The organism is Streptomyces galbus, from assembly GCF_005280195.1.
In the GTDB taxonomy this organism is placed as follows: domain Bacteria; phylum Actinomycetota; class Actinomycetes; order Streptomycetales; family Streptomycetaceae; genus Streptomyces; species Streptomyces galbus.
Window position 1 is genome coordinate 1 of record NZ_SZPR01000036.1, and the last position, 55387, is coordinate 55387.

Genomic DNA, 55387 nt, shown 5'->3' on the forward strand with positions numbered 1-55387 from the left:
TGCCGGTGCGCCGTTCGGCCACGGTGGGTGCCGACCCGCGTTTCGCCGCCGCGGTCCGGGACCTGGTCGTGGAGCGCTCGGCCGTCGAACGCGGCCAGGACGCCACCCCCTGCGCCCTGGGCGCTCTGGGGCCCAGCCACCAGGTCTGTCCCGTCGGCTGCTGCCCCGCCCGTGCCGCCCGGCCCGCCGCCGCGGGCGCCGACAGCCCCTACGCGTGACGCCGGAGACGCAGCCCGACGCGCCTTCACGGCAAGGCGTCCACCCCCTGCCCGCGGTCACCGGGAGGGCGGCGCCTGCCGCAGCCCGGTGAGCCTGCGTACGGCGTCGCGCAGGCTCGTCACGTGGGTCAGCCCGAGCGGTCCCGCGTCGTCCGTGACCGGGTGCCAACCGGGGCCGCACAACAGCACCGGCGTCCGCGTCCGCGCGCCCCGGACACCCCACCGCGCCTCGGCGACACGTCCGGCGAGACCCAGGTCCGCCGTGTCACCGGTCTGGGCCCACAGGACGACAGCGAGGGACGCGACACGTCGTACGGCGGTGATCAGCGCGTCGGCCGGTACCGATCCGCCCAGCATGAGGACCGTCAGCCCTTCGTCGCCGAGGACGGCGGTGAGCACGTCGAGCGGGAGCGTGTGCTGCTCCCCGGGGAGACAGGACAGCAGTACGGGGAGTCCGGTGGCGGTCCGGCGGGTGCGGGCGGCGTCGAGGTAGTAGTGGCGCAGGGCGGCGGAGATGTGCCAGGACAGCAGGTGCTCCACCTCGACGTACTGGTCGCCCGAGGACTGCCACTTGCGTCCGACCGCCTGCAGCGCGGGGGACATCACTTCCTCCCACGCCACCGCGGGCCCGTGGTGGGTGACGGCCTGCCGCAACAGCTCCCGCACCTCTTCCGCGTCGAGGCGTACCGCGGCACGGGCGAGCCCCCGGCACTCGGGCCGGACCCGTCCGAGCGGCAGCCCGCTACCCGCACGCCCCGGGATGCCGTCGGTCCCGGCCGACGGCTCGAGGGAGGGCCCGTCCGGACCGTGTCCGTGCCCAGAGCCACGCGCGCGGAGCCGCGCGGTGCGCGCGGCCTCGGCCGGGGGAGTGCCCGTCGCGGTGAGCCGGCACATCTCCTGCGCCATGGCCACGTCGTCGGGTGACCAGCGCCGGTGGCGTCCGTCGGCCCTGGCCGCCGGTCCGAAGCCGTAGCGGCGGTCCCACGACCGCAGGGTCGTCGGGGAAACACCGAGCAGACGGGCGAGCTGTCCGGTGGTCAGACCCGCGACGGGCACGTCGTCATGCTGGGAGATCGCCATGCCCGCTCTTCCGGCCCGGGGGGACGCGCGGATGCGGGCGGGCGGCAGCGTCCGGCAGACGGGCGCGTCGGCGGGCGGGAGGCGTGCGGCGGACGAGAGGCGTGCGGGGAGGGACGTACGACCACATACGACCTCGACCGGGGTTGCATCGTTGGCGCATCGATGTGCTGTCGGACGCGGGCCCGGCCGCGAGTCGCACCTCAGCGGTGGCTCAGGCAGTCGCCGAGTCGCCGCAGCCCGCGTCGCGCGTGGCTCTTGACGGTGCCCAGGGGCCAGCCGGTGACCTGGGCGATCTGCGTCTGCGTGAGGTCCTCGAAGAACGCCAGCTCGATCACCGTGCGCTGCTGCACGCTCAGCTCGGCCAGGGACTGGCTGATCAGGACGCGGTCGAGTACCGACTGCGGGTCCGCGCCGGTCTGCCCCTCGCCGACCGCGAGCAGGGAGCCGGCGGTGGCCACCAGGGTGGCGCGGCGGCTGCGCGCCTCCAGGGCGTCGGCGATCTTGCGGCGGGTGATGCCCACCAGCCAGGCGGAGAACGCGCCGCGTTCGGGTCGGAACCCGGCGCGGCCGCGCCAGGCCGCGAGGAAGACCGTCTGCGTCACGTCCTCGGCCTCGTGCACGTCGCCCAGCGTGCGGCGGCACATGCCCTGCACCATGACGCCCCAGGTCCGGTACGCCTCGGCGAGCGCGGACTCGTCGCCGGCGGCGAACCGGGCGGCGAGGTCGGACCCGTCGTGGTGCACGGAGGGGGCCGTCGGGGAACTCGTCCGTGTGGCTGTCATGATCGACCACTCCCGTTTCCGAGGCTGTGCGGGTCCCACGGCTGTGGGATCGCTGTCCTCACGCACACCCGAGGACCGTGCGTCCAGCCTCGGCACCGATGCTTTGCGGGACAACTCGCACCGATCGTGCATCGAATACTCGCGCACGCAGCGAAACGCGGGGTCCAGCGCCGCATCCGGGAGCCCCGCCCGGGCGGAAGACAGGACGAGTTCCCCGTCTCACGACCTCCCTCGACGGAGACGGGGAGCTCGCCCCGCCGACCGCTGACGGGAGATCTCCGGGCCGACAGCACCCGCCCGCCGACCGGTGCGTCGGACGGCTGCACCTCGTCAAGCAGCAGGACGTGCTGCTGCGCGCCTGGCTCACCGCCGGCCTGTGGCCCACCCCTCGTCGTCCTCGACGCCATGGAGGCGGGCCTGCCGGCCGCCGGCCCGCGTCGCGGGGGAGTCGTGCACTACCTGCACGACGGCGTCAACGGGGTCCTCCTGGACACCGCGTCCGCGGCCACCCTGGCCGAGGACCTGGCGCGGCTGGTCGCGCTGCCCGAGCCGCGCCGCACACGCCTCGCGCGCGCCGGACGGGACACGGTGAACACCCGTTTTCTGGTCTCGGGGATGGCCGGGGCGCTGGCGGAGCTGTACCGGGACGCCGGGAGATCCGGACGGCGGAACCTAGTCCTGCGTGAGGCGGGGCGCCGTCAGGAAGAAGTCCCGCACGTCCGCCGCGAACAGCTCGGGCACCTCCATCGCGGCGAAGTGGCCCCCGCGGTCGAACTCCGACCAGTGCCTGATGTCGTACAGCCGCTCGGCGAGCGGTCGTACCGACTGGGTGATGTCGTGCGCGAACACGGCCACGCCGACCGGCACCGGGCAGGACGGGGCCTGGCGCTGCGACTCGCGGCCCAGTCGCGCGGAGGAGGCCGCGGTGGCGGTCAGCCAGTACAGGGAGACGTCGGTGAGCATCCGCTCGTCGTCGACCGGCGTGCGAGGATCGGTCCACTGGGCGAACCGCTCGGCTATCCAGGCCAGTTGGCCGACCGGCGAGTCGGTCAGGGCGTAGCCGAGGGTCTGCGGGGTGGTGGCCTGCAGGGCCTGGTACGGCGGCCGGTGGGCCATAAGCTCCCTGACCTTGTCCAGCCGGGCCTCGTCCGTGGCGGACAGGACGACGTCGGCGCCCGGATCCGGCCTGGTCGGCAGGTAGTTGACGTGCACGCCGACCACCTGATGGGGTGCCACCGCGCCGAGCGCCAGGGAGATGCCCGAGCCGAAGTCGCCTCCCTGGGCGCCGTAACGCTCGTACCCGAGACGGCGCATCAACTCCGCCCACGCCCGCGCGACCCGCACGACGTCCCAGCCCCGCTCGTGGGTCGGCCCGGAGAAGCCGAAGCCGGGGATCGACGGGATCACCAGGTGGAAGTCGCGCGACAACGGCTCGATCACGTCCAGGAATTCGACGAAGGAACCGGGCCAGCCGTGCGTGAGGACCAGCGCCGGCGCGTCCGGCCTGGCGGACCGTACGTGGACGAAGTGGACGGTCTGGCCGTCGATCTCGGTGATGAAGTGCGGCAGTTCGTTGAGCCGGGCCTCGTGGGCGCGCCAGTCGTACCCGGTGCGCCAGTGCTCGGCGAGTTGCCTCAGCCGCGCGAGCGGGAAGCCGTAGTCCCACCCGGCGTCGGCGACCTCATCGGGCCACCGGGTGCGCGAGAGGCGGTCGGCCAGGTCGTCGAGGTCGGCCTCCGGGATGTCGATGCGGAACGGCTTGATCATGAGTGCGCTCCCTGTCGTGGGCGACGGGATTGTTCGTCAGATAAACGTTCGTCGCACTAACGAGGGTAGACTGTTAGTGGCACTAACACAAGAGGCGTCAGACGCGGAGGACCGCCCCATGAGCCCGACCCCCGAAGCCACCCCGGCCCGGCTGCGCGCCATCCCCAGCCGCCTGCTCGCCCGGACCGCGACCGTCGCCGAGCGGCTCGTCGGGGAGCGCCTGGCCGCCGAGGGCGCTCACAAGTGGCACTTCGCGGTACTGGTCGCCCTCGACGAGGCGGGCCCCGCCAGTCAGGCGGACCTGAGCCGCCGCACCGGCATCTACCGCAGCGACATGGTGGCGGTGCTCAACCAGCTCTCCGGCACCGGATGCATCCGCCGCGACCCCGACCCCGCCGACCGGCGCCGCAACGTCATCACCCTCACCCCGGCCGGACAGCGCCGCCTGGACCGCCTCGACGCGCTCATCACCGACGCCCAGCGAGAACTCCTCGCCCCGCTCACATCGGAGCAGGGGAGGCAACTCGTGTCCCTGCTCGGCATCCTGACCGAGCATCACCAGCCGAAGCATCCCGGCGCGGCGGACGAGGAGTAGCCCACCCGCGCGAGCCGGGAGTCACCGCGTGTGCGAGGACCGGCTCACAGCCGGGTGGCCGTGCGGACCAGGCTCGCCAGCGCGAGGGAACGGCTGTGCGCCGGCCAGGCGATGTGGGTGACCACGGGCGGCGCGTCCGTCAGCGGGACGGCGGTGTGCTCGGCCCACAGCCAGGCGCGGGCGGACTCGGGGAAGACGGCCACGGTACGGCCGAGGGCGATGAGCTGGGCAAGCTGCGTCTGGTCCCGGATCTCCGGGCCGGGGCCGGGCGGGTAGACGCCGTCCCTGGCCCAGCGGGCGAGCGGCAGGTCGGGAACGTCGGTGACCTCGGCCACGGTCAGTGACCCACGCGCGGCGAGGGGGTGGCCGGACGGCAGGATCGCGATCTGCCCCTCGGTCATCAGCTCCTCGCTGTCGAACCCGACGAGCGAGTTGAACGGCGCGTGCATGAGCGCGACGTCGGCCCGGCCGTCGCGCAGCATCTCGCCCTGCTCGCACGTGCCGCTGGGCACCACCTCGACCTCGGCGGCGTCGGGTGCGGCGGCGTAGGCGTCCAGCAGCTTGTGCAGCAACTCGTGCGAGGAGCCGGCCTTCACCGCGAGCACCAGCCGGTTGCGGGAAGCCCCGGTTCCGTCCGCGCCGCCGGCCCGGCGGGTGCGGCGGACGGCGGCGGTGGCCGCCTCCAGTGCCGCGCGGCCCTCGTGGAGCAGCATCTCCCCGGCGCCGGTCAGGGTGACCCCGCGGCGGTCCCGCTCCAGCAGACGCACCCCGAGACGCCGTTCGAGCTGCTGGATCGCCCGCGACAGGGGCGGCTGGGCCATCCCGAGACGTACGGCGGCACGGCCGAAGTGCAGCTCCTCCGCCACGGCGACGAAGTACCTCAGCTCACGCGTCTCCAGGGTGTCCACAGCACCAGCGTACGTCCGTGATACCGCCCGGGTATCACAGGCCACCGGGCCGGTATTGGATGCGCCCGGCACCCGCGGGCGACCATCGACGGCAGGGACGGGGCCGCATCCGCGCCGGTCAGCGCGCTGCGGCGCGCCAGCGCCGGTCCACGCGTACGGCCGGCTCCCGTGCCCACCGCGCACCGCCCGCCCGACCTCTGAGCATGCCTCGCCCACAGAAGGACGCAGACTCACCATGAACACGCCCTCCACCTCACTGCCCGGCGGCACCTGGGCCCTCGGCGACCTGACCGTCAGCCGCTTCGGCTACGGCGCCATGCAGCTCGCCGGCCCCGGGGTCATGGGACCGCCCGCCGACCACGACGGCGCGCTCGCCGTCCTGCGCGAGGCCGTCCGCCTCGGGATCACCCACATCGACACCGCCGGCGCGTACGGGCCGCGCGTCACCAACCGGCTGATCCGGGAAGCGCTCCACCCGTACCCCGGCGCCCTGCACATCGTGACCAAGGTCGGCGCCGTCCGCGACGAGCAGGGCGGCTGGCCCCCCGCCCGGCGCCCCGAGGACCTGCGCCGCGCCGTCGAGGAGAACCTGGAGGACCTCGGCCTCGACGCGCTCGACGTGGTCAACCTGCGGATGGGCAACGCCCTCGGCCCCCTGCCCGGATCCCTCGCCGAACCCTTCGAGGCCCTCGTCGACCTCCAGCAGCGGGGCCTGATCCGTCACCTCGGAGTGAGCAACGCGACCGCGGACCAGGTCGAGGAGGCGCAGCGCATCGCGCCGATCGTCTGTGTGCAGAACATGTACAACCTGGCCTACCGCCAGGACGACGACCTGATCGACGACCTCGCCGCGAACAACATCGCCTACGTGCCGTTCTTCCCGCTCGGCGGTTTCAGCCCCCTGCAGTCCACGGCGCTGTCCGCCGTGGCCGACCGGCTGGACGCGACGCCGATGTCGGTGGCCCTGGCCTGGCTCCTCCAGCGCTCGCCCAACATCCTGCTGATTCCCGGGACTTCGTCGGTGTCGCACCTGCGGGAGAACATCACGGGGGCGGGACTGGTACTTCCCGACGACGCGTTGACCGAGCTGGACAAGATCGGCCGCTGAGAGCGCAGGGCGACCGCTGGGGCCGGCTGCGGCGCCGCCTCCGACGACGATCGCCGGGGCTACTGCGGCGCAGGCGTCCGCCTCGCCGTGCGGAAGTCGTAGGACGCCCACGCGACGACCGTCGCGGCACCCGCGAGCCCGGCCACGACGATCCGCAGGGGCCCGCTGGTCAGCAGGGCGGTCAAACCGACGACCAGCGCGCCGCCCAGCATGATCAGGCGGCTCATGTGGCGCTGCCGGGCCGGCTGGGAGTCCTCGCGGTCCTTGAGGTCGTGCACGGCGTCACGGGCCGGGTGCGCCGAGCCACGGCGCACCCGGGCGCGGTACGTCAGACCGTAGGTGATCACCGCGTACAGCGCGACGGCGGCCAGGGCCCAGAGCCAGCCGTCGGGGTCGTCACCCGAGCCTCGAGCCAGAAGCATGACGCCTGTCCTCCCCAGGGGGCTTCACGGTGCGTGGAACGCTCAACTGCTGTGTGCCTGGGCCGCGGCGGCGGCAGCGGGGTCGGCGGGACGGAAGCACGCCGTCACCGTCTTGCCGTGCCGCTGGCACTTCGTTCCCCACTCGTCGGCGAGTTCGCGCACGATGGCCACCCCGCGTCCGGAGACCGCGCCCGGCTCCGGCTCGCGCGGGCGCGGCAGCGACGGGTCCTCGTCGTGGACGCTGACCTGGAGGCAGTCGCCGTCCCAGGTGAGGACCAACTGGGCGTCACTGTGCGCATGGATGTGCGCGTTCGTGATCAGCTCGGACACCGCCAGCACGATGGCGTCCACCGTGTCCGGCTCGCCGGCCGTCCACGGCAGGGACTCCAGTCGTCCGCGTGTCCACTCCCGGCCGGCCCGCACTCCCTGGGACATGGGGAACGAATGCGCCCAGCCCTTCGCCTTAACTGCCACTGTCCGACTCCCTCTCCTTCGGCCACCGGCCAACGCTTGCACGCGCACCGTGTACCCGGCCGCCGACCCGACAGGCATGACGTCACCCTTCCGTGCAAGAGGCGGGCGGCCTCACGGGCGGCGGACCGGTGGTGTCGCCGGCCGGTGAGGAGCGGCGTGCGCCCGGTCAGCGGGTGGGTGGGAGCCGGTAGACGGAGACGTGGGAACGCGAGTCGGCGGTGAACGGCGAGCCGGCCCAGTCCGCGTGCCTGGCCTCCAGCTCGAACCCGGCGAGCCGGGCCATCAGGTCCAGTTCGGCGGGCCAGACGTAGCGGTGGGGGCTGCGCGCCAGCTCGGCGTTGCGCGTCCCGTCGAACCGGAAGTGGTGCGACACGACGAGCTGGTTCAGCACGTCGTAGGTGTCCAGGCCGATGTACCCGGGCTCGCACGCCCATACGGTGGCGGCCTGCCCCGGCGGCAGCTTGCGCAGCTCCGGCACCCAGAGCTCGATCACGAACCGGCCACCGGGCCCGAGATGCCGGGCCGCGTTGCGGAAGCAGTCCACCTGGGCGGACTGGCTGAGCAGGTTGGAGATGGTGTTGTAGACGAGGTAGACCAGGCTGTACGTGCCGGGAGCGGTGGCGGTCGTCATGTCACCGACGACGACCGGGACCGTCGCCTCGTCCGCCTTGGTGCGCAGTCGCTCCACCATCGGCTGTGACAACTCGATGCCGGTGACGGGCACTCCGCGCTCGGCCAGGGGGACGGCCACCCGGCCGGTCCCGACGGCGAACTCCAGTGCCGCTCCGCCCTCGGCGAGCTGGGCGAGCCGCTCCACCGTCGGACCCAGCACCTCGGGCGCGAACATGCCGGAGCCGGGTGTGTCGTAGCGCTGGGCGGTGTCGGCGTCCCAGATGTTCTCCTCGTCCATGCCCTCCACGTCATTCTTGTCGTTCGTGGCATTCATGGCATCCATGCCGTCAACGCTCGGTGCCGACGTGTCGGGTGTCCACCGAATATCGCTGGGGGCGCGCGGAGTTGGGGAGGGACGCTCAGCGTTGTCGGTAGTCACCGGCCCGGGTACCCAGCACGTTGAGCAGGGCCAGGGACTCGGCGCTGGGGGACCCGGACGGGGCGCTGTAGAGCACGAGGTGCTGGTCGCGTTCGGTGAGGGCGAGCGTGTCGCAGTCCACCGTGATCTCACCGACGGCCGGGTGACGGAAGGTCTTCGTGAGCATCGGCGCGGCCTGCACGTCGTGCCGCTCCCACAGCCGGGCGAACTCCCGGCTCCCGTCGCACAGTTCCTCGATGAGACCGGTCACGTCGGGGTCCGCCGGGTAGCGGGCGAGGGTGGTGCGCAACTGCGTGACGGCGTGGTGGCGGAACTCGGCCGCGTCGGAGATGCCGTAGAGCGGCGCGTCGTCGGTCCGCGGGCCGAGGAAGACCCGGCGCGCGAGATTGCGGTCCGCCGGCGCGAGGGGGGCGAAGTCCTCCATGAGCGCGGCCGCCAGGTCGTTCCAGGCGAGCACCTCGAACACGGCCGACGTCACGAAGGCGGCCGTGTGCGGCAGCCGCTCGAGCAGCGCGAGGATGCTCGGGCGGACGTCGCGCCGGTGGCGCCGGGCCCGGGTGGGCGCGGTCCCCGCGAGGACGTGGAGGTGGTCGGTCTCGGCCTCGGTGAGCCGCAGCGCGCCCGCGATCCCGGCGAGGACCTCGCCCGACGGCCTGGGTGCCCTGCCCTGCTCCAGCCGCACGTAGTACTCGGTGGAGATGTGCGCGAGCACCGCGGCCTCCTCGCGCCGCAGCCCCGGCGTTCGCCGGCGCGGCCCGGAGGGCAGGCCCACGTCCTCCGGCCGCAGCCGCTCACGACGGCTGCGGAGGAACGCGCCGAGCTCCTGCTTGTCCATACCCCCAGTCTGCACGCCGTCCGGCCGCGGATCCTGGTACAGCCTGTGCCTCCATCCGGCCCGGCGGCCGATCCCACACTGGGGTCATGACGCACACCACCCCCATCGCATCCATCGGCCTGCTCACCGGCAAGGTCGTCTTCATCACCGGCGCCAGCCGCGGCATCGGGGAGGCCGCCGCCCGGCTCTTCGCCGCCGAGGGCGCGGCCGTCGTGCTCGCGGCCCGCAGCGCCGAGGCCCTCGACCGGCTCGTCGGCGAGATCCGCGCCGACGGCGGCACCGCCGACGCCGTGACCCTGGACCTGGCCGACCAGGCGGGCATCCGCGCGGCCGTCGACCGGGTCGAGGAGCTGCACGGGCGGCTCGACGGCGCCTTCAACAACGGCGCGGCCATCCAGGAGCCCGGTCCGCTCGACACCACGAGCGACGAGGACATCGACACGCAGTTCGCCGTGAACTTCCGCTCGCACTGGACCGCCATGACCGCCGAGGCCGCCCTCATGCGACGCAACGGCGGCGGAGCGATCGTCAACACCTCCAGCATCGGCAGCCGCCGCGCGAACCCCGCCCTGCCCGCCTACGGCGCGATGAAGCGCGCGCTGAACAGCATCACCGAGACCGCCGCCGTGACCTGGGGCCGCGACGGTATCCGGGTGAACGGCATCACACCCGGCGGGACCGCCACGGCGATGATCGACGAGTGGGAAGCGGCGTCCCCGGGCATCATCGCGCGCAACACGGCGGCCACCCCGCTCGGCCGCATGGCCGAGCCCCGCGAGGTGGCCGAGGCGGCGGCGTGGCTGCTCAGCGACCGCGCCTCGATGGTGACCGGCGCGATCCTGCCGGTGGACGGGGGCGCGGGCGCCTGAGAGCCGGTCGGGCGAGGGGACGGCGGCCGTCTCACCGTCGGCTCCCCGCCAGGTGGCTCACCGGCCGAGCCGACGACGTGAGCCGGAGGAGGGGCCGTCCACTTCGAGCGGACGGCCCCTCGGTCCGCTACGCGGTTCCGTCGGGGATGTCGAGGCTCTGCGCCGGCCGTGCGGTGAGAGTTCCGGTGGCGGGATCGAGGATCCATGCCGTGCTGACGCCGGTGGCGGACACCGTGCGCAGGTCCGGTGTGCCGTCGCTGTTCAGATCGGCGGCCTGCAGAACGGGCAGGGCCGCCGAGTCGTAGCCGCTGTCGGCGAGGTGCAGGGGTGTGACGGGGGTGCCGTAGGCGAGGTCCTGCAGTTGCTGCGGGGTGTAGTAGTAAAGGGCTCCGGTCGCCTCGTTGCGGGCGAACAGGGCAGGCAGCCCGTCGACGAGGCTGCTGGTCAGGCTCCAGCCGGTCCAGTCTCCGGAGCCCGTGGGGTCGGTACCGGTCAGGGGCAGGGCGTTGTCGAGGCCGATGAACGCTCCGGGGGTCATCATGCCCGGCTCGTCCCAGAGTTGGCCGTTCACGACCATGAGCAGGTCGGGGAACCCGGCGCGGGGCATGTCGTTGACCGTGCGGTACAGGTCGCCACCGCCGGCGATGCTGGTGGCCTTGCTGCCAGGAGCGCCGGTGACACCGCTGGAGTCGGTGAAGACCAGCGAATTCACGTTCACCTCGTGACCGCTGTACGGGCTGAGCGCCGAGCCGTCGCCGTTGCCGAACAGGATCGTTCCGGTTCCGGTGGCCGGCCTGTAAGCGAGGACGTCGTTGAAGCCCGCGCCGGTCTGGAAGTGGCCGGTGATCGCCTGGATCCCGTCCCAGTCGGACGGGGAGCCCGGGCTGGCGGCACCTGTTCCTTGCTCTCCCACGTCGGTCACGTCGGGGTCGATCTGACCGTCGGCGGTGCCCCTGGCCAGCCACAGCCCGCTGGGCAGACCCGCCTGCGCGCCGACGACGGCGAGGTCGGGCAGATCGTCGCCGGTGAGGTCCCCGTCGGAGGCCGTGGGCGGCGGGTCGGCGAACAATCGGCAGTCCGTCCTGCCGTCGACGGCCCCGTCGGCCGACACGGGGGAACCCGCCGCCGTGCCGGTCCGGTACGAGGCAGGGCTCGCGTCGTCACCGCAGGCGGACCCGGAGGCGTCGGTGATGACCGGCCCGGGGCGGGTGGGGTCGTCAGGTGCGGTGTCGGCGTGGGCGCTGGTCACCGCACCGCAGAGGGAGAGCGCACCGAACGCTGTCGCTGTGGCCGCGCTCAGCATTCTGATACGCAGAGTGGATCTCACCTTCGTAACTCCCAGGTCTGGTCGACAAGGCCGGTCGTCTGGATCGACGTCCCGGGTGTGCCGCGAGCGCCCAATGCCCGTCCACGGGCCCTCGGGTCGCTCCTGCGGCAGCGGAGTCGATCACCGAGGGACGATCTCACGGCGTACGGCTGTCTGCCAGAGGGTTTGGTCCGCCGCACTGATCCCTCCCGCACGGCCAAGCTTCCGCCGCCTTCTCTCCGTTGACACCCCGCCCCCCGCGTGCTTGCATCCCGCCATGTCGTTCCCGACCCCTCTGACGCGCCGCCGAGCCGTGGACCTCGTCCGCGTGGCCGCCGCGCTGTGTCGGGCGAACGGCTGACCGCGCGCACTGACGGACCTCCCGGCCAACGACTGCGCCACCAGCGCGCGTTGGAGTGATCTCGCCCGGTGCTGACGGCTGCCCGCCCCGCCCGCTGCCAGGCCCTGCCCCACCACCCTTCCGCCCCCATGCCGAGGAACCTCCATGCCCTCTTCCGCACGCCCCGGTGACCGTCACGAGACCGCCTACGACCGCCGCAGGCTGCGCCAGTGGCTCGCGGGGGAGGCCAAGGCCGACGGCGTGTCCCGCCGTCGGCTGCTCACCCTGCTCGCGGCGACCGCCACGGCCACCGCCGCGGGGACGGCGCTCACCACCCCCGCGTCCGCGTCCGCCGCGCGGACCACGGCAGACGCCGTCGCCGACCGGCCGATCCTCAAGCCCCTGCCGCCCGAGTGGTTCATCGAGCGCGGCACCAACGCCGAGACCCGCTGGGAAGCGCTGCGCGGGACCGGCCACCACACCCCCAACGAGCTGTTCTTCGTCCGCAACCACACGGCCACGCCGGTGCTCGACGCCGACGACTGGCGGCTGCGGCTGTGGGGGAGCGGGCTGCGCGGGGCGCCCGGTGAGGACCGCCCGGTGGAGTTCGGGTACGACGACCTGCGAGCCCTGCCGGCCGTCACCCGCACCGCGTTCGTCGAGTGCGCGGGCAACGGGCGCTCCTTCTACTCGACGCAGCAGGGCGAGACCGTCACGGGGACCGCGTGGACGCTGGGGGCGATCGGGGTGGCGCGCTGGCGCGGCGTGCGCCTGTCCGACGTCCTGCGCAGGGCCGGGCTGACGTACCACGCCGTCGACGTGCAGCCGCGCGGGCTGGACGCCGAATACGTCAGCGGGGGCGAGAGCCTGGGGCGGGTCCGTCGGCCGCTGCCGCTGGCGAAGGCGCTCGACGACGTACTGCTGGCCTACGAGATGAACGGTGAGCGGCTGCCGCACGACCACGGGTATCCCGTGCGGGTGGTGGTGCCGTCCTGGGTGGGGATCGCGTCGATCAAGTGGGTGGGCGACATCGAGGTGTCCGCGCAGCCGCTGTTCTCGCCCTGGAACACCACCTTCTACCGGTTGTTCGGCCCCGCCCACCCCGAGGGCGGCAGCGCGCCGCTGAGCCGGCAGACCGTGAAGAGCGCCTTCGAGCTGGCGAGCGGGGCGACGTTCGCGGCGGGGCGCGGGTACGTCCTGCACGGGCGGTCGTGGTCGGGCGCGGGCGCCGTCGCCCACGTCGAGGTGAGCACGGACGGCGGAGCGACGTGGCGGCCCGCCCGGCTGCACGATCAGCCGCGCGCCGGCACCTGGACCCGCTGGTCCCTCGACTGGCGGCCCGCCGCACCGGGCGCCACCCACCTCCTGGCCCGCGCCACGGACACAGCCGGCCGCACGCAGCCGGACGTCGCCGTACCCAACACCCAGGGCTACCTGTTCGACGCGGTGGTCCGACATCCGGTGAGCGTCGTGTGACGCCCTACGGCGCAGAACCCAGCCGTGTGTAGCCTCGTGCGAGCACTGATCGACTTCGCGATCGGCTCACCAGGGGAGGACCATGAAGAGGATCAGCGGTTTCAGACGAAGAACCGGCTGGGCAGTGGGTGGAGGGGCAGTCGCCGTGCTGCTCCTGACGGCGACCGGAGCCCACGCCGAGGGCCGGGGTGACGTACGGGTGGTGTCGACCGTCGTCAACGGCGGGGCCAACGTCACGATCGGCACGACGCACAAGGTCGCGTTCCCGATCGCCATCACCGTCAAGGACGACTCCGGCGTCAAGGGGCTCTCGCGCGTCAGCACCTTCAACCGCTCCAACGGGTACGGCTTCTTCGACTGGACCGGCACGACATGCCGGAAGAAGTCGTCGACGACGTCGGTGTGCACCGCGATCATGTCGGTCGACCCGGCCTGGATCGCGGCCAGTGACGACATCGACAGCAACAGGGTCGCCGGGACCTGGATGGTGAACGCCACCGTGAACGCGAACGACGGCGACTACTGGATCTCCGACTCCCTCGCCGACTACAAGGTCAAGCGGGCCTCCCGGCTGACGACGGACGCGACTCCTGAGCCGGTCGCCAAGGGCGGGAAGCTCACGATCACCGGCAAGCTGTCCCGCGCCAACTGGGAGACGCTCACCTACCAGGGCTTCGCCGGGCAGGACGTGAAGCTCCAGTACCGCAAGGCCGGAGCCGCCCACTACAGCACGGTCAAGACCGTGCGGACGGGCGCTGCCGGGAAGCTCAGCACCAAGGTGACCGTCACCTCCGCGGGCAGTTGGCGGTGGTACTTCCCGGGCACGACGACAACGGCCCGGATCGTGTCGGCCGGTGACGCGGTGGTCCTCAAGTAGCCGACGAGCAGCCGACCGTACGCGGGAGACCGTCCGTCACCCAGGCACTGCCGCAGGGTGGCGGACGGCTCCGACGACCGGACGGATCGACGGGGCGGCGCGGTACGCCGCGTCACCCGGAAAACCCGACGACGTGCGGGGTCGTCCCCCTGTATCGTCCACTCTCCCGACTTCCCCGCCGTCACCTGTGGCGACCACGCCAAGAGAGTGACGCCCATGACCAGCCAGCGAGCGACGACGACCTTGTGGCGCCCCACCGGCCCCCAGGAGCTCGAGCTGGTGCGGGAGTCGAACTGGCGCGCCTGGCCGCCCAGGCTGCCCGAGCAGCCGATCTTCTACCCGGTCCTCAACGAGGACTACGCGGTCAGGATCGCGCGGGACTGGAACGTGAAGCACGACGGCGTCGGGTACGTCACGCGTTTCGACGTCGAGTCGGAGTACCTGAGCCGGTACCCCGTGCAGCAGGTCGGCGGGCGGACGATCCTGGAGCTCTGGGTGCCGGCCGAGGAGCTGGACGAGTTCAACGCCCACATCGTCGGTGACATCCAGGTGGTCCACGAGTTCCGCTGAGACGGGGCTCGTGGACGGTCGGTGGTGGCGGCCGCCAACCTCGACAGGCACGCCGACGACGGTCTGCGCCTGCTCGACGAGGTGCGCCTCACCGGCGTGACGCTGGTCGGCCACAGCTACGGCGGCATGGTGATCTCCGCCGCGGCCGACCGCGCCGACCCGCGCTGGCGGGTGAGCGAGGTGCCCACCGGCCACGACGCGATGCGGGAGGCCCCGGACGCCGTCGCCGCGCTCCTGGCGTGACCTCCGGCGGGTCGTTCAGCGGACCCGGATGAAGACCACGTCGTAACCGCTGTCGGTGGAGCGGGTCTTGACGTAGACGCCGTCGCTGCCGCCGTTGGGGTTGCTGGTGTTGCCCTCGACGGTGGTGAAGGACGAGCCGCCGGACACCGTGCGGACGATGCCTATGTGCTCGTTGCCGCCGGTGAAGTCGCTCCCGCCGTCCCAGTCGAAGGCGACGATGTCCCCGGGCTGGGGATTGGTGGTCACCGACAGGTGGTAGTTGCCGGCCCGGGCCTGCTTGACCCAGCCCGAGACGTAGGAGTTCCGGTAGGAGCTGGCACCCGTCTGCTTGGCCACCCAGCTCACGAACGTCGCGCACCAGGCGTAGTTGCTCGTGGACAGCGACAGGCCCACGGCCGCCCCGTAGCTGTTCGCGCGGGCGCTGCCCTCCACGGTGCCGACCTCGGCCTCGGCCACGTCGAGGATCTTGGCGTAGCCGCCGCCCGGGGCGGGCGACGACGGCGGGGTGACCGCTCCGTACAGGGCGGCCTTCGTGTCGGGCCCCACGTGGCCGTCGACCGCGAGGCCCTTCTCGGCCTGGAAGTCCCGGACGGCGCTGCCGGTCAGCGGGCCAAAGTCACCGTCGACGGCGAGATCGGCGCCGTGGTGGTTGAGCAGGCTCTGCAACTCCGTGACACAGCCGCTGCGCTGGCCCTGCACGATCTCGTTCGGGCAGGAGGCGGAGGTGAGGTTGACCGGGGCCGGGGCACCGTTGCCGCCGCCCCCGCCGATGTTCGCGTACAGGGCGGCCTTGGTGTTCGGACCGACCTGGCCGTCGGCGGACAGGCCGCTCGCCGCCTGGAAGGCCTTCACGGCCGCCAGGGTCTGCGGGCCGAAGCTGCCGTCGACGTCGACGCTCTGGCCCTTGCCGTTCAGCAGGGACTGCAGGGTGGCGACACACCCTCCGCTCTGCCCCTCCACGATGTTCTGCGGGCAGGACGCCGACCTCAGGTCCAGCCCCGTGGACGGCGACTCGTCGGTGTCGTACAGCGCCCGCTTCGTGTTCGTGCCGACCTGGCCGTCGGCCGTGAGCCCGTGGGCGGACTGGAAGCTGCGGACGGCGCTCGCCGTCCCGGCGCCGAAGTCACCGTCCACGTCGACCGCGTAGCCGTGGTGGACGAGCAGCCGCTGGAGCTCGGTGACGCAACCGCCCTTGGCGCCCTGGACGATGTTCGCCGGGCAGGACGAGGAGGTGAGGTCGACGGGGGCGGGCGCCGAGCCGCCGGTCGCGTACAGCTTGCTCTTCGTCGCGGGGCCCACCCGGCCGTCCACGGCGATGGCGGTGGCGGCCTGGTACTCACGGACGGCGTACAGCGTGGCCGCTCCGAACTGCCCGTCGACCGTCAGCCCGGCGCCGTGCGCGTTGAGCAGGTTCTGCAACTCGGTGACGCAGCCGCTGGTCTGGCCCTGCACGATCTCGTTCGGGCAGGACGCTGAGGTCAGCCTGACCGGTGCCGGAGCGGCCGCCGCCGGGTGGGCGCCGAGCACGAGCCCGGCCGCGACCATGGCCGCGGTGGCCGCGAAGGTCCCGACGCGGATCCGCCAGCCGGCCGCGGTCCGGCGCGTGTGCCGTGGGGACGGGGGTCCGTCCTCGGCGCGGGCGAGGGGGGCGAGTCTTCCCATGACGGCGTGGTTCTCCTTCGGTTGCGGGCTGCGTGGGGACAAGCGCGCCGCGGCCCGTCCTTGCAGGTCAAGGACGGGCCGCGGTCGGACGCTCGGTGACGGGGTCAGGCGGCGAAGCGCTTGAACGCCGCCCGGGTGCCCGAGCCGGCGATGCCGTCGATGTCACCGGTGTAGCCGTAGTCGGCCTTCAGCAGCCGCTGCAGGGCCTTGATGGTGTTGGGACCGGGGTCCCCGTCGATGTCGCCGGTGTAGCCCCAGTACTTGGCGAGGCACCGCTGGAAGGCCTTCCAGCTGTTGGTGCCCAGCTGCCCGTCGATGGCGCCCGTGTAGCCCCAGTAGTCCGCGAGGAACTCCTGGACGTTCTTGGCCTCGGCCGTGGTCAGGCCGAAGTTCTGCGTCCCGGCCAGGGCGGCGGCCTGCGCTGCCGTCGCCGTCTGCGCGGTGGGCGCGGTCGCCGCGAAGCTGGTGCCCGCGGTCGCCACACTGCCGGCGGCGAGCCCGGCAACGGCCACGAGGCCGGCGATGGTCGTGCCCAGAGCGTTCGGTCGCATGCGTTCCTCTTTCGGTCGGGGGGTGTGCGCGCCGCTCCCGTCTCTCCCGCCCGGCGGGAGTGGCGGCGAGACCAAAGGTGCAGGGTGGGCGGCCCCGGGGGCCACAGCTCCGCGACACATGACGGCCACGCGGGACGACCCCAAGGCTGACCTGCGGCGATGCGGTGCGGCGGGACGGCATGGCGGGACGGCTCGGCGGGACGGCGTGTGGGCCCGCTGTGACAGATGTGTCGGGGTCATGCAGAATGCGCAGCAGCGGAAGGGGGGCCGCCGACCACGCTCGTGACCGCTCTGGGGGAAACATGCCGCGCTCCAAGGCGCTGCCCGACGAACTGGACCCTCACGCCCGGCAGTTGGTGACCCGCTTACGCCGGCTGAAGGACCGCGACGAGCTGACCCTGCGGCACCTCGCGGCCAAGACCGGCTACAGCGCCAAGTCCTGGGAGCGCTACCTCGGCGGTACGTCCCTGCCGCCCCGTGAGGCCGTGGAGGCCCTGGCCCGGATCACGGGCACCGACCCGGCCCCCCTGCTCGCGCTGCGGGAGATCGCCGCCGACTCCTGGGACAGCCGCCGGACCCGGGCCGCGGAGGAAACGCGGCTCAGGGAGCAGGACGCGGTGGGTGAAGCGGGAGAACCGGAGGAAGCCGACGCGGCGGAGGAGACGCGGGGAGGGGAACCGGAACCACCGGGCCGGCCCACGGCACCTCGTCCCGTCACGCCCGCCCGCTTCCCGCACCTGGTCCTCACGACGGTCCTGGCCGTCCTGGTCGTCGCCCTCGGAACCGCGTTGCTGCTGGTGCTGCGCCACGACGACGCCGCTCCCGCGCACGTCGCCCCCACGCCCGCCAGCGCCACGGCCTCCCCGCCACCCGCCTACACCTGCCACCTCACGCGCGTCGACGGCCGGTGGGCGGCCGGCATCAACCACGGCCGCGACACCGAGATCGGTTACGGCGCCACGGGAGCCGACGTCGCCGAGGCGCAGTGCCTGCTGCGCCGGGCGGGCATCTCACCCGGCGGCATCGACGGCATGTTCGGCCCGTTGACGCTGCGCGCGGTCAAGACGTTCCAGACGCGGGCGGGCCTGGTCGCCGACGGCATGGTCGGGCCGCGCTCGTGGCAGGCGCTGCGCGGATGACGCAGGGCACACCCTCGCCACCAGGTGCCCGACTGGCCGCCGCCCTCCGGGAGTCGAAGGCGCGTACCGGCCTGAGCCTGGCGCAGCTCGCCGAGGCGACCACCTTCAGCAAGTCGTCCTGGCAGCGCTATCTGAACGGCGGAAGCCTGCCGCCGCGCAGCGCCGTCGTCGAGCTGTGCCGTCTCGCGGGCGAACCCGCGGACCACCCACTGGCGCTCCTGGACATCGCCCGTACGGACCGGACCGCTTCCCACGACGCCGAGCCCCCGGTGGGCGAGCCGCCGGTCCCCCCGGCCCCTCCGCGCCAGCAGCACACCGGCACCCGGGAGGAAGCGCCGACCCCGCACCCGGCTCCGGTCCCGGCCGACACGGCCCCCACCCACCCCGCCGCAGCCCCCCATCATCGCGGCGCCCTCGTCACCGTCCTCGCCGCGCTGCTCGCCCTGGCCCTGGGCGCGCTCGTCCTCGTCCACCTCCTCCCACCGCACCGCGAGCAGGGGCAACCGCCCCCCGCGGCCGCCTCCTCCACCACCGGCCCGCTCTGCCGGCACCGCTCCTGCCAGGACAAGGACCCGCTCACGACGCGCTGCGGCGCCGAACCGCAGACGCTCGCCGAGCACGAGACCGCCACGGGCGCCTGGATCCAGATCCGGTACAGCCCCGTCTGCGGGACGGGTTGGGCCCGGATGTGGGGCGCGGCCCTGGGTGACCGGGTCGAGATCCGGGCGGGCGGCGCCGACGGCCCGGTCCACGGGGCCCGGGTCACCACCCGCACCGAAGCGGACACCTACGTCCACACCCTCATGAGCGTGGTGGACCCCCGTACATCGTTGCAAGCCTGCTTCACCCCGGCGGCGGGCGGTGCGAAGGAGTGCTTCGGGGCCGTCGCAGACGACGCGACGGCCGCCACGGCCCCCTGACCGGCGGTCAAGCATCTCCCGGTGCAACGAAGCCCGTTGAAGGTGTGGACAGCGGGAAACGCGCGTGATCTCATGCGCTCGGACCGTCATGACAACGTTGTAAATGGCCCAAGGGAGCATGCTGTGCGACCAACGCCTTCGAGATGGCCCCGGAACTGGCGCCCCCCTCTGATCGGCCCCCTGGCGGCCGGACTCTCGGCGGGACTCCTGCTGACCGTCCCCAGTGTCGCGGCCGCGGACAGTGCCGGCGCGCCGAAGCGCACGGGGACGGTGTCCGTGTCGGACGCCCGGTTCCAGGTCCTGTCACCGACCCTGATCCGCACCGAGTACGCGGGTGACGGCCGCTTCGAGGACCGTTCCACCTTCAACGCGATCGGCCGGGGCTCCTTCACGCCGCCCCCCTACACCTCGTCGGTCCGCGACGGCGTCCTCACCCTCACCACCAGCGCGGTGACCCTGCGGTACCGGGTCGGCTCCGGTCCCTTCACCGCGGACAACCTGACCGTGAGCCTCAAGGCGGGGCAGCAGCCGGTGCAGGCGGCTCCCTGGCAGCACCGCGTCTGCGCGCCCGGCGCCCTGTGCGAGGCGGAGGACCAGCGCTACGACGGGCCCGGACTCGCCACCGACCACGGCGGGTTCACCGGCAAGGGCTTCCTGGCCGGGTTCGAGGCAGACAACAACTCCCTGTCCGCCGACGTGCGGACGACGGCCGCCGGCACGTACGACTTCGCCGTGCGCTACGCCAACTCCGGCGGCAGCGACGGCCGCCACGAGACCCGGACGCTCAGCCTGAGCGTGGACGGCGGCGCCGACCGCACGTTCAGCCTCCCCGAGACGAAGGACTGGAACACCTGGGGAGTGGCCCGGCTGCCGCTGTCCCTCGGAGCCGGTCCCCACACGGTCACCCTGCACCGCACGGCGGCCGACTCCGGCAGCGTCAACGTCGACAGCGTGGCTCTCCTCGCACCCGGGGCCGCCTACCCCTCCCGGGCCGACAGCGCCCTGCCCGGCTGCCGCTTCGGCACGAGCTGCGAGGCCGAGGACGCCCTCCTGTCGGGCTCCGCGGTCGTCGCCACCGACCACAAGGGCCACGCGGGCTACGGCTTCACCGCCGAGCTCAACCAGGGGGCCGGCCTCACCGACCGCGTCGCGGGCGTCCCCGAGGACGGCACCTACCTGCTGCACGTGCGCTACGCCAACGGCACCGGCGGCGACGGCCTGCACCAGGCACGCACCGTGCGGGTCACCACCCCGGGCGGCACCGACGCCAGCCTCTCCCTGCCCCCGACGGACACCTGGGACTCCTGGGCGACGGCTTCGCTGCCCGTGCGGCTGAAGGCGGGCACGGACAGCGTCACCCTCGGCTGCCCCGACACCACGAGCTGCCACGTGAACGTCGACAGCCTGGCGCTCGCCGGCCTGCAGGCGCCCGCCCCCGCGCCCCACCTCGCCCTCGGCGGCTACCGGCGGAGCCTCGACGGCCTCAACGGCGACAGCGAGCCCGTCCCCTGGACCACCCCGGGGCTGCTGCACCGCGACGGCTGGTACCTGCTCGACGACACGGCGTCGGCCGTCCACGACCCGGCCACCCGGAAGACGTCCGCCCGCCCGGCCCACGGCGGACAGCCCTACCAGGACGGCTACCTCTTCGGCTACGGCCACGACTACCAGCGGGGCCTGTCCGACCTGGCCACGCTGACCGGTCCGCCGCAGCTGCTGCCGCGGTGGGCGTACGGCGTCTGGTACTCCGAGTACATCGACCGCACGGCGAGCGACTACGAGAACACCGTCCTGCCCGCGTTCCGCGCGGCGGGCGTGCCCCTCGACGTCCTCGTCACCGACACCGACTTCAAGGCGCCCAACACCTGGTCCGGCTGGAACTTCGACCCGGCCAAGTACCCCGACCCGAAGGGGTTCTTCGACTGGTCCGCCGGACAGGGCCTGCACAACACCCTGAACGTCCACCCCAGCATCCTGGGCGACGACCCGCAGTTCGCGAAGGCGCAGGCCACGGCCAAGGGCAAGCTGCGCAAGGGCGGCTGCGGATCGGCGGGCGGCGCGGACTGCTACACCTTCGACTTCGGCGACCCCGACCAGCTCGCGGCCTACCTCGACCTGCACCGGCCGATGGACCGGGCGGGCAACGACTTCTGGTGGCTGGACTGGTGCTGCGACACCTCAAGGTCCTCGCAGGCCGGTGTCACCCCGGACGCGTGGATCAACCAGCAGTACGCCGACCTCACCGCCGAGACCAGCGAGCGGGGCTTCGTCCTCTCCCGCGCCTACGGCTCCCTCCAGGCCGGCGGCTACAGCGGGGGAGTGGGCCTGCCCACCGGGCCCTGGGCCGACAAGCGGACCACGCTGCACTTCACGGGCGACACCACCTCCAACTGGGGCACCCTGCGCGCCGAGGTCGGCTACACGCCGGGTGAGTCCGCCGCCACCGGCATGGCCGCCGTCAGCCACGACATCGGCGGCCACAACGACGGCTACGGCATCCCGGGGGCGGAGACGTACACCTCCGGCGGCCAGACCCACCGCACCACCAAGCTGCCCGACGACCTGTACGCACGCTGGGTGCAGTTTGGCACGTTCCAGCCCGTCGACCGCCTGCACAGCAACCACAGCGACCGGCTGCCCTGGCAGTACGGCCCCGAGGCGAAGGCGTCCGCCGAGAAGTTCCTGCGGCTCCGGGAGTCGCTGGTGCCGTACACCTACACCCTCGCCCAGCAGGCCGCCGTCACCGGCGTCCCGATCGTGCGGCCGCTGTACCTGCAGTACCCGGAGGAGGAGAACGCCTACAGCAAGGCGGGCACCGAGTACCTGTACGGTCCCGACATGCTGGTCGCGCCGGTCACCACGCCCGGCACCAGCACGACCACGTCGGTCTGGTTCCCGCCGGGGCAGTGGACCGACTACTTCACCGGACGCACGTACACCGCGCCCGCGGGCGGCGCCAGTCACGACGTCACCACGACCCTGGACACCATGCCGGTCTTCGTCCGCGCGGGCTCCGTCGTCACCACCCGCGCCGAGAACGTGACCAGTGACGCGCAGCACCCGCTCGACAAGGCCGCCGTCACCGTCACGGCGGGAGCCTCCGGCTCCTTCTCGCTCTACGAGGACGACGGCGTCAGCCCCGTGTCCGAGCGGGCGGTGACCACGCGGCTGCGGTACACCGAGCACCACGGCACCCACCTGCTGACGATCGACCCCGCCAGGGGGTCCTTCAAGGGCCAGGTGAGCCGGCGGGCGTGGACGGTGTCCTTCCGCGGCGTGGACGCCGAGCCGAGCCGCGTGACCCTGAACGGTGGCGCGACGGCGGCGAGCGCCTGGCAGTACGACGCCGACACGCACACCCTCAGCGTGACGCTGCCCGCGCGCAGCGTCCGCAAGGCGACGACGGTCATGTACCGCTAGTCAGGCCCTCGAGGGGCGGGGTGCCCCGGTCCGGACTGCCGGGCCGGGGCACCCTTTCGCCGTGCGGGACGCCCCCGCTACGCGGGGGACCCGGCGCCCGGGAGCCGCTCCCACACGATGTGCGGCGCCAGTGCGTCGAGGAAGCCGGGAGCGTCGAAGAGAGCGCCGGCGGAGGCGACACCGGTCGTGCGGATACGGCCGGTGAGGACGCGGTCGACGGCTTCCGCGGCGAGCGGCGCGGTGACGGCGTAGATGTCCTGGCCGCGGGCGACGGCGCGGCGTTCCTCGGTGCCCCGCCGCACGACGACGTCGACGACGAACGTCTGGGCGGAGCGGCCGCGTCCGTCGACCGGGGTCGGGGCCGGGGTGTCCGGGCTCGTCACGCCGGCGGCCGCTTCGGTCGACATGTACGTGCGTACCTCGGGAACGGCCAGGTGGCTGGGCAGCGTCACGACGTCCGCCATGGTGAACTCGCTGACGACGGGCCGCGAGCCCAGGGGCTCGGGGAACGGCCATGTCACCGTGGACAGTTCGTCGTCGTGGTACCGCAGCCGTCCGCCCGTGAAGCGCACCCGGCGGCCACCGCGCCGCTCGGCGGAGACCCTGCCCGCCAGGCGCGTGCCCCGCGTCGGCTCCCAGCCGCTGAGGCCGTACGCGATGTGCGCCTCGTCGGCCGTGGTCCAGTCGCCCGCCGCGGCGGTCGCCAGGAGGTCACCGAGCCCGCCGTAGAAGGCCATCGCGGGTACGACGACCACTCCCTCCCGGCGGGCCCGCTCGGAGAACCGGGTGAACGTGTCGTCGTTCGCCTCGATCTCCGCCGCCACGTCGACGTACGGGATCCGTGCCCGCAGGGCGGCCTCGACCACCGGGCCCGCCGTGGTGGCGAACGGGCCCGCACAGTTGACCACGGCCGCCGCACCGGCGAGCGCCGCGTCCAGGGAGGACGGGTCGTCGACCGCTGCGGGACGGACCTCCGGCCCGGGGTGCCCGTCCGCCAGGGATTTCAGCCGGCCCGCGTCACGTCCGGCGAGGACCGGCACGAACCCCCGCTCGCGCAGGTGCCCCACCACGAACCGGCCGGTGTGCCCGTACGCGCCGTACACCGTCACCGTCTGTCCCGCTGCCATGTCCGCTCCCGCACCTCGCGCCGATCAACGGGATCCATCCTGGTGGCGGGCGTGCGTCGGCCGTGAGTGTCAGGAACGACACGCCCCGTACAATTACGGACATGACATCGGTGGCACTGGCCGTCACGGACGGGATGCTGCACTTCGAACTGGGCGTGGCGCAGGAGGTGTTCGGCCCGGCCCCGGCCGCGGTGACCGGACCCTGGTACGACGTCGTGGTCTGCGGCCCGCGCCCGGTGCGCGTGGGGCGTTACCTCGTGGAGCCCGACCGCGGTCTCGACGCGCTCCCGGCGGCGGACACGGTCATCGTCCCCGGGTGGGCGGACGTCGACGTCGACCCGCCCGGCGACCTGGTCGACGCGGTGCGCGCGGCCCACGACGCCGGTTCCCGCGTGGTCTCCCTGTGCACCGGTGCGTTCGTGCTGGCCGCGGCGGGCCTGCTGGACGGCAGGCGCGCCACCACCCACTGGGCCCACACCGACGTCCTGGCGGCCCGCCACCCCCGGGTGGAGGTCGACCCGGACGTCCTGTACGTGGACGGCGGCACCGTCCTCACCTCGGCGGGCAAGGCGGCGTCGCTCGACCTGTGCCTGCACCTGGTCCGCCTCGACCACGGATCCGCCGTGGCGAACACGGTCGCCCGCAACCTGGTCGTCCCGCCGCACCGGTCCGGCGGGCAGGCGCAGTTCGTCACCCGGCCCGTGCCCGACCACGACACCCACCCGCTCACCGCGCTGATCCCGTGGGTCGTCGAGCGCCTCGACCAGCCGCTGACGGTGGAGGACCTGGCCCGCCGGGCCGGCATGAGCTCGCGCCACCTCACCCGCCACTTCCGGGCGGCCACCGGCACCACCCCCCTGCAGTGGCTGCTCGCCCAGCGCATCCGCCACGCGCAGGAGCTGCTGGAGAAGACCGACGACGGCATCGACGGCATCGCCGCCGCCACGGGCATGGGGACCGCGACCACGCTGCGCCGCCACTTCAACCGCGTCGTCGGCGTCCCCCCGGACACCTACCGCCGCACCTTCCGCACCCGGACCGGCCCGGCCCCCCGGCCCGTCCCGGCGCCCGAGTGACCGGGCGGAAGGCCACGGCTACCGGTGGCGGCCCAAGGTCGACTCGCGCACGACCAGGTCGTGGCCCGGCCGCAGGCGTCGTGGCCCGGCCTCGGCCGAGTCCGTCAGGCGGGAGATGACGCAGTTGACGGCCTGGCGGGCGATGGCCTGCTTGTCGGGGGCGACCGTGGTCAGGGTGATGGCCCCGAAACGGCTCTCCTCGATGTCGTCGAACCCCACCACCGCGACGTCCTGCGGGACACGCAGCCCGCGTTCGCCGAGGACCCGCATGGCGCCGATCGCCTGGAGGTCGTTGTAGGCGAAGACCGCGTCGGGCCGTACGCCGCGGTCGAGGAGCGTGGCCATGGCCTGGGCGCCGTCCGCCCGGCCGTAGCCGTCGGTGGGGGCCACCAGCGAGTCGTCGTGCGGCAGTCCGGCCGCGGACAGCTCCTCGCGCCAGCCCCGCAGGCGCAGGTGGGCCGGCTGGCGGGCGCTCTCCGCGCGGGCGCCGAGGAACGCGATCCGCTGGCGCCCGATGGCGATCAGGTGGCGCACCGCGCTGCGCGCCGCGGCCACGTTGTCGATCGCGATGTGGTCGTAGGGTGCGTCGTACTCGCGCTCCCCGAGCAGGACGAGCGGTGAGGTGTCCGTGCGGCCGTGCAGGTCCTGGTTCTCCAGCTCGATCGGGGACAGGATCAGGCCGTCGATCACATGGGTCTGGAAGCCCTGGCAGACGAGCATCTCCTTCTCCCGCATACCGGCGGTGTGGTCGAGCAGCACCGTGTAGTGGTGGCGGGCCGCCGCGTCGATGACCGCGCTGGCCAGCTCGGCGAAGTAGGGGTTGCCGAGCTCGGGCACGGCCAGCGCGATGATCCCGGTCCGGCCCTTGCGCAGGTGGCGCGCGGTCAGGTTGGGGCGATAGCCGAGCTCGTCGATCGCCTGTTGGACGCGGGCCCGCATGGCGGGGGTGACGTGCGGATAGTCGTTGACGACGTTCGAGACGGTCTTGACCGAGACTCCCGCTCGTTGCGCGACGTCTTTGAGGCTGACGCCCACGGCGTTCCCTCCTTGTCGGGCCGGGCGCAGGTCCGCGACGGGTCCCGCGCTGCGGCGTGTGTCATCAGGTGCGGCGTGCCCGGGCAAGGTACCGCTGGGCCACGACCACCACGATGAGGAAGCCGCCGCTGACCACGGACTGGTAGGACGAGTTGAGCGAGCCTATCTGGTTGATCAGGTTCTGGATGACCGCGAGCAGCAGCACACCCCACAGGGTGCCGCTGACCGAGCCGGCCCCGCCGGTCAGCAGCGTGCCGCCGATGACGACCGCGGCGATCGCGTCCAGCTCCATGCCCGAGCCGATGATCGTCACCCCCGAGGAGAGCCGGGCGGCGTTCAGGGCGCCGGCGAAGCCCGCCAGCAGGCCGCTGACCAGGTAGACCAGGACCCGGGTGCGGGCCACCGGCAGGCCCATCAGGGTCGCCGCGTCGGCGCTGCCGCCCACCGCGAACAGCGACTGCCCGAACGAGGTGCGCTGCAACACCACCCCGCCCACGGCGAACAGCGCCAGCGCGACGAGCACCGGGTACCCGAAGCCGCCGACCGTGCCCTGGCCCAGCTCGGCGAAAGCCGAGTCGCGCGGCACCAGGTAGGTGGTGGCGCCCTCGTGGGTGAGGGCGAGCAGCAGGCCCCGGGCGCCCAGCAGGGTGGCCAGGGTGACGATGAACGGGGCCATGCCGGCGCGGGCGATCAGCAGGCCGTTCAGGGTGCCGATGGCGCCGCAGACGACCAGCGGCAGCAGCAGCGCGGCCCAGAAGCCGTACTGCGAGGCCCAGGCGGCCAGGACGCCGCCGAGCGCGAACACCGAACCGACCGACAGGTCGATGCCGCCGGTGATGATGACCAGCGTCATGCCCAGCGCGACGACGGCGATGAAGGACGCCTGGACGGCGACGTTCTGGGCGTTGTCGAGGGTGCCGAAGGACGGGAAGACGAACGTGGAGACCAGGACGAGGGCCACCAGCACGGCGAACGCGCCGTGCCGTTGCAGCAGCGAGGCGAACCGCTCCCGGCCGGTGGCGGAGGGGGCGGTGGCCTGCGTCGGGCGGGGCGGTGCCGGCAGGTTCGGGGCAGTGGTGAGTGACTTCATCGGGACCGACGCTCCCGGGCGACGTAGACGGCGACGAGGATGATGGCCGCCTGGGCCATCTGGGCGGTGGAGTCCGGCAGGTCGTGCTTGACCAGCGTGGCCCGCAGCAACTGCATCAGAAGCGCTCCGGTGACGGTGCCCAGCACCCGTACCGAGCCGCCGGTCAGCGGGGTGCCGCCGACCACCACCGCGGTGATCGCGGACAGCTCCATGAGATTGCCGAGCGCGGAGGGGTCGCTCGCGGTGAGCCGGGCGGTGGCCAGCACGCCGGCGAGGGCCGCGAGGACGCCGCACAGGACGTACACGCCGATCAGGACGCGGGTGACGGGCAGCCCGGCGAGCCGGGCGGCGGCCCGGTTGCCGCCCACCGCGACCAGTTGCCGGCCGAAGGTGGTGCGGTGGACGACCCCGGCCACCACCAGGGCGAGCACACCGGCGATCAGCACGACGTCGGGGATGCCCAGCACCTCTCCGCTGCCCAGCGCCAGCAGGTCCGCGTTCTCGATCTGCTTGAGCTGTCCGTCGGCCATCACCAGGGCGAGCCCCCGGCCGCCGACGAACAGCGCCAGGGTCGCCACGATGGGCTGCAGGCCCACCACCGCGACCAGGGTGCCGTTGACCGCGCCGACCACGACACCGGCCACCAGCGCCACGAGCAGGGCCGGGACGATGCCGTAGCCGAGGTAGAGCGGCAGCAGTGCCGTGGCCAGCGCCATCGTGGAGCCCACCGAGAGGTCCACGCCCTCGGTGCCGATGACCAGGGCCATGCCGAGCGCCACGATGACGACCGGGGCGACCTGCACCAACTGGGTGCGCAGGTTCGCGGCGGTCAGGAAGTGGTCGGTGAACGCGGCGTTGTAGACGAGCAGCGCGGCCACCGCGGTGTAGACGCCGTACTTCTGGAACCAGGCCGGTGCGGCGAGCCGGACCGCACGACGTCCCAGGGCCGGGGACAACTGGGTCATGGCTGCTCCTTGTCTGTGTGCGGCGCCGACGGCGGCGCGTCGACGCGTGGCTCGGAGGCGGACGGCCCGGGGGCGGACGGCCCGGACGTCGGCGGTCCGGACGCGGGCGGTCCGGACGCGGCCGGCTCGGAGGCGGGGGCGGAGGGCTCGGGGGTGTGGGCGGCCAGGGCGTCGAGCAGGTCGGCCTCGTTGACGAGGTCGCCGGCCAGCTCACCGGCCACCGCGCCGCCCCGCAGCACCACCAGCCGGTCGGCGCCCTCCACCAGCTCCTCGACGTCCGAGGAGATCAGCAGCACGGCGAGCCCCTCCTGCGCGAGTTCGTCGATGAGGGCCTGCACCTCCGCCTTGGCGCCGACGTCGATGCCACGGGTGGGCTCGTCCAGCAGGAGCACCTTGGGCTCCAGGCACAGCCACCGGGCCAGCAGCACCTTCTGCTGGTTGCCGCCGGACAGCTCCTCCACCTTCTGCTCGGGACCTGACGCCTTGATCCGCAGCCGCTCCATGAAGATCTCCACGATGCGGTCCTGCTGCTTGCGGGAGACGATCCCGGACCGGGACAGGCGGGGCATCGCGGCCAGCACGATGTTCTCCCGCACCGACAGGCCCGGCACGATGCCCTCGGCCTTGCGGTCCTCGCTCAGCAGGCTGATACCGGCGCGGATCGCCGCGGCGGGCGACAGGCGGCGCAGCTCCCGGCCCCCCACCGACACCGTGCCGGAGTCCAGCGGCAGGGCACCCGCCAGGGCCTTGGCGGTCTCCGTGCGCCCGGACCCCAACAGGCCGCCCAGACCGAGGACTTCACCCGGCCTCAGGTGCAGCGACACCTCGTCCAGGAGGTGACGGCGACTCAGTCCTTCCGCGGTGAGGACCGGTTCGCGGGCGGCGTCGTGCGCGCCACCGAACCGGGTGACGCCGTGCCGCCGCACCTCGGACACCTCGCGCCCGAGCATCATCGAGACGAGCTGCGTGCGGTCGAGCCCGGCGAGGTCGCCGGTGTGCACCAGCCGCCCGTCGCGCAGCACGGTGACCCGCTCGCAGATCCGGTACAGCTCGTCCATGCGGTGGCTGACGTAGAGGATGGCGATGTCCCGGCTGTGCAGGTCCTCGATGACCCGGAACAGGGTCTCCACCTCGCGCGGTTCGAGCGCGGAGGTCGGTTCGTCCATCACCACCACCCGGGCCTGCACCGAGACCGCCCGGGCCAGGGCCACCATCTGCTGGGTGCCCACGCCCAGGGTGTTCAGAGGGCGGCGGACGTCCGCCGTCACGCCGAAGTCGGCCAGCAGGTCGGCCGCCTCCCGGTGCATACGGGGGAAGTCGATCAGGCGCAGCCGGTTCCTGGGCTCGCGGCCCAGGAAGATGTTCCGCGCCACGCTCATCATCGGGACGAGGTTGACTTCCTGGTAGATCGTGGACACGCCCGCCTGCTGCGCCTCGTGCGGCCGGGCGAACGACACCGGCTCCCCGCCCAGGCGCAGCTCGCCGCTGTCGGGGCGGTGCACGCCGGTGAGGACCTTGATCAGGGTGGACTTGCCGGCGCCGTTCTCGCCCACCAGGGCGTGGATCTCGCCGCGGCGCAGGGTCAGGGAGACGTCGTCGAGCGCGACCACGCCCGCGAAGCGCTTGCCCACGCCGACGGCCTCGAGGACGGCGGGTGGCGCGGCGCCGTCGGCGCCCGGGTGCGGTGTGGCGATGGCCGCTTCGGATGGTGCCATGGGTTCGACCTTCCCTCGGTGGGTCAGCGGGGAGCGGGCCGCCCCGGTCGTGAGCGGCCCGGCAGCCTGAGGGTCCGTCAGTACGCTCCGGACAGCGAGCTCTTGGCGTTGGACGCGTCGTAGGCGCGGTCGGAGATGATGACGTTCTCCGGGATGGCCCCGCCGTCGAAGAACTTCTGCGCGGTGGCGAAGGCCAGCGGCCCGAACCGCGGGTTGGACTCGATCACCCCGTTGTACTGCCCGTTGGCCAGCGCCTGGACGGCGTTGCGGGTCCCGTCGATGGAGATGATCTTGACGTCCTTGCCGGGCTGCTTGCCGGCGCCCTTGAGGGCCGTGACGGCGCCCAGGCCCATCTCGTCGTTCTCCGCGTACACGGCGGTGATGTCCGGCTTGGACTGGATGAGCTGCTCCATCACCTGCTGGCCCTTGTCCCGGGCGAACTCGCCGGTCTGCTGGGCCACGATCTGCAGGCCGGGGGCCTTGGCCTTGAGCTGGTCGACGAATCCCTTGGTGCGGTCGGTGGTGACGTTGTTGCCCGAGGAGCCGAGCAGGATCGCGACCTTGCCCTTGCCGCCGGTCACCTTGATCATCGCGTCCGCCGCGCGCTTGCCCTGTTCGACGAAGTCGGAGCCCAGGAAGGCCACGTAGTCCTTGCAGGCGGTGGCGTTGAGCTTGCGGTCGATGGTGATCACGGGCACATGCTTGGCCGCGGCCGCCTGCAGCGCGGGCTCCAGGCCGTCGGAGTTCAGCGGCGCCACGATGAGCAGTTGCGCGCCCTGGGCCAGCATGTCCTGGATGTCGCTGATCTGCTTGGGCAGCTGGGACTGGGCGTTGGTGGTGAGCAGCTTCTTGACGCCCAGCTTGGCGGCCTCGTCCTTGATGGACTGCGTCTCGGCGATACGGAAGGGGTTGGCCTCCTTCTCGGACTGCGAGAAGCCGACGACCGCGTTCTTCAGGTCGATCTTGGTGGCGCCGTACGTCTTGAGGGTGCAGCCGGTGCCCGGGTCGGCGGACGGGGTCTGCACGACCTGGGCGCCCTGGCCGGTGTCGGAGGAGGCCTTGTCGTCGCCCTCCTCCTTGGCGCAGCCGGCGGCGAGGACGACGGTGGCGGCGAGGCAGGCGGCGGTGACGAGACGGGATCTGCGCGAGGTGGTCATGGTGGTGCGGCTCCTTGCGTGGTGGGGCGTCTGTGGGGCGGCGGGGCCGACGACGCGGCGACAGCGTGGCGACGTCGTACGGCCGGCCGCGGGTGCCGCGGTGCGGGACGCGGCGTGCTGGGCTGCTGAGGGGGCGGGGCGGAGGGGGAGGTCCCCGGAGCGGGCCGGGGACCTCCCTCACGGGGTCACCGCCCGGTGGGTGCGGTGGGTTCGCGGGCGGCCAGGGAGGCCACCTCGGCCGCGCTCAGGGCACGGTCGTAGGCGTGGACGTCGGCGAGCGCGCCGGCCCAGTGGTCGACCGGGGCGCCGTTGTACTTGCCGCGCCCGATCACCAGGTTCCCGGCGGGCACCTCCGCGTTGCAGGCGCGGGTGGAGCCCGCCTCGGTGCCGTCCACGTAGACCCGCAGGGTGCCGTCGCGGTGGCTGTAACTGCCCACCAGGTGGTACCACTTGCCGGTCTGCGGCTCACCGATGGTGTTCGCCAGCGCGCGGCTGCCCGCGAAGCTGAACGCGAACCGCTTGTCGGCCTGCGCGTACTGCAGGTAGAAGACGCTGTTCCGGTCGCCGTCGAGGGACACCGCGGTGCTGAAGTGGCCCTTGTCGTCGAGCCGGACCCACGCGGCCACCGAGTAGTCGCCCTTCTCGGTGTCCAGGACGGGCGCGCCGGCGTCGACGTAGCCGGTGCTGCCGTCGAGCTGGACCGCGCCGCCGTGGGGGCCGGCGGTCCAGGTCGCGCCGCCCTTGAGGGTGCCGTCGTGGCCACCCGCGACGTCGTCGGCGACCGTGCCGGACTGCTGGTGCAGCGGCCACCAGGACACTCCGGACAGGCCCGGGGTGCCCGGCGGGACGTCGGTCCCGCCCGACGCGGCACCGGCGGCGATCACCTGCCGGTTGATGTCCCGGACCGGGCCGGGCAGGACCTTGACCACCTTGCGGTCGTAGGTGAGCAGGCCGTTCAGCTCGCCCTCCACGTCGGTGATCTGGGTGTAGACCGAACCGGAGAGCCCGCAGGAGGCGCGCTGGATCAGCTTCCTGGTGTTCTCCACGTACGCCTTGGTCAGCTCCTCGGTGCTGGTGGCGGCGTCGCCGTAGTCCTGGCCGCCGGCGGTGCCGAGGATGTGGCCGGGAACGACGTACGAGTAGCCGCCGTGCTCCCCGTCGACCGCGGCGCGGGCGGCGTCGGGAGCCGGGTTGGCCGGACCGTGGTAGTCGTGCCAGTCGATGACGTCACCGCGGCCGGAATCGCCCTTGGAGGCACAGCAGTTGACTCCCGAGTGGGCGTCCACCAGACGGGACGGGTCCTGCTTCTTCACCGCGTCGGCCAGCTCACCGGTGGCGGACTTGCTCCATTCGCCCCAGCCCTCGTTCATGATCGTCCACATGACGATCGACGGGGTGCTGAGGTGCTGGTCGACGATCTCGTGGGCCTGGTCGATCCAGGTCTGCGTCTCCGGTGTGCCCGCCGCGGCCGTCATGCGGCTCGGCATGTCCTGCCACACCATCAGGCCGAGCCGGTCGGCCCAGTAGTACCAGCGTGCGGGCTCCACCTTGATGTGCTTGCGCACCGCGTTGAAGCCGAGCTTCTTGTGCTCCACCAGGTCGGACTTCAGGGCCTCGTCGGTGGGCGCGGTGTACAGGCCGTCCGGCCAGAACCCCTGGTCCAGGGTGGACATCACGAAGGTGGGCCTGCCGTTGAGGAGGATCTTGTTCACGCCGCCGACCGGCGCGACCTCGATCGACCTCATGCCGAAGTAGGAAGCGACCCGGTCCTTGCCGGAGCGTCCGCCGTCGACGGTCACCTTCAGGTCGTACAGGTAGGGGTCGTCCGGGCTCCACAGGTGCGGCTTCTTGACCGGGACGCGCAGCGCGGTGCCGACCCGGCCGGTGACCGAGCCCACGGGCCGCTTCCCGGCGTAGGCGGTGGCGGTGACCTTCGCGGTCCCGGGAGTGGTCGCGGTGGGGCGGACGGTCACGGAGAGCGAGTCGTCCTTCAGGTCCGGGGTGAGGACCAGGGAGTCGACGGCCGCCTCGGGGACCGGCTCCATCCAGACGGTCTGCCAGATGCCGCTGGTCGGTGTGTACCAGATGCCGCTCGGAGCGGCCGACTGCTTGCCCACGGCGTACTTGTCGTCCGTGGTGTCCTTCACCTTCACCAGCAGCGTCTGCTGCCCGCGCCGGGACAGGGCGTCGGTGATGTCGGCGCTGAACTCCTCGTAGCCGCCGACGTGGTGGGCGACCTGCTTGCCGTTGACGTAGATCCACGTCTCGTGGTCCACGGCACCGAAGTTGAGCCGCAGCCGGTTGCCCGATCCCACCTTCCAGCCGTGCGGCACGGTGAAGGTGCGCTGGTACAGCGACCAGTCGTGGTGCCGGGCCACACCGGACAGACCCGACTCCATCGGGTACGGCACCAGGATCTTCCCGGTGAGCTTCCCGGTGGGGAGCGCGGCGTCCTGCGCGGTCGCCTGGAACTGCCAGGTGCCGTTCAGGTTCTGCCAGTTCTTGCGGGTGAGCTGCGGCCGCGGGTACTCGGGCAGCGCGTTGTCGGCGGAGACGTCCTTGGCCCACGGGGTGGCGAAGTACCAGGTGGAGTCGTTCTGCGCGACGACGGAGAACGGGCCGAGGCCGCCCTGCGCGGTGGTGATGCCGCCCTTGCCGTCGTAGCTGACCCGCACGTCGGCGTTCAGGGAGACGGGGGTGTCGTCCTTGCCGGCGGTGACCACGAGGGCCGCGGGGTTCTTGGGGTCCTTGGCCACCGTGGGGTGCCACAGGGTGCCCCCGGAGACCACGGCGAGGTGCGCGGCCGCGTCGGCGGGCACGGACGCCAGGGCGGAGGGGAGCTCGACGGTGGCGGTCCGCCCGGTCCTGCCGACCGTGGCCTTGGCGTCGGCCGGGGCGAAGCCGGCCGGCAGGTGCAGTGCCGAGTCCGGCAGCGGCCGGCGGGCGAAGCCGGGGCCCGACCACTCGGTGTGCAGGTAGGCGCCGCCGTTGCCCTGGTTGTAGTCGACCACCAGGTCGTGCAGTCCGGCGGTCAGGGTGATCGCCTCGGAGGTGGTCTGGACGTCCCAGTCGGTGGTCCAGTGGTTGATCACACTGGTCCCGTCGAGGGACATCCGGAAGCCGTTGTCGCCCTTGATGTAGAAGGTGTAGGCGCCGTCCGCGGGCACCTCCAGCCGGCCGGTCCAGCGCACGGCGACGTTGTCGGTGGTGCCGGCGTACGTGCGCAGGGTGGGCAACAGGTCGTCGACGTGGAGGGAGTTGTCGATGCGGGTGCCGGTGTACGACGCGAAGTCCAGTGCCGTGGCGCTGGACATCCGGTAGTAGTCGCCGCGCAGGCCGAGGCCGTCGGCGGCGGCCGGGGCCGGGGAAGCCGCCGTCGGCGCGGCACCGGCCGGGGCCGGCGTCAGCAACGCGGCTCCCAGCAACAGCGGCAGCAGCACGACGAGTCGGCCGCGGACACGACCTAGGAGGGGTATTCGGGTTCTGCCTGGGCTCATGCTCACCCTTTCCGCGACGGGAAACGCTCACGCCTGAACCTGGTGCGCCGGACGACGCTCCGCAGCAGACAGGACCGCCGGGAGCACCGGGAGCTGGCTTGTATAACGTTGGAAAAATCGGCGCGGGCAGCATGAAAGCAGGGGCCCGGGAACCTGTCCAGACCCTGTGCACGGACAAGTTGGTGGCACTTCGCGGGGTGTTTAGTCCCCTGAGGGGGGCGGGGACCGCACAGATCTGGACACGGCCACACCGGGCGTGCTGTCATGAGGCCCGTACCGGTTTCCAACGTTGTAGAGCGGGTGATGTCGTGCCTGTCCAGGGCGTTGACCGTTCCGCCCGCGTCGCCGGTCCTGGCGCGCGGTGCCCGTACGGGTACGACTGACGGCACTGCCGCCGACCGGCGTGCTTCCGGGTACCGGTGGGAACGCCCAGGTCGGGACCCGGTCCGCGGTGAACGCGTCACCCGACCGGAGCGGGCACAGGATGTCGGGTGCGGCCGCCTCGGCCCCTCCTAAGGTGAGGGGAAAGAGGAGGTCAGGGGTGCTGGAACGGCTGAACGAGGCCATGGAGCACATCGAGCGTCACCTCGGCGGGGACGTCGACGTGTCGGCGCTGGCGCGGATCACGCTCACGTCGGAGTACCACTTCAGGCGACTGTTCTCGTCACTGGCCGGGATGCCGCTCTCGGAGTACGTCCGCCGGCGCCGGCTCACCGTCGCGGCGGCGGACGTGCTGGACGGCGACGGGACCCTGCTGGAGGTCGCGCTCCGCCACGGCTACGGCTCGGCGGAGGCGTTCGCCCGGGCGTTCCGCGCCGTCCACGGTGTCGGCCCGGGGGAGGCGCGGCGGACCGGTGCCGCGGTGAACTCGCAACCCCGGCTGTCCTTCCGCCTCACCGTCGAAGGGAACAGCTCCATGCGCTACCGCATCGTGACGAAGGAAGCCTTCCGGGTCGTCGGCAAGAAGGCCCGGGTCCCGCTGGTGTACGAGGGGGTCAACCCGCACATCGCCGAGTTCCTCCGCGGCATCCCGCCGGAGACGACGCGGCGGATCACCGGCCTCTCCGACCAGGACCCCGAGGGGCTGGTGTCGGCGACCGTACGACTGTCGGACGACTTCGAGGAGGGCGGCGCACTCGACCACTACCACGCTGTGGTGACGGGGGCGGCCGACGTGCCCGCGGACCTCGACGTACTGGACTGCCCGGCCGGCACCTGGGCCGTGTTCGAGAACACCGGACCCTTCCCGCAGGCACTGCAGCAGATGTGGGCCGACGTGGCCGCCCACTGGGTCCCGTCCAACCCCTACGAGTACCGGCCGGGTCCGGAGATCCTGCGCACCCGGCCGTGCCGGGACGACCCGGCCCGGTCCGACGCGCAGTTGTGGATACCCGTGACCCGCACCGCCCCCCGCCCCGAGGTCGGACCGACCTGGGGTCGGATCGACCTGAGGCCCGATCGACCTGAGGTCAGATCGACCTGAGGACCCGGACTCGGTCGGCGAGGGCGCGCCGGGCGACGTCCGAGTCGTAGGCGATGGAGTCGAACTCGTGCGGGGCGCCGGGGTGCAGGTGGAACTCCACCGGCACCCCGGCCCGGCCGAGTTTCATGGCGTAGGCCGTGTCCTCGTCGCGGAACACGTCCAGTTGACCGACCTCGATGTAGGCGGGCGGCAGACCGGTGGCGTCCTCGAGCCGGGCCGGGGCCGCCGTCGCCGGGACGTCGGGCCCGCCCGCGGCCTCACCGAGCAGCGCCGGCCAGGCGGTGCGGCTGTCGTCGTAGGACCACAGCAGGTAGGGCGCGATGTGCGGGTCGGGGGTGCCGGTGCGGTCGTCGAGCATCGGCATGAGCAGGATCTGGCGCGCGATCCCCGGGCCGCCGCGTTCACGGGCGAGGATCGTCAGCGCCGCCGCCATGCCACCCCCGGCGCTGTCGCCCATCACCCCGATCCGTCGCGGGTCGACGCCGAGTTCGGCGGCGTGCCCGTGCAGCCAGCGCAGCGCCGCGTAGGCGTCCTCCAGCGGAGTGGGAAAGGGGTGTTCGGGGGCCCGGCGGTACTCGACCGACAGCATCGGCACGCCGCTGGCGGAGACGTAGCGGGCGACGGGCCCGTCGAACAGGTCGATGTGGCCGAAGATGTACCCGCCGCCGTGGAAGAACAGCACGGCGGCGCCCACGTCCGCGCCTTCCTTGGCGTACCAGCGCATCCTGATCCGGGCGCCGTCGTCCGCGGTCGCGTGGTGCTCGCTGGTCACGACGTCGGCCGGGATCGGCTGCGCCGTCCCCGCGGCGCCGATGATCGGCTCCCACAGGGCGCGGCGGGCCGCGACGTCGCCCACCGCCGGTGGGGTGGCCGCCGCCATCGCACCGGCCATCGGGGCCAGCGCCGCGGCGATCTCGAGGTCCAGGCTGAGTGCCATGGCCCTGTCCTTTCGGTGGAGGTGTCAGACGGCGGACGGGACGACGACGACCTTGCCGTGCACGCCGCCCTCGGCGGCCCGGGCGTGCAGCGCGGGCAGCTCGGCGAGCGGCAGGCGCTCGGCGACGTCGACGCGCAGCTCGTCACGGTCGACCGACGCCACGAGCTCGGCCAGTTGGCCGGCGTCGCTGCGGACGAACAGGTCGATGCCGCGCACCCCGCGCTCCTCGTCGCTCGGGGCGGGCATCCACACCGTGGTGTTCACGAGGACGCCGCCGGGCTTGACCAGGGTGAGCAGCGCGGCCAGTTCGGCCGGGTCGACCGGGGCCAGGTTGAGCGCGAGGTCGACCGGCTCGGTCACCGCCGCGGTCAGGCCGGTGGTGGTGTGGTCGACGACCTCGTCGGCGCCGGCGGCCCTGACCGCTTCGCCGCTGCGGGGGCTGGCCGTGGCGATGACATGGGCACCGGCGCTCTTGGCCAGCTGGACGGCGTAGCCGCCCACCGCGCCGCCGGCGCCGTTGACCAGCACGCGCTGCCCGGCCGCCAGCCCGCCGTGCTCGAACAGTGCCTGGTACGCGGTCAGGCCCACCAGGGGCAGCGCGGCGGCGTCGGCCAGGGGGACGCTCTTGGGCGCCGCCGTCAGCACCTCGGCCGGCGCGAGGACGTACTCGGCGGCGGCCCCCGGGCCGTTCATCGGCAGGAAGCCGACGACGTCGTCGCCGATCGCCACGCCCTCGACGCCCTCACCGAGCGCGTCGACCGTGCCCGCGACGTCGATACCGGGGGTGTGGGGCAGCGCCACCGGGATGGGGCCCTGCATGAAGCCGCCGCGGATGTTGGCGTCGACGGGGTTGAACGAGGTCGCCGCGACGCGGACGCGGACCTCGCCGGGGCCGGGGACGGGTTGTTCCACGTCCTCGTGACGCAGGACGCCGGGGTCGCCGTACTCGTGGAAACGCACTGCCTTCATGTCGGTTCACACCTTCACTGCGGTTGGAGTTGGAGCTGGAGGTTGGAGGTGGAGCGGGGGCCGGGGGTGCTGCGTGCTGCAGCGGCCCGGTTACTTCGAATTCGAAGCAACTGATGAGGAGACTACCTCTGCTTCGAATTCGAAGCAAGTGGGGTCGGTCATCGCCGGTGCGCGCGCATCGCCGCCGCCAGTTCGGAGGCGGCTCGGTCGATGCGGGCGTGCAGGCCGTCCCCGTCCCCGCTCTCGTCCCCGTCGCCGGGAGCCGTGGGCTGCCGGTCGGAGGGATCGGTGGGGACGGAGGGGTCGGCGGGGCCGGCTGGGTCGGTGGGGACGGAGGGGTCGGCGGGGCCGGCGAAGACGGTCGTGGGCACCGGGCGCGTGTGCACGTCGGTCAGCCGTCCACGCACGACCCGTACGAGGCCGGGCGGCCGGCGCCACGAGCTGCTGCTGAGCGCGAGGAGCACCGGCATGCCCGAGAGGACCCCGTCCCCGAGGACGGCGAAGAACGCGTCGAACACCTCGCTCGGCGACGCGGCCACCACCGGGGTCGCCACCACCAGTCCGTCGGCCGCCACGACCGCGGCGATCGCCTCGCGCAGGTCGAGGCCGACGCGGCCGTGGGTGGTGTGGTGGGCGAGGTCGACCGCGAGCCGGTGCAGCTCCACCACTTCCACGTCGGCCCGCGCGCCGCCGGCCGCCAGCGCCCGGCACACGGCCTCCGCGACGCGGTCCGCGAGCAGGCGCGTCGGCCCCGGACGGCCGACACCGGCGCTCACGACGGCCAGGGCCACCGGGCTCCACGCGGCGGTGCTCACCCCGGTCCCGGGGTCACGCCGCGCCCACCGGCCGCCCCGGCGTCGGGCGGGGCGCCGCCGGACCACTTGTGCTGCTGCTGGTCCTCACGGTGCGCGAGGCGGGGGATGCCCATGGCAGGTCCTCGGGATGTGCGGGCGGCGGCGCCGTCCTTCTTCCCCCCACCCTGCGTCGCAGCGCTGCCCGGTCTCCATGCGCCGCGGTGCTCAGTAGGGCTCAACGCTGCTCACCCAGGACGCCCGGGACCCTACGTCTCTTCGAATTCGAAGCAGTAGAATCCGGGCATGTCTCATGCGCCGCCGTCCCTCGATCCCGTGCAGCTCGGTGCCTACTTCGACCTCATCGAGGTGACCAGCCTGCTCCGGCACGCCGTCGAGCAGCAACTCCGCGAGAGCGGCGACCTGAGCTACGTGCAGTTCCAGCTCCTGGCCCGCCTCGGGGACTCGCCGACGGGCAGCCACCGCATGACCGACCTCGCCGACGGGGTGGTCTACAGCCGCAGCGGACTGACGTACCAGGTGGGCCTGCTCGAGAAGGAGGGACTCGTCGTCCGCGCTCCCTCGCCGGACGACGAGCGGAGCGTCACCGTCACCCTCACCGACGCCGGGCGTGAGCTGCTCGCGAAGGTGCTGCCCGGGCATGTCGAGGTGGTCAGCGGCCTCCTGTTCGCGCCGCTCTCGCACGACGAGGTCAGCGCCCTCGCCGGCCTGCTGGCGCCGGTACGCGAGCACATGCGCGCGACGCCGCCCCGCTCGGCCGCGTCGCGCCGCCGCAAGGGTGGGGCATAGGCGCGGCGGGCGCGGGGCGCGAAGCGCAGGGCGGGCCACGGGGGCGGCGGCGGTCCGGGAGGCCCCTGTCGGCCCAGTAGGGCCCTACTAGCCCTGTCGACCTGCCGACCCTGTCGGCCCTGTCAGCTCTGTCGGCGTGCGAAGTGCGCCGGTGTCTCCCCGTACTGCCTTCTGAACGCGCGGATGAAGTGGCTGCTGTCGGTGAAGTGCCAGCGCGCGGCGGCCTCGGAGACGGTGAGGCGTGCTCCGCGAGCGGTCAGCGCCGCGGCTGCCTCCTCCAGGCGCCGACGGCGGATGTAGGTGCTGAACGACTCCTCTCCGCGCGCAAAGGCCCGTTGGAGGGTGCGCAGGGAGACGTGCAGGTGGGCGGCGACCGTGGCGGGGGAGAGGTCGGCGTCGGCGAGGCGGGCGTCGGCCAGGTCCCTGGCCGCCTGGGCCAGCGCCGGAGTGAAGGCGGGCTCACGGTCGTCGAAGTGGTCGAGGACCAGCCCCCTGGCCAGTTCGATCAGGGCGTTGCGGGACGCGTGCGCTGCGGCCGGGCCGAGGTGGCCCACGGTCCGCTGGACCATGGTGGTGTGCGCCATGAGGACCTGCGCCGCGGGCGAATCGGCCTGCCCCGCGCGGGGTCTGCCGGAGACCAGGGAGCGCAGGGCGTCGCCGGGAAAGATGAAGATGCGGTTGGCGCTGTCGGGCGTGGAGTGGAAGTGGTTCTCCTGCACGACGTGGTGCATGAAGTAGGTGCCGGCCGGCACGTGGGCGTCGCCGCCCTGGTCGTGCGGGTCCTCCAGGGTCAACGCGCCGCGCAGCCCGACGTAGAGCCTGATGTGGTCGTGCTCGTGCGTACCGACGGCCCGGGTGCTCAAGGACGAGGAGCCCTGGAACTCGTTGACCGCGGTGTCCTCCAGGGTCACCGAGCGCATCGTCCCCCGGAAGCCCTCGACCGTGGCGGCGCTGAACTCCGGCAGCGGGTACAGGTCCCCCATGCGGTCGGTCCAGGTGTCGGTGAACGACTCCCACGTCTCGCGGCCGCTGCCCGTGGAGTCGGCGTCGACGGTGAACGTACCCACTCGGCCGCCCGGACCCAGGAATCGCGGTCTGCTGCTCATGTGTCCTCCGCGCCGGTGAACGTGTCGCCGGTGTCCCATCTGGTGTCGCCAACGTACATGCTTTCTCCGTGGGGCCGTTCCTACCCTTGGCGTACCGCGACGTAAATGATCTACCGCCGCCTGAGACGAGGACCGCGATGCTTCCCGACGACGACCTGTCCCGATCGCTGACCGTGGCCGACCCCGACGACCCCGGCACGACGTACGTCTCACTCGTGGGCAACACGTACGCCATGCTGGTCACCGGTGAGCAGACCAACGGCCGGTACTGCCTGATCGACATGCGTGTGCCCGACGGGGGCGGGCCGCCGCCGCACCGGCACGACTTCGAGGAGATGTTCACGATCCTCGAGGGCGAGATCGAGTTCACCTTCCGCGGCGAGAAGCACACGGTGCGGGCCGGGTCCACGATCAACGTCCCGGCCAACGCCCCGCACCACTTCCGCAACGTCTCCGGTGCGCCGGCCCGCATGCTGTGCATGTGCACCCCCGCGGGGCAGGACGAGTACTTCCTGCGCATCGGCGACGTCGTCGAGGGCAAGGACGCGCCGCCGCCGCGGCTGTCGGACGAGGAGCTCGCCGAACGCCGCCGCCGCGCGGCCGAGTTGGCCTCCACCTACCGAAGCGAGTTCCTGTAGCCCGCGGGGCCGGCACGACCGGCAGCCCTGCCGTGGCCCTGTCCGGGGAGAGCCGATCGGCAGCGGTGGGACTGGCCGCCCGGCTGGCCGCGGCGCGCGCCGGTGCGCTGGTGGGACGGGAGCCCGAGCGGGCGCTGCTCGACCGGATGCTGACGGGCGCGGCGGACGCACCGCTCGTGGCCTACCTGCACGGCCCCGGCGGCATCGGCAAGTCCGCGCTGCTGCGCTACGCGGCGTGGCAGGCCGCACGCACCGGCCGCCGCGTGGTGCACGTGGACGGCCGGTTCCTCGACGGTGATCCGCGTCGGCTGGCGGAGGCCGCGGCTCCGGCGTGCGCCGAACCCGGAACGGTGCTGCTCATCGACACCTTCGAGCAGTGCCGGCCCCTGGAGGCGTGGCTGCGCGAGACGTTTCTGCCGCGGCTCGCCGACCACGCGCTCGTGATCCTGGCCGGCCGGGGCGCCCCCGACGCCGAGTGGACGCTCGACCCCGCTTGGGCGCACCTGTTCACCGCGTCGGCCGTACGGCCGCTCGACGCCGGCGGGTCCCACGCGCTGCTGGCCGCCCGGGGTGTCCCCGCCGAGCAGCGCGGCGCCTTCGTCGCGTTCGCCGGAGGCAGTCCGCTCGCCCTCTCGCTGGCCGCCTCCGTGCCCGCCGCGGCGCCCGGCGCCCCGTGGGAGCCGACCGGCGACGTGCTGACGACCCTGGTCGAACGGCTGGTGGGCGACCTGCCCAGCGCCGTCCACCGCCGTGCCCTCGAGGTCGTCGCCCAGGCCTACGTCACGCGGGAGCCCCTGCTGCGCGCGGTCCTCGGCGACGAGGACACCGAGACGGTGTTCCCCTGGCTGCGGCAACAGCCGTACGTGGAGGTGACACCCGAAGGGCTGCACCCGCACGACGCCGTGCGGGCGACCCTCGCCGCCGACCTGCGCTGGCGGGACCCCGAGCGCTACGACGAGGTCCGCGTCCGCATCTCGCTCGCCGCCCTGCAGGCCGTCCGCGCCGCGACCGACGACGACGCGCTGCTGCGGGTCGCGGAGTGGATGTTCCTCTTCCGCCGCCGAGGGGGCCCGGACCACCTGTACGACTACCGCGCCCACCCCCACATCGAGGACACGCCGCTCCGGCCCGAGGACGTGCCCGGCCTGGTGCGCATGGCCGAGGACGCGGAAGGCCCGGCATCGGCGGCGGCGGTCGCGCACTGGGTGGTCCGCCAGCCGGAGGCGTTCCGTGTCCACCGCCACGCGGGCTCCAGCGTGCCCGTGTCGTTCATGGCCGTCCTGCGGCTGGACGCGCCACGTCCCGAGGACCGCGCCGCGGACCCGGTGATCGCGGCCGTCTGGGACCTCGTGGAGAGGGACGCACCCTTCGGGCCGGGCGAGCACCTGGGCATCCGCCGCTTCGCGGTGCAGTCCGTCGGGCACCAGCGGCCCTCGCCCCTGATGGAGCTCATCAGCCGGCGCACCATCGGCGAGGAGATGCGCGCCCGGGGACGCGCGGTGACCTTCACCGTCTTCGAGGACGCCGACCGCTGGGGACGCTACCTCGCCGAGGCCGGCATGCCGCAGCTCGCGACCGTGGACGTCGGCGGGCGGCGGCAGCACGTCTTCGGCCGGGACTGGCGACGGCAGACGGTCGACCAGTGGGTCCGACACCGCGCCCGCAGCACGAGCACGCCCGTGACGACGTGGCCCCCGGCCTCCGCCACGAGTGACTCCGGCAGCCGGACGCCGCGCCCGGCGTTCACGGAAGGCGTGCTGGAGGCGCTGCGCACCTGGCACACACCCCGCGCGTTCGCCACCAGCGTCCTGCTGAACTCCCCGCTGGTGCCGCCCGGTTCGCCCGACCCGGTCGCGGACCTGCGCGACGCCGTCCTCACCGCCCTGGACGCGATCCAGACCGACCCCGCGGGCGTCAAGGCCCACGAGGCCCTCACCGCCACGTACATCACGGCCTCCCGCACCCACCGGAGCGCCGCCCGCCGCCTGGGCGTGCCCTACGGCACCTACCGCCGCCACCTCGCCCTGGCCAAGGAACGGCTCGTCGAAGAACTGCTGCGGGGTAGCGGGTCGGCGGCGGTGGAGGGCTGACCCGATGGCGCCGTCCTGTCGGCGTTCCCCGACGCCGTCGTACGTCGCTCCTGGGCAGCCGTACGTCGTCGCTACGGTGCTGTCGGCAGTGGGGTGGCCCGGGGAAAGCCCAGTCCGTCGAGCAGGGTGCTGAAGAAGTCCTCCACGGGGCCGTCGTGCGAGGAGCGCAGCAACTCCTCGATCCGGCCCGGCTGTGGCGTCACGGAAAGACCGGCGGTCGAGGCCCACGCGACCGCACCCTGGGCGTCGGCGGGGATCTCCGCGTCGAGTTCCGCCCGCTTCCGCCCGACCGCGTCGTGGAAATCCGGTGTCTCCAGCCACAGGAGCTGGTCCTCGAGGTCTTCGGGCTCCTCGGCGAGCAGCCTGGCGGCGAGGTCCAGGTCGAGCCACGCCTGCCAGCGCCGGCCGGCGGCGTCCAGCCCGGTCACGAGCGCCAGATCGCTGTCGGAGACGTGCGCGGCACAGGCCGGCCCCCCGCTCCACTCGACCAAGGCGGGCAGGTCCGCGTCGTCCCACGTCTCGTACGCGAACTGGAGCGTCTGCCAGCCGCCCGGTCGTGCCTCCCACGTCGCCACGCCGGCCCTGGCTTCTTCGTCCAGGCCGGCGAACAGGGGAGCCTCCAGCAGCGGTCGGCCGCTGCGGGCGAACACCAGGTGACCCGAGAATCCCACGACAGTCCCTCCTCCGAGATGCTGGGCGCACCCTACGGGCTGCCACCGACACGGAGGGCCTGGCCCGCCCCCGCTCGGGGCCGGCCGGTGTGATCATTGCGCGGGTACGGAATTTCGGCGGAGCGGGTCGTGTTGCCCGCCAGTGTTGATCACCGACGATCACCAATGATCACCAACAAGGAGGAGGCGTCATGCCTGCGGTTCTTCGGCCCCGTGCCCTGCGTCCCGGCGATCTCGTGGTCGTGACCGCGCTCTCGGGTCAGCTCGAGCCGGGGGAGGAGCCGCTGCTCGCCCGAGGTGTGGCGATCCTCGAGCGGATGGGGTTCCGGGTGCGGGTCAGCCCGATCGTCGACCCGGCGCGGCACCGCTGGTGGGCGGCGGGAACGCCCGCGGAGCAGGCCGACGAGCTCAACGCCCTGCTCCGTGACCCGGAGGTACGGGCCGTCGTCGCGCACACCGGCGGACAGGCGACCATCGGCTACCTCGACCTGATCGACCTGGACGCGATCCGCGCCGACCCGAAGCCGATCATCGGCTACAGCGACATCTCGCTGCTGCACATGGCCCTGCACGCGCAGACCGGCCTCGTCGGCTTCCACGCGGACATCGCCACCCACGGTTTCGGCAGCGACTGGTACACGCTGGGCGACGAGGCCCGCCGGTCGGAACTCGTCGACCTCTACACGCGGGTCCTCACCGAGGCCGAGGCGCCGGGCGCGCTGCCGGCGAACGGGACCTGGGAGACCTGGCGGCCGGGCCGCGCCCAGGGCCCCCTGTTCGGCGGTCTGCTCAACCGCCTGGTCCTGCTCGGGGCGACGCCGTTCGCGCCGCCCGCCGAGCTGTTCGACGGCGCCGTCCTGTTCTGGGAGGAGCTGCAGCGGCCGGTCTCCCGGATCTGGCTCGATCTGCAGGCGCTGAGGCTGTCGGGGGTGCTGGACCGGATCGCCGGGATGGTGGTCGGCATCCCGACCGAGGTCACGCCCCACGACGGCGTCGGCGATCACGCGGAGCTGCGGGACGTGGTGCTCGACGTGCTGGGCCCGCGTGACATCCCGGTCCTCGCCCAGGTCGACTTCGGACACACCTCACCGAACCTGCCGCTGCCCATCGGCGTCCGCGCGGACGTGGACGCCGACGGGCGGACGCTGACCCTGCTCGAGCCGGCGGTCGAGCGAGGCTGAGTGCCGGCGCCGGAACGCCCGCAGGAGCCCGGTCACTCCCGCAGGAGCCCGGTCACACGGCCGCGCGCGTCGTGCTGCGTCCGCGGGTGAGCAGCGCGCCCAGCGCGATCATCCCGAGGCCGAGCAGGAAGTGGAGCCAGTTGTCGGCCGTGTTGATGGGCACGAAGTTCGCCGCGCTGTCACGGTCGATGACCATGCCGTACAGCCACAGCACCAGGTAGATCGCGCCTCCGGCGAGCAGGTACAGCCGTGCCTGGGACGCCGTGCGCGACAGGGCCAGGCCGGCGACGCCGAAGGCGAGGTGCACGAGGTTGTGCAGGACGGACACCTGGAAGATGCCCAGGAGCTTGGCCTCGGAGTGGTGGGCGGCGAACTCCATCGTGCCGTAGTGCGTGGTGATGCCCGGGACGAACCCGAGCACGCCGACCAGCAGGAACACCGCTCCCACGATCAGGGCGGCCTGCTGGACGGGCGTGCGGGTGGTGTGCGGGGCGCGTGCGTGCGTGGACATGGGACTCCCTGTGCAGCGCTGGAGGGGCCCGGTGCCCGTTCCTAGCTGTCCGCGAGTGCCCCTCGGCGTCCTGGGCATGCCGGGACCGGACGGACGGCCTGGGGGACGCCGGGGGCCGCTCTGCGGTGCGGCGGTCGGCCCCTATCCCGTGATGTGGGTCGCGGACAGGGCGCGCTCCCACATGCCGGGGACCTGCTCGCTGGGACGCTGCTGCTCGCCGTGCAGGGCGTTCAGGACCACCAGGCACCCGGTCAGCGCCGGCACCGCCCACTGTGCCCAGGCCAGTTGCCGCCGCGCCTTGGGCAGGTCCACGGGGTGCTTCCGTGCCTTCTCCAGGTCGTCCGGGTCGGTCGACGAGGCCAGCTCGATCTTCTTGCCGAGGACGCGCGCGTAGGCCGTGGCGGCGAGGGCCGCGGCGGTGACGGCGGTCTTGGCCGCGGTGGAGGCAGCCACGCCCTGCTGGCTGGCGACCCGCTGCGCGTTCACCGCGAGCAGCCCGCCCCCGCCGAACAGGTGCGCGCCGATCGCGGCCGCGTTGACCGGGGTCCACTTGGCCCAGCCCGACGACGAGATGCGGTCGGTGGTGGTATCCGTTCCGCCCTCGTCCTTGGCCGCGCCGTTCAGGCCGACCGCGCCCATCAGCGATCCGCCGAACCAGGCAGCCAGGCCCAGGTCGTGCAGGCTGCGGATGACGGTGTTGCGTTCGGACATGTCGGTGCTCCTTCAGCGGGGGAGGGGAAGTACGGACGAGTGGGCCGTCCGATACCTCCACGGTCACCGACGGCGGACGGCTCCGCCATTCGGGGTGAGCCGGACGGGCGGCCCGCGCCAGGGCGCAGCGCCCGCCGCTCCGCCCTGACCACGTGGGGCGCCGTCCGCGTACGGCCGACCGGAGAGGTCGGCGCTCTGCCCTGACCACGTGGGGCGCCGTCCTCGTACGGCCGACAGTTGCTCGGTCGCCCGGGGTCTGTCGGCCAGACCGGTGAGGCCCGGCGTCTCGACCGGTCCGGGCGCGACGGCGTTGACGCGGATGCCGCGGGTGACGAGTTCCGCGGCCCGGCTCTGGGTCAGGGAGCGCAGGCTGGCCTTGGTGGCGGCGTAGACGCTGAACGACGCGGCGCAGGGATTGACGCGCGCGAACGGGGGCCCACCCGGCGGCAGTCGTCAGCGGCCTGCTTGGCCGAGGCACGTCGGGGCACAGAGTTGGGCGGGAGGTGTCTTCGTGACTTCATTGCGCGGGGCGCGCGACGTGCCCGACTGGACGCGTCCGGGGGCTCGTTGGACAGCGTGGATGTGCTGGGCGGCGCTGTGCCTGAACCTGCTCCTGCTCGTGTGGCGGGTGGCGGAGGGCCAGCCGGGCAAGGCCGTCTTCCCGGGGGTCATGGTGGCCGTCTTCTGCGGTCTGCTGATCGCCAACCGGGCCCACCGGGCCGAGCGGGCCGAGCAGGGCCGGCGGACGGAACGGCCATGACCGGGCCGGACGTCAGCCGAAGCGCCGCGCGTGCGTGGGTCCGGCTCCGACCGGCCCGGAGAGCGGGCCTCGACTCAGTTCCGACAAGGGGGACCAGATGGTAGTCGTGCTGCTGTGCGTGTTCATCGTGATGGGACTCGTCCAGGTGGTCAGGCCGCAGTTGCTGTGGAAGGCCAACCGCCCGCTGCAACGGCCGTTCGTGAAGAACTATGACGCCACGGAACCCACCAAGGCGGGCTACACGGTGGCCAGGGTCGGGGGAGTGATCTTCCTCTGCGCGGCGACGTGGATGCTCGTCAGGCACCTGACGTGACCTGACCCGGGTTCGCCCCGCGGGCGCACGTCTCGGCTTCACTCAGCGGTTCCGGCGACGGCCGGGCCCAGGTCGGCGGGCAGCAGGGACGCCGCCAGGGCGACGGCCGCCCCGGCCGTGGCGGCCTCCCCGATCGTGGCCCGGTACGGGCGTCGCATCACCCGGTACGGACCGCCTCCGAGCGCCGGGGCGATGGCCACCTCCGTCCGGAACGGGTAGCCGGTGCACGAGCTGAAGCCGAGCGTGCGGTGGCTGGAGAACACGTACAGCTGTCTCAGCCGCGGTTCGGCGTACGCCGCTTCCACCAACTCGCCGAACTCGGGGAAGTCCGGCGCCCCGGACGCCTGTCGCCGCATGCTCCGCCACTCCAACGCGACCACCGCTGCCGGCCCGTGCTCGGCGGCCTTCCCCCGCTCACCGACGCGCAGGAAGGGGAACCGGGCCCCCAACTCCCCCAGCGGAGTGCCCTGTCCCCACGCCGCGCCGGCTCGCACCACCTCCGCGGGATCGGGTGTGCCTCCGGTGACGCTCTCGATGCCTTCGCTCCAGCCGGAGACGATGAAGAAGCGCTCCTCGGAGGCGACGTACACCGACAGCGGCCTGCGTCCCGGGACCGAGGAGGCGATGCCCGCCGAGCCGGACGATCCCCCTTCGTGCGGGACGACGGTGACGTCGACACCGAGGCCGGCCGCCAGCCGTTCGAGGGCCGCGCCCAGGCCTCCGGCAGCGACCAGGTCGGGGTAGAGATCGGGATCCATCTCCTCAGTCTGCCGCGCCGGAGCCGCCGGGCGAGCCGTCGCCGGTCATGGCCGAGCCGAGCCGGGGAAAGCGGGGTGCATGACTGCGAACCCCGGAACTCGCCTGCGCGGACTGGCCGTTGCCTTGACGGTGCTGCCCCTGGCCGTGGCCTGCCACGGCGGAGACGGCGGCTCCGGAGGACTGCGGGCCGACGGGATGCTCGGCACCGTGGACTCCGGCAGCACGGTCGTCATCACCACCGACAACGGCGTCAGGCTCCGCCCCGCCGACGGGCGGAGTGTCTCCGTGGACGGCGATGTCGGCGCGCACTGGTCGCACAGGGACGACATGGAGGTGCTGGACCTCTCCTGCGACGAACAGGACCGCGCGGGCCGCCCGTGCCCGCGCATGCCCACGGTGGAGGTCCCGGACGACGTACGGGTCACGGTCACCGCACGCAACGCGGGTGTCGACGTCGTCGGCATCGCGGCCGCTCTGGACGTGACCACCGTCAACGGCGACGTCACGGTGGCCCGTTCAGGGAGGGACGACGCGGCCGTCCGGCTGACCACACGCAACGGCTCGGTGCGCGCCACCACCGTCGCCGCGGACCGCCTGTCCGGTGTGACGTCCAACGGGGACGTCGTCCTCACCTGCGCCACGGCCGCTAGCCGCGTCACCGGAAGGACCACCAACGGCTCGGTCGACGTCACGGTGCCGGACGACGCCCCCGCCTACCGGGTCACGGCCACCACCCGCAACGGCCGGCCCCGGATCGCCGTGCCGACACGAAGCACGGGCGACGGCCCCACGATGACCCTGAGCACCGTCAACGGCGACGTCGCGGCCCACCGGGAGTGAGCGGGCCGGCCCGGCGGCCGTCCGGCCGCAGCCTCCCACCCACCGCCGCGGCCCTCACGTGCAGAACGCGGTGTCCACGGCCGCCATGACGACCTTCGCCGCCTGGTCGGCGTCGCCGAAGGTTCCCGGCAGGGCGGTCACCGCGAGACCGACCGAGCGGCCGTCGTCCGTGGCGCCGCCACGGGTCTCGAAGCCGTCGATGTCGCCGCCGTGCCCCCAGTAGACGCCGCCGCAGCTCAACGGGACGCTGAACAGGCCGAGTCCGTAGCGCCACCCGGGAAGCAGCGGCGCGTCGACCGTCTTGCGCATCTCCGCCAACTGGGCGGGCGGCAGCAGCCGTCCGTCGAGCAGCGCACGGGCGAACGCCGCCAGATCGCTCGGGGTGGAGACGAGCTGGCCGGCCGCGCCGCCCCAGGACGGGTCCATCACGGTGGCGTCGACGACGTTGCCCTTCTCCAGGTTGCCGGTCGTGTACCCGTGCGGGTGCGGTCCCCGGACGGTCTGGTCACCGGGCTGCGGCCAGTAGGTGTGCCGCAGTCCGGCCTTCCTGATGACGCGCTTGGTTATTTCCTCCTGCACCGGTCGCCCGGTGACCCGCTCGATCAGCAGACCCGCCAGCAGGTAATTGGTGTTGCTGTACTCCCACCGCGAGCCGGGCGGGAATTCCGCGGGGTGGGCCAATGCGGCGGCCAGCAGGTCGTGCGGCTGGAAGAACTTGTGCTGCAGTCCCTCGAAGTTCTCCATCCCTATGTACGCGGTGTAGTTGGGGAGTCCGCTGGTGTGCTGCAGGAGCTGCCGCACGGTGATCCTGCGGCCGTCGATGCCCTGTCCGCGCACCAGTCCGGGCAGGTAGTTCTCGATGGGCGCGTCGAGCCGGACCTTTCCCTCGGCCACGAGCTGGAGCACCACCGTCGCCGTGAAGCTCTTGGTGTTGCTGCCCGCCCTGACCTGGCCGTCGTGGGGGACCGGCACCTGCCGGTGCAGCTCGGAGGACCCGGCGACCAAGGACGTCGTCCGGCCGTTCTTGCGGGTCCACGCGAACGCGGCCGGGAACTTCTCCTCCTTCACGAGCGAGTCGAGACTCATCTGCAGCGCGGGGTCCTTCCGCGGCGGCTCCGCGACCGCCGCACTCGTCACGGCGGTACTCAGCACGCCCGCCGCCGCAACCGCCAGAAGACCTTTGCGCACCCTGGAGGTGAATACGTTCTGCACCGGTTCTCCCTCTCGCTTCGAAATGGCACGGGAAACGATGCCGTGGCCGACGGAAAAGGGCAGTGGTGCACGGTCCCGAAAAGGAGGTGTACGTAGCACCACCGGCCATCGCGCGTCGCGGTCGCATCAGGTGCGCCCCGGGCGACGGGGGTTACCCGCGCACCCGTTTCTTGGCTAGGGTCACCGCGAAGGCGCAACGGTCGGGAAGCGCACGGAGCGAGGGGGCGGCCGGTTGAGTACACCAGTGGGCAGCGGCGCGTGGATACGGCGGTACCGTACGGCCGGGCCGGAGGCGCCCCGACTGGTGTGCTTCCCGCACGCCGGAGGTTCCGCCAGCTTCTACCTGCCCACGGCCACCGCTCTCACCCCGGACGTCGACGTCCTCGCGGTGCAGTACCCCGGCCGGCAGGACCGCATGGGCGAGCAGCCGTTCACGGACCTCCGTCTGCTCGCCGACCAGGTCACCGAGGCGCTCGCCCCCTGGCGGGACCGGCCCCTGCACCTGTTCGGACACAGCATGGGAGCCGTCGTCGCCTACGAAGTGGCCCTGCGCCTGCAGGAGTTGCCGGGTCCGGGCCCGGCCTCGCTGTACGTGTCCGGCCGACGTGGCCCCACCACCCGGCGCACCGAGACCGTGCACCTGCTGGACGACGCCGCGCTGGTCCGCGAGCTGAAGACGCTCGCCGGGACGGACGCGGCACTGCTCGCCGACGAGGACATCCTCGCCGTGATCCTGCCTGCCCTGCGCGCCGACTACCGGGCCATCGGGACGTACGAACACCGTCCGGCACCCCGACTCGCCTGCCCGGTGACCGCGCTGGTGGGCGACGCCGATCCCAGGGTCACGCCCGCCGAGGCCGAGGCGTGGGGGCAGCACACCGACGACGACTTCGACCTGCACGTGTTCGAGGGCGGCCACTTCTACCTGACGGAACATCAGCCGGCCGTGCTGGCTCTGCTCCAGGAGCGCCTGAAGACCTGATCGGGCGCCGGGCGTCGGAGCCCGCCGTACGCGAGCAGTGCGCGTCGGGGCGTCGTCGGGCCCGGTCGCCGGCGACCACCGCCCCGGTGGGCCCGGTCGCGACGCGGCCCCGCGTGTCCCCGTCGATCGTCTCGTCAACGCGCGGGCCCTCCGGGCATCCTGCTTACCGGCGCCCGGTGGCCGTGCCGACGGGGGACACGGCGGCGCCTTGCGTTCCGGGGGGACACACATGCCACAGCCATCGCACCGCGCCGCGTCCACGTCGTCGATGGGCCGAGGCGTCCTCAAGGGGGCCTTCGCGCTGTTGGACGAGTTACGGCGGCAAGGCGGCGAAGCGGGACTCACGCAGATCGCGAACGCCTGCGGGCTGCCCAAGGCGAGCGCCCACCGGCTGCTGCACCAACTGCTCATGGTCGGCGCCGTCGAACGGCACCGCGGCCGCTACCGCGTGGGCGGCCAGCTCTACCGGATCGGCCAGGCGTGGCAGCCCCACCCCGGGCTGCGCCTGGCGGCCCGCCAGCCCCTGCACGTGCTGCGCGCCGCCACCGGCGCGAGCGTCGTCGTCACCGTCCTGTACGAGGACCTGGCGCTCACCATCGCCTCCGTGCCCGGTGAGGTCGAACCGGTCGCGCCCGTGCGCGACGGCATGGGCTTCACCCTGGACACGGCCGCGGGCCAGGTGCTCACGGCCGGCCCTCCGCGCCGGGTGGCGGGCGGGCCGGAGGCAGCCGTCCTGGAACGCGAGCAGGTCATGGACGGGGTGTGCTGCGCGGCCCTCCCGGTGGGTTCCCCCGACGGGCGGCTGTGCGCGGCGATCACCGCGATGGTCCCACCGCACCGACCGCTCCGGACGGTCGCCGAACAGACCGCCCGGGCCGGCGCCGCCATCACCGCCAACCTCCGCCGGGCAGCCAGGAGTTCCGTCTCGCTGCCGCCCGTGCTGCGCCACTGACCGGTTCCGCTCAGCGGAACGCGCGTAGAGAACGCGGCGCCCGGCAGGCAGGGTGAGTGCCGTGCCGGTCAGGGGGACCGGCACGCACGACGAAGGGGGAACACCATGAACGTGCGACTCGTCGGCGTCACCGCCGTGGCCGCGCTCGCTCTCATCGCCCTGCCGGGCACCGCCGGGACCGCCCAGGCCGCCACCGGGTCCGCCGGTCACGGCGGGCACTGCGTGCTGGACCTGACCGGACAGGCCCGGGTCAGCTGCTTCGACACCTTCAGCGGCGCGATCGCCCACGCGACCGGCGGCGCGGTGCGGCTGCCGGCCGGGGCGACCCAGGTCGAGGGGCGGTACCTGGCCCAGCTCCGTCAGGCCAACGCCGCCGCGCCGAGCCAGGTGGCGATCGGCACGCTCTACAACGACGCCGACCGCAGGGGCCACTCGTGGACCATCACCCGCGCCTCGGACTGCGACACGGACCCGGACGTGGACTGGACGTACACCAACCTCTCCGGCGTGAAGGACGGCTCCGGCTTCGACTGGAACGACGAGATCGGTTCCGCGGTGCAGTACGGCCAGTGCCAGGCGGTCTACTACGAGCACTCCTACTTCCGGGGTGCCAGTGTCAGCGGCGACTGGTCGGGAGGGGCCCTGGACGACGAGGTGTCCTCCATCGCCTGGAGCTGACCAGGCCTGACCTGACCTGACCGGACCCGATGGTCCCTGCGGCGGCAGCGGCAGGAGCTCCGAGGGTTTCAGCCCCTTCGAGCCCTGCTGCTGCCGCTGCCCCAGCGGCTGTCGCTCTGGTGCGTCATCCGGGAGTGCTGCCGCGGTTCACACCTCGGCCGTCCCCGCGACGTCCACCGTGCGCAGGCCCTCCCGGCGCATCCGGGCGGTTCCCCAGGCCCCGAGCGAGCCGAGGGCCTCATTCAGCGTGCGCCCCTCCTCGGTCAGGGAGTACTCCACCCGGGGCGGCACCTCGGCGTACACCGTCCGGGTCACGAGGCCGTCCTGCTCCATCTCCCGCAGGTGCTGCGTGAGCATCTTCTCGCTCACTCCCGGCACACCGCGGCGCAGTTCCGCGAAGCGGCGCACGCCATGAGTCTGCAGCTCCCAGAGGATCAGGCCCTTCCACTTGCCGCTGACCACGTCGAGCGCGGCGTCGATCCCGCAGATGTACGGTCCGCGCCTGGGCGCCTTGGCCATCCCGTCCCGCCCCCTCACAGAAAGGTAAGTACCGCAGAAAATAGTCGGTACTTCCGACAGCCACAGCATTCTCCCAGCATGGAGACGTGACCCAACCACATGACACCACCAGCGCCGTCGCCGTGATCGGACTCGGCCCGATGGGCCAGGCGATGACCCGGACCCTCCTGTCCGCCGGCCGTTCCGTCAGCGTCTGGAACCGCACCGCCCACCGCGCCGACGGCGTCGTCGCCGACGGAGCGACGCGCGCGGCCACCGCACGCGAAGCGATCGAGGGCGCCGACCTCGTGATCCTCAGCCTCACCGACTACCGGGCGATGTACGCCATCCTCGACGGCGCCACCGACGCGCTCACCGGCAAGACCCTGGTCAACCTCAGCTCCGACACCCCCGACCGTTCCCGCGAGGCGGCCACCTGGGCGGCCGGCCACGGCGCCGCCTTCCTCACCGGTGGGGTGATGGTCCCGGCGCCGATGGTAGGCACCCCGTCCGCCTACGTGTACTACAGCGGCAGCGCCCAGGTGCTGGAAGACCACCGCGAGACCCTGACGGCGCTGGGGACGCCCAAGTACCTGGGCGAGGACCCGGGCCTCGCCCAGATGATGTACCAGGCCCAACTCACGGTGTTCCTCACCACGTTGTCCGCCCTCCTGCACGCCACCGCGATGCTCGGCACCGCGGGCATGAAGGCCAGTGAAGCCCTGCCGGAACTGCTCGCGGCCGCCGACTCCATCGGCGCCCTCCTCAGGGCGGGTGAGGAACACCCGGGCACCGCCCTGGACGAGGGGCGGCACCCCGGCGACCTCAGCACGGTCACCATGATGGGCGCGACGTCCGACCACATCGTCGAGACGAGCAGGACGCTCGGCCTGGACCTCGCCCTGCCCCTGGCCGTGCAGTCCCACTACCGGCGCGCGATCGACGCCGGCCACGGCGGTGACAACTGGACACGCATCATCGACAGCATCCGCGCCCCACACTGACCGGATCCCCACCACCGCTGCTGCCGCACCCGCCCACGCTCCGCGGTCGCTTCAGCCCCGACCGCTCACCGTGACGGGGCGTCGCGGTCCCGCAGGGCGCTGACACCGTCGACATCGGCGAAGTGGTGGCGGGAGTGAGCCAGGCGGCGCGACTCGCGCAGCCCACGGGCAGCCACCGCTTCGATCCGATGCGCTTCGGGATGGAGCGGCGCCCGCCGACGCTCCCGGCGTACCAGCACGGTCAGCGGGACGGCCAGGACCGCCGCCGCGGCCGTGATCAGCACCAGCAGGTAACCCATCAGCTCCCCCTCGACCACCTCGTACCGCCGACCTCATCGGCGGACCGGCTGTGCCGCTCATCGAGTACCGCCCCTGCCACCCTAGCGGTGTCAGGGGCGGGATGGCGACGGCACGTCCCGAGCCTCGGACCGTGCTCACGGCACGGCCCCCGCCGCCTACCGTTCCCCGTGCCACCTCGCCGGTAGGCTGCGTCGGTGCGTACGGTCGAGCTCCTGTTGGATGACGCGGCGGACCAAGTGGTCCGGGAGGCCTGGCGGCGGCTGGCGGACGCGGGGCTGCCCAGTCAGGCGCGGCACGGCTCACCGACCAACAGCCCGCACCTGACCCTGGCCGCCTGCCCGGAGCTGACCGGTCCGATCCGCTGGGAGCTCGCCGAGGTGGCCGCCGCCCTGCCGCTGCCGGTGCGCTGCACGGGGCTGATCCGCTTCGAGCGGCCCACCTCCGTGCTCGCCTGGGCGCTCGACCCGGACCCGGCGCTGGCCGCCCTGCACCGCCGGGTGTGGGAGGCCGTGGTGTCCGACAGCCCGCCCGACATCCTCAACCCCCTGCACGCGCCCGGACGGTGGAGCCCGCACGTCACCCTCGGCCGCACCCGGCGCGCGGGCGCCTTCGCCGACCGGCGGATCCCCGGTCTCCTGCCCACGCCGCCGGAGTCCCTGCTGCTCACCACCCTGCGCAGCTACGACACCCACACGGGCACCCTGGAGGTGCTCGAGCCCCGCGGCTGAGCACGTGACATGAGCTGACTCGCGGGGCTCGAATGTTTCGATGCCCTTTCCGACTGGCTGCCCAGAATTTACGGCCCCTGTAGTCGATGGTCAATCACACGCCCAGTTATCGGCAGGAGTTGATCCAGCGCGTCGCTAAGCCGCAGCCCTAGGGAAGTCCGCGCAAATGCGGGCGTCGCACTGGTTGA

Annotated in this window: 55 protein-coding genes and 2 pseudogenes; 27 read left to right on the top strand and 30 right to left on the bottom strand. The window is 73.0% G+C overall.

Going from position 1 to position 55387, the window contains the following annotated elements:
• Positions 1-218 (top strand): annotated as a pseudogene (locus E4U92_RS33350) (ferrochelatase); the annotation flags it as partial.
• Between the two features lie 57 nt (positions 219-275).
• Here E4U92_RS33350 and E4U92_RS33355 read toward each other — a convergent pair.
• Positions 276-1298 (bottom strand): MerR family transcriptional regulator, encoded by a 1023-nt coding sequence (locus tag E4U92_RS33355; protein ID WP_137304189.1) that lies wholly within the window; start codon positions 1296-1298, stop codon positions 276-278.
• 200 nt (positions 1299-1498) lie between these two features.
• Complete coding sequence (locus E4U92_RS33360) at positions 1499-2080, bottom strand: RNA polymerase sigma factor (RefSeq protein ID WP_137304190.1); 582 nt, start codon at positions 2078-2080, stop codon at positions 1499-1501.
• A gap of 126 nt (positions 2081-2206) precedes the next feature.
• Here E4U92_RS33360 and E4U92_RS37275 point away from each other — a divergent pair.
• Positions 2207-2650, top strand: a pseudogene (locus E4U92_RS37275) (glycosyltransferase); the annotation flags it as partial.
• Between the two features lie 102 nt (positions 2651-2752).
• Here the strand turns inward: E4U92_RS37275 and E4U92_RS33370 are convergent.
• Positions 2753-3847, bottom strand: a complete 1095-nt coding sequence (locus tag E4U92_RS33370; RefSeq protein ID WP_137304191.1) for an epoxide hydrolase family protein — start codon at positions 3845-3847, stop codon at positions 2753-2755.
• Positions 3848-3965: 118 nt separating this feature from the next.
• On the opposite strand from E4U92_RS33370, the gene E4U92_RS33375 reads away from it, so the two are divergent.
• Positions 3966-4442, top strand: a complete 477-nt coding sequence (locus tag E4U92_RS33375) for a MarR family winged helix-turn-helix transcriptional regulator (protein WP_137304192.1) — start codon at positions 3966-3968, stop codon at positions 4440-4442.
• A 44-nt stretch (positions 4443-4486) separates the two neighbouring features.
• On the opposite strand, the gene E4U92_RS33380 is transcribed toward E4U92_RS33375, so the two are convergent.
• The gene (locus E4U92_RS33380; RefSeq protein ID WP_137304193.1) at positions 4487-5350 is read right to left on the bottom strand and encodes a LysR family transcriptional regulator; all 864 of its coding nucleotides are present in this window, start codon (positions 5348-5350) and stop codon (positions 4487-4489) included.
• 235 nt (positions 5351-5585) lie between these two features.
• Between E4U92_RS33380 and E4U92_RS33385 the strand changes: the two genes are divergently transcribed.
• Entirely contained in the window at positions 5586-6458 is an 873-nt protein-coding gene (locus tag E4U92_RS33385) for an aldo/keto reductase family oxidoreductase (RefSeq protein ID WP_137304194.1), read from the top strand.
• Positions 6459-6517: 59 nt separating this feature from the next.
• Here E4U92_RS33385 and E4U92_RS33390 read toward each other — a convergent pair whose 3' ends face one another.
• The 4 genes from E4U92_RS33390 to E4U92_RS33405 form a co-directional block, all read right to left on the bottom strand.
• Positions 6518-6880 carry a hypothetical protein gene (locus tag E4U92_RS33390; protein WP_137304195.1) on the bottom strand — a complete coding sequence of 121 codons (363 nt, stop codon included), beginning with the start codon at positions 6878-6880 and terminating at the stop codon, positions 6518-6520.
• Between the two features lie 42 nt (positions 6881-6922).
• Entirely contained in the window at positions 6923-7354 is a 432-nt protein-coding gene (locus E4U92_RS33395) for an ATP-binding protein (protein ID WP_137304196.1), read from the bottom strand.
• A gap of 166 nt (positions 7355-7520) precedes the next feature.
• Entirely contained in the window at positions 7521-8264 is a 744-nt protein-coding gene (locus E4U92_RS33400) for a class I SAM-dependent methyltransferase (protein ID WP_137304265.1), read from the bottom strand.
• Positions 8265-8385: 121 nt separating this feature from the next.
• Positions 8386-9240 (bottom strand): helix-turn-helix transcriptional regulator, encoded by an 855-nt coding sequence (locus E4U92_RS33405; protein WP_137304197.1) that lies wholly within the window; start codon positions 9238-9240, stop codon positions 8386-8388.
• 86 nt (positions 9241-9326) lie between these two features.
• On the opposite strand from E4U92_RS33405, the gene E4U92_RS33410 reads away from it, so the two are divergent.
• Positions 9327-10109, top strand: a complete 783-nt coding sequence (locus tag E4U92_RS33410; protein ID WP_137304198.1) for an SDR family NAD(P)-dependent oxidoreductase — start codon at positions 9327-9329, stop codon at positions 10107-10109.
• Positions 10110-10236: 127 nt separating this feature from the next.
• Here the strand turns inward: E4U92_RS33410 and E4U92_RS33415 are convergent, their stop codons facing one another.
• Positions 10237-11358 (bottom strand): hypothetical protein, encoded by a 1122-nt coding sequence (locus E4U92_RS33415; protein WP_137304199.1) that lies wholly within the window; start codon positions 11356-11358, stop codon positions 10237-10239.
• A 334-nt stretch (positions 11359-11692) separates the two neighbouring features.
• Here E4U92_RS33415 and E4U92_RS37280 point away from each other — a divergent pair, with 334 nt between their 5' ends.
• The 5 genes from E4U92_RS37280 (at position 11693) to E4U92_RS33435 (ending at position 14921) form a co-directional block, all read left to right on the top strand.
• Complete coding sequence (locus E4U92_RS37280; RefSeq protein WP_376741233.1) at positions 11693-11776, top strand: putative leader peptide; 84 nt, start codon at positions 11693-11695, stop codon at positions 11774-11776.
• Positions 11777-11920: 144 nt separating this feature from the next.
• Positions 11921-13231: a sulfite oxidase gene (locus E4U92_RS33420; protein ID WP_137304200.1), complete on the top strand. Its 1311-nt coding sequence runs from the start codon at positions 11921-11923 to the stop codon at positions 13229-13231.
• A 124-nt stretch (positions 13232-13355) separates the two neighbouring features.
• Positions 13356-14108 (top strand): hypothetical protein, encoded by a 753-nt coding sequence (locus tag E4U92_RS33425; RefSeq protein ID WP_137304201.1) that lies wholly within the window; start codon positions 13356-13358, stop codon positions 14106-14108.
• 216 nt (positions 14109-14324) lie between these two features.
• A complete protein-coding gene (locus E4U92_RS33430; RefSeq protein ID WP_137304202.1) occupies positions 14325-14678 on the top strand; it encodes a hypothetical protein in 354 nt (117 codons plus the stop codon).
• A gap of 21 nt (positions 14679-14699) precedes the next feature.
• On the top strand, positions 14700-14921 hold the full coding sequence (locus tag E4U92_RS33435; protein WP_229863358.1) for an alpha/beta fold hydrolase: 222 nt from the start codon (positions 14700-14702) through the stop codon (positions 14919-14921).
• A 15-nt stretch (positions 14922-14936) separates the two neighbouring features.
• On the opposite strand, the gene E4U92_RS33440 is transcribed toward E4U92_RS33435, so the two are convergent.
• Together E4U92_RS33440 and E4U92_RS33445 are read right to left on the bottom strand one after the other, a co-directional pair.
• Positions 14937-16583 (bottom strand): peptidoglycan-binding protein, encoded by a 1647-nt coding sequence (locus E4U92_RS33440; protein ID WP_137304203.1) that lies wholly within the window; start codon positions 16581-16583, stop codon positions 14937-14939.
• A 104-nt stretch (positions 16584-16687) separates the two neighbouring features.
• Positions 16688-17134 (bottom strand): peptidoglycan-binding domain-containing protein, encoded by a 447-nt coding sequence (locus E4U92_RS33445; RefSeq protein ID WP_137304204.1) that lies wholly within the window; start codon positions 17132-17134, stop codon positions 16688-16690.
• A 302-nt stretch (positions 17135-17436) separates the two neighbouring features.
• On the opposite strand from E4U92_RS33445, the gene E4U92_RS33450 reads away from it, so the two are divergent.
• From E4U92_RS33450 to E4U92_RS33460, 3 genes are all read left to right on the top strand, one after another.
• Positions 17437-18273, top strand: coding sequence for a peptidoglycan-binding protein (locus E4U92_RS33450; RefSeq protein ID WP_137304205.1), 837 nt, complete (start codon positions 17437-17439; stop codon positions 18271-18273).
• Complete coding sequence (locus tag E4U92_RS33455) at positions 18270-19193, top strand: helix-turn-helix domain-containing protein (RefSeq protein ID WP_137304206.1); 924 nt, start codon at positions 18270-18272, stop codon at positions 19191-19193. The genes E4U92_RS33450 and E4U92_RS33455 overlap by 4 nt, the downstream gene beginning before the upstream one ends.
• Before the next feature lie 210 nt (positions 19194-19403).
• Positions 19404-22613 (top strand): TIM-barrel domain-containing protein, encoded by a 3210-nt coding sequence (locus E4U92_RS33460; protein ID WP_373311707.1) that lies wholly within the window; start codon positions 19404-19406, stop codon positions 22611-22613.
• 77 nt (positions 22614-22690) lie between these two features.
• On the opposite strand, the gene E4U92_RS33465 is transcribed toward E4U92_RS33460, so the two are convergent.
• Entirely contained in the window at positions 22691-23740 is a 1050-nt protein-coding gene (locus E4U92_RS33465) for a saccharopine dehydrogenase family protein (RefSeq protein WP_137304207.1), read from the bottom strand.
• A 101-nt stretch (positions 23741-23841) separates the two neighbouring features.
• Here E4U92_RS33465 and E4U92_RS33470 point away from each other — a divergent pair, with 101 nt between their 5' ends.
• Positions 23842-24816 (top strand): helix-turn-helix domain-containing protein, encoded by a 975-nt coding sequence (locus E4U92_RS33470; protein ID WP_137304208.1) that lies wholly within the window; start codon positions 23842-23844, stop codon positions 24814-24816.
• Positions 24817-24834: 18 nt separating this feature from the next.
• On the opposite strand, the gene E4U92_RS33475 is transcribed toward E4U92_RS33470, so the two are convergent.
• The 6 genes from E4U92_RS33475 to E4U92_RS33500 all read right to left on the bottom strand — a co-directional run bounded on the left by E4U92_RS33475 (position 24835) and on the right by E4U92_RS33500 (position 34275).
• Positions 24835-25851 carry a LacI family DNA-binding transcriptional regulator gene (locus E4U92_RS33475; RefSeq protein ID WP_137304209.1) on the bottom strand — a complete coding sequence of 339 codons (1017 nt, stop codon included), beginning with the start codon at positions 25849-25851 and terminating at the stop codon, positions 24835-24837.
• Positions 25852-25915: 64 nt separating this feature from the next.
• The gene (locus E4U92_RS33480; RefSeq protein WP_137304210.1) at positions 25916-26941 is read right to left on the bottom strand and encodes an ABC transporter permease; all 1026 of its coding nucleotides are present in this window, start codon (positions 26939-26941) and stop codon (positions 25916-25918) included.
• Entirely contained in the window at positions 26938-27906 is a 969-nt protein-coding gene (locus E4U92_RS33485) for an ABC transporter permease (protein ID WP_137304211.1), read from the bottom strand. Before E4U92_RS33485 ends, E4U92_RS33480 begins: the two co-directional genes overlap by 4 nt.
• A complete protein-coding gene (locus E4U92_RS33490) occupies positions 27903-29621 on the bottom strand; it encodes a sugar ABC transporter ATP-binding protein (RefSeq protein ID WP_137304212.1) in 1719 nt (572 codons plus the stop codon). Before E4U92_RS33490 ends, E4U92_RS33485 begins: the two co-directional genes overlap by 4 nt.
• A 77-nt stretch (positions 29622-29698) precedes the next feature.
• The gene (locus E4U92_RS33495) at positions 29699-30778 is read right to left on the bottom strand and encodes an ABC transporter substrate-binding protein (protein ID WP_137304213.1); all 1080 of its coding nucleotides are present in this window, start codon (positions 30776-30778) and stop codon (positions 29699-29701) included.
• 185 nt (positions 30779-30963) lie between these two features.
• Positions 30964-34275: a LamG-like jellyroll fold domain-containing protein gene (locus E4U92_RS33500; RefSeq protein WP_137304214.1), complete on the bottom strand. Its 3312-nt coding sequence runs from the start codon at positions 34273-34275 to the stop codon at positions 30964-30966.
• 541 nt (positions 34276-34816) lie between these two features.
• Here E4U92_RS33500 and E4U92_RS33505 point away from each other — a divergent pair.
• Positions 34817-35758, top strand: a complete 942-nt coding sequence (locus tag E4U92_RS33505) for an AraC family transcriptional regulator (protein WP_137304215.1) — start codon at positions 34817-34819, stop codon at positions 35756-35758.
• On the opposite strand, the gene E4U92_RS33510 is transcribed toward E4U92_RS33505, so the two are convergent.
• The 3 genes from E4U92_RS33510 to E4U92_RS33520 form a co-directional block, all read right to left on the bottom strand.
• Positions 35745-36695 (bottom strand): alpha/beta hydrolase, encoded by a 951-nt coding sequence (locus E4U92_RS33510; RefSeq protein ID WP_137304216.1) that lies wholly within the window; start codon positions 36693-36695, stop codon positions 35745-35747. The two genes, E4U92_RS33505 and E4U92_RS33510, sit on opposite strands and share 14 nt — an antisense overlap.
• Positions 36696-36719: 24 nt before the next feature.
• Positions 36720-37664: an NADP-dependent oxidoreductase gene (locus E4U92_RS33515; RefSeq protein ID WP_137304217.1), complete on the bottom strand. Its 945-nt coding sequence runs from the start codon at positions 37662-37664 to the stop codon at positions 36720-36722.
• Between the two features lie 158 nt (positions 37665-37822).
• Positions 37823-38479 carry an NAD(P)H-dependent oxidoreductase gene (locus E4U92_RS33520; protein ID WP_168725253.1) on the bottom strand — a complete coding sequence of 219 codons (657 nt, stop codon included), beginning with the start codon at positions 38477-38479 and terminating at the stop codon, positions 37823-37825.
• Positions 38480-38761: 282 nt separating this feature from the next.
• Between E4U92_RS33520 and E4U92_RS33525 the strand changes: the two genes are divergently transcribed.
• The gene (locus E4U92_RS33525; protein WP_137304219.1) at positions 38762-39265 is read left to right on the top strand and encodes a MarR family winged helix-turn-helix transcriptional regulator; all 504 of its coding nucleotides are present in this window, start codon (positions 38762-38764) and stop codon (positions 39263-39265) included.
• 122 nt (positions 39266-39387) lie between these two features.
• On the opposite strand, the gene E4U92_RS33530 is transcribed toward E4U92_RS33525, so the two are convergent.
• Entirely contained in the window at positions 39388-40371 is a 984-nt protein-coding gene (locus E4U92_RS33530) for a helix-turn-helix domain-containing protein (RefSeq protein ID WP_229863333.1), read from the bottom strand.
• A gap of 137 nt (positions 40372-40508) precedes the next feature.
• Here E4U92_RS33530 and E4U92_RS33535 point away from each other — a divergent pair, with 137 nt between their 5' ends.
• Complete coding sequence (locus E4U92_RS33535; RefSeq protein WP_137304220.1) at positions 40509-41009, top strand: cupin domain-containing protein; 501 nt, start codon at positions 40509-40511, stop codon at positions 41007-41009.
• Positions 41010-41074: 65 nt separating this feature from the next.
• The gene (locus E4U92_RS33540) at positions 41075-43099 is read left to right on the top strand and encodes an ATP-binding protein (protein ID WP_137304221.1); all 2025 of its coding nucleotides are present in this window, start codon (positions 41075-41077) and stop codon (positions 43097-43099) included.
• A 71-nt stretch (positions 43100-43170) separates the two neighbouring features.
• On the opposite strand, the gene E4U92_RS33545 is transcribed toward E4U92_RS33540, so the two are convergent.
• A complete protein-coding gene (locus E4U92_RS33545; RefSeq protein ID WP_229863330.1) occupies positions 43171-43770 on the bottom strand; it encodes a hypothetical protein in 600 nt (199 codons plus the stop codon).
• A 191-nt stretch (positions 43771-43961) separates the two neighbouring features.
• Here E4U92_RS33545 and E4U92_RS33550 point away from each other — a divergent pair, with 191 nt between their 5' ends.
• Positions 43962-44951: a S66 peptidase family protein gene (locus tag E4U92_RS33550; protein WP_137304222.1), complete on the top strand. Its 990-nt coding sequence runs from the start codon at positions 43962-43964 to the stop codon at positions 44949-44951.
• Between the two features lie 52 nt (positions 44952-45003).
• Here the strand turns inward: E4U92_RS33550 and E4U92_RS33555 are convergent, their stop codons facing one another.
• The 3 genes from E4U92_RS33555 to E4U92_RS37285 all read right to left on the bottom strand — a co-directional run bounded on the left by E4U92_RS33555 (position 45004) and on the right by E4U92_RS37285 (position 46623).
• Positions 45004-45462, bottom strand: a complete 459-nt coding sequence (locus tag E4U92_RS33555; protein ID WP_137304223.1) for a DUF4383 domain-containing protein — start codon at positions 45460-45462, stop codon at positions 45004-45006.
• Between the two features lie 141 nt (positions 45463-45603).
• Positions 45604-46173: a hypothetical protein gene (locus E4U92_RS33560; protein WP_137304224.1), complete on the bottom strand. Its 570-nt coding sequence runs from the start codon at positions 46171-46173 to the stop codon at positions 45604-45606.
• 63 nt (positions 46174-46236) lie between these two features.
• Complete coding sequence (locus E4U92_RS37285) at positions 46237-46623, bottom strand: SDR family oxidoreductase (protein ID WP_373311705.1); 387 nt, start codon at positions 46621-46623, stop codon at positions 46237-46239.
• 61 nt (positions 46624-46684) lie between these two features.
• Between E4U92_RS37285 and E4U92_RS33570 the strand changes: the two genes are divergently transcribed.
• Both E4U92_RS33570 and E4U92_RS33575 read left to right on the top strand, forming a co-directional pair.
• Positions 46685-46933 (top strand): hypothetical protein, encoded by a 249-nt coding sequence (locus tag E4U92_RS33570; protein ID WP_137304225.1) that lies wholly within the window; start codon positions 46685-46687, stop codon positions 46931-46933.
• 97 nt (positions 46934-47030) lie between these two features.
• Entirely contained in the window at positions 47031-47246 is a 216-nt protein-coding gene (locus E4U92_RS33575; protein WP_137304226.1) for a DUF6199 family natural product biosynthesis protein, read from the top strand.
• A 38-nt stretch (positions 47247-47284) separates the two neighbouring features.
• Here the strand turns inward: E4U92_RS33575 and E4U92_RS33580 are convergent, their stop codons facing one another.
• A complete protein-coding gene (locus tag E4U92_RS33580; RefSeq protein WP_137304227.1) occupies positions 47285-48004 on the bottom strand; it encodes a DUF6193 family natural product biosynthesis protein in 720 nt (239 codons plus the stop codon).
• A gap of 79 nt (positions 48005-48083) precedes the next feature.
• On the opposite strand from E4U92_RS33580, the gene E4U92_RS33585 reads away from it, so the two are divergent.
• Positions 48084-48845 carry a DUF4097 family beta strand repeat-containing protein gene (locus E4U92_RS33585; RefSeq protein ID WP_137304228.1) on the top strand — a complete coding sequence of 254 codons (762 nt, stop codon included), beginning with the start codon at positions 48084-48086 and terminating at the stop codon, positions 48843-48845.
• A 54-nt stretch (positions 48846-48899) separates the two neighbouring features.
• On the opposite strand, the gene E4U92_RS33590 is transcribed toward E4U92_RS33585, so the two are convergent.
• A complete protein-coding gene (locus tag E4U92_RS33590) occupies positions 48900-49931 on the bottom strand; it encodes a serine hydrolase domain-containing protein (RefSeq protein WP_308433325.1) in 1032 nt (343 codons plus the stop codon).
• 358 nt (positions 49932-50289) lie between these two features.
• Here E4U92_RS33590 and E4U92_RS33595 point away from each other — a divergent pair, with 358 nt between their 5' ends.
• The 3 genes from E4U92_RS33595 to E4U92_RS33605 all read left to right on the top strand — a co-directional run bounded on the left by E4U92_RS33595 (position 50290) and on the right by E4U92_RS33605 (position 52669).
• Complete coding sequence (locus E4U92_RS33595) at positions 50290-51039, top strand: thioesterase II family protein (protein ID WP_137304229.1); 750 nt, start codon at positions 50290-50292, stop codon at positions 51037-51039.
• Between the two features lie 229 nt (positions 51040-51268).
• Positions 51269-51991: an IclR family transcriptional regulator gene (locus tag E4U92_RS33600; protein WP_137304230.1), complete on the top strand. Its 723-nt coding sequence runs from the start codon at positions 51269-51271 to the stop codon at positions 51989-51991.
• 105 nt (positions 51992-52096) lie between these two features.
• Positions 52097-52669, top strand: a complete 573-nt coding sequence (locus tag E4U92_RS33605; protein WP_137304231.1) for a hypothetical protein — start codon at positions 52097-52099, stop codon at positions 52667-52669.
• Between the two features lie 147 nt (positions 52670-52816).
• Here the strand turns inward: E4U92_RS33605 and E4U92_RS33610 are convergent, their stop codons facing one another.
• Entirely contained in the window at positions 52817-53188 is a 372-nt protein-coding gene (locus E4U92_RS33610) for a winged helix-turn-helix transcriptional regulator (protein ID WP_137304232.1), read from the bottom strand.
• A gap of 86 nt (positions 53189-53274) precedes the next feature.
• Between E4U92_RS33610 and E4U92_RS33615 the strand changes: the two genes are divergently transcribed.
• Entirely contained in the window at positions 53275-54171 is an 897-nt protein-coding gene (locus E4U92_RS33615) for an NAD(P)-dependent oxidoreductase (protein ID WP_268253547.1), read from the top strand.
• Positions 54172-54236: 65 nt separating this feature from the next.
• On the opposite strand, the gene E4U92_RS33620 is transcribed toward E4U92_RS33615, so the two are convergent.
• A complete protein-coding gene (locus tag E4U92_RS33620) occupies positions 54237-54470 on the bottom strand; it encodes a hypothetical protein (protein WP_137304233.1) in 234 nt (77 codons plus the stop codon).
• A 195-nt stretch (positions 54471-54665) separates the two neighbouring features.
• On the opposite strand from E4U92_RS33620, the gene E4U92_RS33625 reads away from it, so the two are divergent.
• A complete protein-coding gene (locus E4U92_RS33625) occupies positions 54666-55199 on the top strand; it encodes a 2'-5' RNA ligase family protein (RefSeq protein WP_137304234.1) in 534 nt (177 codons plus the stop codon).
• The last annotated feature ends 188 nt before the right edge of the window (positions 55200-55387 follow it).

What these genes read in the sequence shown, in the direction of transcription:
- E4U92_RS33575 (WP_137304226.1), top strand. Translation starts at nt 47,031, where the DNA reads ATGGTAGTCGTGCTGCTGTGCGTGTTCATCGTGATGGGACTCGTCCAG.
- E4U92_RS33555 (WP_137304223.1), bottom strand. Translation starts at nt 45,462, where the DNA reads ATGTCCACGCACGCACGCGCCCCGCACACCACCCGCACGCCCGTCCAG.
- E4U92_RS33590 (WP_308433325.1), bottom strand. Translation starts at nt 49,931, where the DNA reads ATGAGTCTCGACTCGCTCGTGAAGGAGGAGAAGTTCCCGGCCGCGTTC.
- E4U92_RS33360 (WP_137304190.1), bottom strand. Translation starts at nt 2,080, where the DNA reads ATGACAGCCACACGGACGAGTTCCCCGACGGCCCCCTCCGTGCACCAC.
- E4U92_RS33620 (WP_137304233.1), bottom strand. Translation starts at nt 54,470, where the DNA reads ATGGGTTACCTGCTGGTGCTGATCACGGCCGCGGCGGCGGTCCTGGCC.
- E4U92_RS33485 (WP_137304211.1), bottom strand. Translation starts at nt 27,906, where the DNA reads ATGACCCAGTTGTCCCCGGCCCTGGGACGTCGTGCGGTCCGGCTCGCC.
- E4U92_RS33600 (WP_137304230.1), top strand. Translation starts at nt 51,269, where the DNA reads ATGCCACAGCCATCGCACCGCGCCGCGTCCACGTCGTCGATGGGCCGA.
- E4U92_RS33550 (WP_137304222.1), top strand. Translation starts at nt 43,962, where the DNA reads ATGCCTGCGGTTCTTCGGCCCCGTGCCCTGCGTCCCGGCGATCTCGTG.
- E4U92_RS33450 (WP_137304205.1), top strand. Translation starts at nt 17,437, where the DNA reads ATGCCGCGCTCCAAGGCGCTGCCCGACGAACTGGACCCTCACGCCCGG.
- E4U92_RS33455 (WP_137304206.1), top strand. Translation starts at nt 18,270, where the DNA reads ATGACGCAGGGCACACCCTCGCCACCAGGTGCCCGACTGGCCGCCGCC.
- E4U92_RS33500 (WP_137304214.1), bottom strand. Translation starts at nt 34,275, where the DNA reads ATGAGCCCAGGCAGAACCCGAATACCCCTCCTAGGTCGTGTCCGCGGC.
- E4U92_RS33560 (WP_137304224.1), bottom strand. Translation starts at nt 46,173, where the DNA reads ATGTCCGAACGCAACACCGTCATCCGCAGCCTGCACGACCTGGGCCTG.
- E4U92_RS33465 (WP_137304207.1), bottom strand. Translation starts at nt 23,740, where the DNA reads ATGGCAGCGGGACAGACGGTGACGGTGTACGGCGCGTACGGGCACACC.
- E4U92_RS33385 (WP_137304194.1), top strand. Translation starts at nt 5,586, where the DNA reads ATGAACACGCCCTCCACCTCACTGCCCGGCGGCACCTGGGCCCTCGGC.
- E4U92_RS33480 (WP_137304210.1), bottom strand. Translation starts at nt 26,941, where the DNA reads ATGAAGTCACTCACCACTGCCCCGAACCTGCCGGCACCGCCCCGCCCG.
- E4U92_RS33530 (WP_229863333.1), bottom strand. Translation starts at nt 40,371, where the DNA reads ATGAGCAGCAGACCGCGATTCCTGGGTCCGGGCGGCCGAGTGGGTACG.
- E4U92_RS33490 (WP_137304212.1), bottom strand. Translation starts at nt 29,621, where the DNA reads ATGGCACCATCCGAAGCGGCCATCGCCACACCGCACCCGGGCGCCGAC.
- E4U92_RS33470 (WP_137304208.1), top strand. Translation starts at nt 23,842, where the DNA reads ATGACATCGGTGGCACTGGCCGTCACGGACGGGATGCTGCACTTCGAA.
- E4U92_RS33525 (WP_137304219.1), top strand. Translation starts at nt 38,762, where the DNA reads ATGTCTCATGCGCCGCCGTCCCTCGATCCCGTGCAGCTCGGTGCCTAC.
- E4U92_RS33400 (WP_137304265.1), bottom strand. Translation starts at nt 8,264, where the DNA reads ATGGACGAGGAGAACATCTGGGACGCCGACACCGCCCAGCGCTACGAC.
- E4U92_RS33580 (WP_137304227.1), bottom strand. Translation starts at nt 48,004, where the DNA reads ATGGATCCCGATCTCTACCCCGACCTGGTCGCTGCCGGAGGCCTGGGC.
- E4U92_RS33605 (WP_137304231.1), top strand. Translation starts at nt 52,097, where the DNA reads ATGAACGTGCGACTCGTCGGCGTCACCGCCGTGGCCGCGCTCGCTCTC.
- E4U92_RS33585 (WP_137304228.1), top strand. Translation starts at nt 48,084, where the DNA reads ATGACTGCGAACCCCGGAACTCGCCTGCGCGGACTGGCCGTTGCCTTG.
- E4U92_RS33370 (WP_137304191.1), bottom strand. Translation starts at nt 3,847, where the DNA reads ATGATCAAGCCGTTCCGCATCGACATCCCGGAGGCCGACCTCGACGAC.
- E4U92_RS33390 (WP_137304195.1), bottom strand. Translation starts at nt 6,880, where the DNA reads ATGCTTCTGGCTCGAGGCTCGGGTGACGACCCCGACGGCTGGCTCTGG.
- E4U92_RS33515 (WP_137304217.1), bottom strand. Translation starts at nt 37,664, where the DNA reads ATGAAGGCAGTGCGTTTCCACGAGTACGGCGACCCCGGCGTCCTGCGT.
- E4U92_RS37280 (WP_376741233.1), top strand. Translation starts at nt 11,693, where the DNA reads ATGTCGTTCCCGACCCCTCTGACGCGCCGCCGAGCCGTGGACCTCGTC.
- E4U92_RS33355 (WP_137304189.1), bottom strand. Translation starts at nt 1,298, where the DNA reads ATGGCGATCTCCCAGCATGACGACGTGCCCGTCGCGGGTCTGACCACC.
- E4U92_RS33440 (WP_137304203.1), bottom strand. Translation starts at nt 16,583, where the DNA reads ATGGGAAGACTCGCCCCCCTCGCCCGCGCCGAGGACGGACCCCCGTCC.
- E4U92_RS33410 (WP_137304198.1), top strand. Translation starts at nt 9,327, where the DNA reads ATGACGCACACCACCCCCATCGCATCCATCGGCCTGCTCACCGGCAAG.
- E4U92_RS33535 (WP_137304220.1), top strand. Translation starts at nt 40,509, where the DNA reads ATGCTTCCCGACGACGACCTGTCCCGATCGCTGACCGTGGCCGACCCC.
- E4U92_RS33405 (WP_137304197.1), bottom strand. Translation starts at nt 9,240, where the DNA reads ATGGACAAGCAGGAGCTCGGCGCGTTCCTCCGCAGCCGTCGTGAGCGG.
- E4U92_RS33495 (WP_137304213.1), bottom strand. Translation starts at nt 30,778, where the DNA reads ATGACCACCTCGCGCAGATCCCGTCTCGTCACCGCCGCCTGCCTCGCC.
- E4U92_RS33510 (WP_137304216.1), bottom strand. Translation starts at nt 36,695, where the DNA reads ATGGCACTCAGCCTGGACCTCGAGATCGCCGCGGCGCTGGCCCCGATG.
- E4U92_RS33375 (WP_137304192.1), top strand. Translation starts at nt 3,966, where the DNA reads ATGAGCCCGACCCCCGAAGCCACCCCGGCCCGGCTGCGCGCCATCCCC.
- E4U92_RS33445 (WP_137304204.1), bottom strand. Translation starts at nt 17,134, where the DNA reads ATGCGACCGAACGCTCTGGGCACGACCATCGCCGGCCTCGTGGCCGTT.
- E4U92_RS33420 (WP_137304200.1), top strand. Translation starts at nt 11,921, where the DNA reads ATGCCCTCTTCCGCACGCCCCGGTGACCGTCACGAGACCGCCTACGAC.
- E4U92_RS33610 (WP_137304232.1), bottom strand. Translation starts at nt 53,188, where the DNA reads ATGGCCAAGGCGCCCAGGCGCGGACCGTACATCTGCGGGATCGACGCC.
- E4U92_RS33430 (WP_137304202.1), top strand. Translation starts at nt 14,325, where the DNA reads ATGACCAGCCAGCGAGCGACGACGACCTTGTGGCGCCCCACCGGCCCC.